This window comes from Aeromonas molluscorum (assembly GCF_051376105.1).
Lineage (GTDB): Bacteria > Pseudomonadota > Gammaproteobacteria > Enterobacterales > Aeromonadaceae > Aeromonas > Aeromonas molluscorum.
The window spans coordinates 114,296-171,966 of sequence record NZ_JBPQCY010000001.1 but is presented as its reverse complement, the minus strand read 5'-3'; the positions used below and the strand labels follow the sequence as shown (position 1 = coordinate 171,966).

The following is a 57,671-nucleotide window of genomic DNA, read 5'->3' as shown; positions in this document are numbered from 1 at the left end:
ATTTTCTCGCAAACGATTGGAAAAAGAAAAGGCGCCTCAAGGGCGCCTTTCACAGTTGTTTTGCATTTGAAACGGTAGTTGGTGCCGGCGACGACCTGAGTGGAGACTTCAAAGGGTACGTACTGCACCCCGACAAATCCTTTCAGCGCCTGATCAAATACCGCCTGATCCTTGGCGGTCAGCTTGTGATATGCGGTCCATCCACCCACCAACACTGCTTGTTCTGACATATCAAACTCTCCGTGCTCTATGATCCCTACTCGTTTGGCTGTTCGGGTTCCGCCCCGTTTATTCAAGTGGTGTCCGGACTCCACCGGGAGCCATACCAGATATCGGTATGCCCGATGACGACAGCGCACATAAAGGTGTTGCTATCGCCACCCTCCCCTTCTGCCACGACCGCCGCCTCACAGCGTCGGTCTCAATTGGCATGGCAGAGCCTAGTGCGAGATCCATAAAACACCCCCTGTCATATATGACAGAGGCAGGGAGGCGAGAAAGTGGCTAGCGAGGGGAAAAGTGAGGCGCAAACGATTGGAAAAAGAAAAGGCGCCTCAAGGGCGCCTTTTTGACAGTTTTGCATTATCGGCAGGAAAGCGTCAGCCGCTTATTCCCACATCTTGGCACTCTGGTAAGTAGGTCATCACTTGTGCTAGAAGTATTTGGAAATTGGGATTCTCGGGATTTGAACGAGCAAGGCTATCGGCCAGGCTAAGAGCCTCCTTGTAGCGCTCGAGATGCAAGAAGCAACCACACAGATGCCTACGTGATTGATCATGATAAGCAACCCGAACGATCCCATCGCAGGTCATCATGACCAAGTCTCTAGCTAGGCTATTCAAGTCGCCGTTCTTCAGTTCATCGTACAGATAGAGGCAAATACCAACATAATCATGAGTATCGACTAGACGGCGCACCATCTCGGAGATGCGTGCGGCTTCTTCTTCTGGAGTCAAGCTGCGGACTAGCGCAACAATGTCAGTTTGCAGATCGACATAGTCCGTTTCAAAGGGCTTCATGACACTTGCTATCTGCTGATCGCAAAACTGACTTGCCAAGAAAATTTTCGTTATTAGCTTGTCCCTTGGTTCAAGCCCAAAAATTAGGCTCCCAAGTACGTCGGAAAAGGCTTCCGTTGGCAGTTTTCGATTAATCCTAGCTATCCCCTCCGTGCGAACGAAAATCCGCAGCAAGGCCATCCTCGTATACACGGCAAGCGATGACGCCACACTCATTCCTGCCATCAGATGAGCACGCACCGGAAGATTGCTCCAATTGGCAAGATCACCAAGACAGAGCGCGATAGCCGACATATGAGGACTCGCTCTCGGATTGCGAGCGAAACGCATCAGAATCTCGGTCAGCGCGTCCGGAGTTCCATTGGAGCACTGATGAGTCAGTTCCAGAATGCCGCGTATTCGACTCGACTCTGTCTCAGATTCGAGTTTCCCCATAATGAAGCAATGAGCTTGGCGCAATTGCCGCATCTCGTACCGTATCCCGCCTCCAGGAAGCGACTCGACTAACTGATATTCTTCAACGACAGGAGAATAAAGAAAGGCTTGCCAGAAAGCCGAGCGAGCGCGCTCACGTGCACCTGATTCGCCGGTCAACCATTCTTCCAACTTAGCAGAATACGACTCGTCGGAATAATCCATTCGCTCTGGTTGAGGAACAACCCTTCCAAGTTGCTCACTGTCACTAAATGGAACGGTGTTGGTGTCTTTTCCAGACCCGAGTACACCATTGAGAATTTGTCCATCGGCTAAATAAGAACGCAAGAACAATACGTCACGACAGACCTTTTCAAAGACTTGTCTCAGCTTGTCGTATATTCCCAGTCCAGCTTCGAAATCAATATCGTCAAGACGCTTTAGGAGATTTTCGAGCGTGACGGTAACGTTTCCGTCAAGGTGACTGCTAACTTTGTTTCTGATCTCTCGATACGGTGCAATTTCTTCTTCTACCCGGAAGATCGTTTTGAAGTGCTCGATGGCGTTTTTCGAAACTTCTTTTGCAAGGAGAGCGTCGAGACCATCCATTCGTTGCGGAGCCGCAAGGCCAACGTCGCGTGTAATAAGACAATCGCAAGCGCTGACCAGATCGGTAATCATCCGGCCCTTCAAGAGGCGCACAACATTCGGAAACGCTCCGAATCTCTGAAGTAACTTGGCCTGGGCTACCATCCAACGTTGGATGAGAGCAAGATGTCCCGCACGAGCATGGATCGGCGTAGTATTGATAAGGGCTGTAGAATTAGGTCGTGTCATCGCCAGAGGATCGGCTCCCATCTCTACGGTTTGCACCTTGCAGCCTGAGGCGCGATAGGCTTGTAAGGCAACCTCGAATGCCGGATCACCAAGCTCAGGGAAGTCTGTCAGCGTAGGAAAATCGGTAATGCTCAAAGATTGTAGCGAGCAGTAAATCTCGGTTGCGCCCTCTACAAAAAACTCCGAGTTCGAGGCATCGACGCCATTCCAAAGTTCTATCACCTCTCCTAGTTTAATATCTTGAACATGGGCGCTCAGCCGGTCTCGGACCTTCTGGAAGGACTCTTTGAATTCAGCAGCGTAGCATTCCTTGCGATCGTGGAAAGCAACTGTATTGAACCCTGCTTGCTTTAACGGCTTACGTAGCTGGCGGGAATGTGAGATGAAATCGACCGCGCGGATTAGAATGTGTCGGGCAATCATGCGTGCGTCGGCGTCTGTTGGCGCAAACTGTGCCAAACGTAACGCTAGTCGCATTTCGGTTACCAAGAAACGAAGTTTTTCGAGACGGATATAGAGTGTCATACAAATAGAGTGCCCTGCTTACGCTCCTAGATAAAACGCTACAGTGTAACATGGGCGGCTGAACTGCTGATTAATTGGCATAATGAATACATGGAGAACCTGACCTTGCAACTCAAAACAAGCGCCACAAGCAAAGGAGCCCGAAGACTGACAGCCCATGAACTCGCAGAGCTTCGTCGGGATATGATCGAGTCATCAGCCAAGATGCGGACAGAATTAGCGCATAGACGGAACGATTGCCCGACTAAACAGGACTTGTGATCACCCGCATAACTGACAAGCCCCGCAGGGCAGGATGTACGTTGAGCGCCGCAGGTGCGAATAAGGGCCGGTGAAGAGGCTCCACCATGCTTGCATGGTGGGCCTACTTCACACATCCTGCCCTCAGATCAGCCATGTTTCTCTCGGGGATACTCAATAGGAAAGGGCTGTTATCACCATACATAGGATTAAGAAATGTATTTACGCCAGAAAAAGATCTAAAAACAGATAAAAAACCATATAAAACAGTGCGATACACATCAATCTCACATACTTTACTTTGCTAAAATCAATATCTTTACACATAGTTCCCATGCACTTTCCTAGATGCCCCCTCAGTCAGCTTATGGGGCTAGATCCTTTCCTGGCGTTCAATTATCGGCCTCTGGCCGATTACGCAGTCCGACAAGGAGTAACCGTCCGCATAAAGCGGATGGTTACTCCGACTGGGGATCCTGAGATATCCTGAATATCCTGCCAAAAGAGTAAAAAATCGGGCGGGTGTGAGGCGCCATCGGGCGGGTGCGAGACGCCATCGGGCGGGTGTGAGACGCTATCGGGCGGGTGTGAGACGCTTTATCCTATTTTCAGCATCTATTGCTATCCCAACCTCATGCAATTTTTCCGCATCTTCCCTGAGCCTGTAACGCTCATTTCGTATCTTTTTGCTATTGAGATTTTCACCGCACACTGCGCGAATCAGGGTGTCAACATGCCATCCTCCGGCGGGCTCATGCTTGTGAGTCAATATATGGCGAGCAATAGCTTGGCTAATACCGTGCCGCAAACGGGCAATGGGGGCCGGATCGTAGTACAGGCTTAGGTCATGCTCCAATAGCATGACCAGTGCGATACCAAGCCGAACTCTCCATAAGTTCCGCTCCCCTCCCGTCAGAGGATCAAGGCGTGTCATCGGTGAAGGGATAACATGATCTATCAAGCCACCGATTATTGGAAAATCGAACTGTGACGTTTCAATAGTTACGGTTGCTGCTCGCAGCTCAGTCAGTAATTTTTCAAGCTGGAAGAGGCTATACCGGCTGTCTGACAGCGTTTTCCGCACTTTGGCAGGGTCTACCAGAAGCTCGACACCACCATCGGACACATCGCGGCGACGTTCTGCACAATACAGAATCGCCTCAACAACATCTGCGTGCCGCTGTCCTAACCTCCCCTGAATAGAGCAACGGCCAAAGGATGTCTTCATCCAGTTTGCCTCCCTCATGCTCGGGCGTTGAGTCGCCTGGTAGATCATCACTCGTGCTTGTGCGCTGGTACTGGTTGGAACGACCTTGTTACCAATTGTCATCAGCGCCCTCCAGAGCAATTTCCGATTTCTTGAACGGCAATACTTCTCTCGTTTTACGCCGTCTCTCCAACACAGCCGGCTTGAGTACGCCCCCCTCATGACGGCGCAACCAACGCTCGGGAAAAGGTGCTCCATAGTTGGCTTTGCTTACACCAAAGCGGACGAAGTAACCGCGTTGGCCGTCGTTGACCCCCAACTCTTCGGCTTCCTTTGGCGTCATCCCCGAAAGGTAGGATTGCCAACGGATGTTATCCACCAATACAGATGAACCACGGCTGGCCTGCTGTTGGTCACCAGCACCCATCATGGTCGCCCCCTTGCTGGAATGATGGAGAAATACGATAGCGCAGCCCGTTTCGACAGCGATGGCCTCCATCCGGCCAATCACCTGCGACATTGGCCCGCTGGCGTTCTCCTCCTCGATATGGAAGCGCCGCAGAGTATCCAGGATCAGCAGGCGCCGGCCCTCTGCAACTTGTCTGAGTACGTCAAACCACGCCGAAGACATAATGTCAGGACACCGACCGATCAGCGGCTCAATCAGTAATCCATCAGCTACCGCCTGCTGTTCTGTCAGCGTGAGATGTGCACCCAATACATGTAACCGATGATGGATCGTGGCGGTCGGATCTTCAGCTGGCAGGTAAGCCACAGCCCCTATGAGGAACTCACCAATGTTCAGTAGATCTGGGCCTCCAGCAATCTGTGTCGCAAGCTGTAAGGCCAACATAGACTTACCCGCCCCACCAGGTGAAACAATTGCGCCTACAGTTCCCGCAACCATATTTGGTAGAACGTAATCAATAGGCGGCGGCAGCTCAGTAAAAGCGGCCATGAGATCGAGGGCCATGCTATTAACCTCTAATAGTCTGGCCGGGGCGTGAAGCATGGAATCCAGAAGACTTGCGCTCTTCAATCCATTTTTCGACTTCCGACAGATCCCAAGCAACATTTCTGCTTGTCAGCGCAATACGGCGTGGGAATTCACCCCGCAGCTCCATGTTGTAAATTGTTCGCGCAGAAAGTGGGATCATGTCCAAGAGTGCTTTTCTATTAATGAGGGTCTTGAATGCCATTGTTTGCATGTGTTTGCCTCCAGCAGCCAGTGAAGGAGCCATAGTGCCAAGCAATACAACTTGAGTAAGCGCATTAATTGGCTAGAATGGTTGACATGAAAAAAGCACCAAAGATAGTCATCTGGGAGAACTGCGATCATCACATTTCGGCTGCTATCCGGCAGTTTGAAGAACTCTGGCTGCCATACTCGGTATCATCACGTCGATACCCTATCCTTCGCTTGATCAAGGAAGTCCTCGACCCCGCTGTAAATAGCTACATAAAGACTCTTCCAGCAAACTACACAGGATATCTTCCTGGTACGGCGGTTGGTGTACCTTTCAGTGAAATTGTCAGACTGGTGGGGCTAGAGGCCATGGTCCGTATGCAACGTCAGTTGTTGCGACAGTTCATCAAAACTGAAGACCAGCAAACGGCGAGAGACCTGTGCTTTGTCGCTACGCTTGAATCTTTGATTGGATTAGTCTGGTGCTGCGCATGCAAATCCCCCAAAAGGTCTACCTCCCAAAAAGGTGTCAACCTGAATAAGCAACGAAAACATGGATTTTGCGAATTCTGCGGGAATATGACTGAGTTTGCCACCTTTATGGCAACGGTTGAGGAGGACCGGATCAATAATTCCGAACTCGAAGATCACAAGAAATTAGAGCTGAGTCACCAGTATTGCAGAGAGCACCGACCCAAGCTGGTAACTGGCGAGTGGAACCCTTTATATAGAAGAGCAAAACGCTCCCTAACACAATTTAATATCGAACTTACCAGGCTGACTCATCAGTGCGCCAACCGCTCCAGACCAAACGCACTATCGGGTGATGAATTGATAGATCAATATTTTCTCCAGTTAATTCTGAGATTAACATTGCAGCCAGCAGACGAAGAAAAATTGCGCCACCTAGCTCGTAGGATGGTGGATTCAAAGCTATCAGACACCAAGAAAAAGATGTTAGTACTCAGACAATTGAGGTTCAATCAAACAGAGATTGGCCAACGGATACTAAATGCCAAGAAACAGCCAATAACACGACAAGCCGTATCTAAAGCGTTGGCGTCAGTTCGCAAGGAGTTCCAATTATGAGTGCATCTAAGACTGATAAAAGTTTTTAGCTGCTAAAATATACCCGCTCAGCCTTGAGCAGATGCTCTCTATCCAAATTGATAGAAAGCATCGATTCTAAAGATACATTAAATTTTTATTAAATGGGCAGGGATAAATTACCTAGGCCATATTCAGTTTTCACCCAGTATAGTCGCACCATCTATAGTATCGACCCCCGCCGGAGCCAATAATTGCTGTATCCAGCCAATAGCATGCCCTCGGTCAACGCACTGGGAGAAAAACGCACGTTGCTTTGCTCTGGTAAAGGCAACAAAGAAAGTGTTTAGCTCTTCACCGCGTTGTGGCGTAAGGCTCCACCAGGTCTGATTGTCGAGCCCATAAAATATCATCGTGTGGAACTCAAGACCTTTACTTTTATGGACGGTCATCAGAGCCACCTGGCCAATACCTTCAAACTCATCCAGCGCCTCCATCCAGCTGCTGCTATGTTCTGCGCACTCTTTCAGGAGTGTGACAAATCCACTCCATACCCTCTCAAAGTCCCTTTCCCGCTGATAAGCGGGAAAAGATTGCCGAAGTGCAGGGGTTCCGACAAATTCAAGAAGCATCTCTGCAATCTCTTCCGCTGCATCCGGATCAGGCTGGCGACGCACCAACTCTTCCCTTAATTGGCGGACGAATGCTTCAAGCTTAACCAGTAACCGTTCCTGCGTGAGATCGTTATCCGGATCAGCAGCCTCCAGAAACAGATAGTTCTGCTGGGCCAGCTCCCAGTTTTCCGGGCTTCGGTTCGTCGCACCCAGGCGGAGCAAAGGGACGAATATGCTGGTCAGTTCTTCACCAAGTAGATCCTGTATTTGAATTTCACCGACTGACCGGGCCGCATTTCTGATCCTGAGACCTCGTGCCGCAAAAGCAGGGGCTATCTCACCCTCCACCTGATCTGCCCGCATTCTGATCAGAATTGCTACATCATGTGGCGCAACACGCCCTGACTGAACCTCACGCCTCACCCATTCAGCCAGATAATTGTTCTCGTCATCTGCGTTCCGAAATTGCCAGATAGCAGAAACCTCACCTTCAATTTCACGGGTCCCTTGTGCCTGCACAGCTTCCACATTGCCGTCTATCCGGCGAGCAATCTCGTGCTGAATAAGAACCAGATCCGCATGTGACCGCCAGTTTGAAAGCAATGTGATACGCCTCGCACCAAAGTCGTTCTCAAACTGGTCGAAGGCGTCATTCATGGCTCCCGCCCATCCCATGATACGCTGCTTATCATCGCCGACTGCCGTAAAGACAGCATCGCTACCATCAAATGCCGTTTGCAACAAGTCGTACTGGGCATAGGTGGTATCCTGGTATTCATCAAGAAAGACAATGGGATACGTTGCCTGTAAGGCCCGACGGATATATGCATTTTCCTGCAGCAGCAGTTTTACAAGCCTATTTATCATCGGGAAGGACAGAGAGATCTCGTCGCCTCCAAAGAATTGTTCATGCCAGTAATCTGCTAACGCACGATGTACTTCAGATCCATTTGACAAGTCAATTGGCAGGTCTGTCAGAAGAAGTCTTCCCTCAAGCTGTTGAACCCTCACACCGTGATAGCCGTGACGTTCAAGAAAATCCTCATAATCCCGACGAAATGGCGTAACGATCTGATACGTGCCAGGCGAATTGAACGGCTCAGGTAAAGCAGGACGGAACCGGTCCAGAAGTCCCTTGGTGAAGGCATCAAAAGTCATTGAATCAAAGCGCCTCGCCTGATCTCTCGGGCAACGCTTTGCAACCCTTTCAGCGAGGTTTCGGGCGGCATCTTTTTTAAAGCTGATGGCCAGAATACGTTTGGGGGCCGGACAAATGCTTGTCTGCAGAAGATAGGTCGCCTTCTGTGCCAGAAACTCAGTTTTTCCCGCACCGGCACCAGCGGTCACGAGGATGCTACTATCGGTTTCACGTAAAGCCTCCCATGCTCTGCCTTCCAGACCACCGACCCCCTGAGGTACCCAGTCGTCTCTTCTTACGCGGATCATTCCCCGACTCCTGGCAGATTTAGTTTATGCATTACGTACTCAATAAGGGCCCTAAGCTCAGCGGGAGCTGACGCAGAAACATCGCCATCAGGGATACGGGAAAACGCAGCCAGATGGGTCTCTGGCTTACTGCGGCTCAAGAACAAATACGGATACCATTTAAAAGCATCATCATAGAGCTCGGTATACAAGGCAGGGGTACCACCTGTTTTAAGTGTGCTGACCTTTTTGGCTTGAATAGCGTTAGCATCACTCTGAGGCCCACGGCCACCTGGATTGGCAACCTGATAAGCGTCTGGAAACGCAAGCAACATGGCAAAATCGAGATCAATAGGATAGGAAAAGAAAACACCTTCCTCCCTGAAAGCTTGAAGCCATGGACCTTGCTGGCCTTCACCATAAAGCTGTTGGTCGGTAAGCTGAGCAGCATTATCACGATTGCACTCCCCAAAATTATTCCCAATATGGGCCAGATTCTGAAGGCAGCTCCTCATGGTGTTCGCCCCACCATGTCTACGCCCCAAATCTAGATCGAGCAGTGTGGCATATGGAATCTCAAGATCACTAAGTAGCCGCCAGAAATGTGCTACGAACCGTCCTCCTAGTGGGACGACAGGAACAAATGACGGGTCAAGTGGCACCCCCATATCTTCCGCTATTTTCGGAATGACGACGCGCTCTGAATCCCCTTCACCCAGGATTACAAATCGCGCGAAATAAAGTTCGGGGTATGCCTTTACGGCCAGCCTGACATACACGCTGGCCTCAACATCATCTTCAGGCAAGGTCAGTTCTCGGATCGATGAGCACCGGGCGCTCCGGTCCATACGAAAATATCTCACTTCCTCCGGCTCTATCCGGCTCAGGATAGCCGGGGAATGGCTGGATAGCAGAACCTGCGCAGAAGGCAGTGCACCGATCTCTCTCGCCTGTTTGATGATGCGAGACAAAAAGAACGGTGACAGGTTGTTTTCTGGCTCTTCGATGGCAAGAATCGTCAGGTGAATACGGCGTAACTTATCCTGTTCAAATGAGCTGTCATCAGCAGGCAAAGAAAAAGCTTCACGCTCGCTTTCTAGCGTTGCCGCTGTAAGGGCTATATGAAACAGAGAACGCTGACCGTCACTCAGCTCGGACAAACGGCGCTCCTGACCTTCTTCGTCAGGCGTAAAGGTAAATTCGGCTTTACGAACAAGCTCCTCAAAACGGTTTTCGATGAGCCTTAAGCGTGGCTTACTGTCTGTATCAGCTTCATAGACCTGTTGCCAACGCTTCGAAAGACGCTGCAGCAGAAACTTCGACGGCTCCTCTTCCTCGAAACTGCTCTGGATCTGACCGGCACTATCAGAGCTTGCATCCCTAAATGCCGTCGACCATTTGGCAGCCTGCCATAACCGCCCTTTTAGAAGAGCGGTCACCTGAGTCGTCGCATCACGATTTGCCGGTAAGTAAATAAACTGGATCGAAGAGCGCTCTACAGCCTGAACCCTGGAGCAATCATCCCATTCAAAATTATCATCCAGGGCTCTTATCCAGCGTATATCCTCTTCAATTGCCCCTTCCGGCGTACCGTCATCCGTCCATGTTGCTTGTAGTCGTACCCGGGCCTTAAGGGGCTCTCCCTCACCGGAAGCAGCCATCTGATTGAAGAACTCCGGAACAGCATCAAGAGGAGCAGTGTCTTGCTCTTCCAGTTCAGGGAAGGCAAGTACCGCTTCGACAAACAGACTGTCGCCAGACTGCAGTTCCTGCCGGTCAATAGGTATGTGAAAATCCCGACGCTGTACCGACCGCTGCGTTGGTGATGTACCAAACAACCGGGACACAGCTTGCAGCACTGCCGTCTTTCCGGAACCGTTTCCGCCGACAAGTATCGTCAGTTCTTCCTCGAAATTGAGCTCGACCACCTCATGCCCGAAACAACGGAAATTCTGTAGTTTTATCTTCTCTATTTTCATCCCTGATTACCTTTTTGTAAGAGATGCCTTTTTAGCGAGCCCCTAAATAACCCACTCATCGATCATATCAGCCCAGTCCTGCAACATAGATGTACGCTGATCACGATACTCCGCTTTGTTATATACCGCTCTCACGCCCTTCTGCTCATGAGCAAGGCATTTCTCAATCCAGTCAGTGTTGTAGCCAGCTTCATGTAGCAGAGTGCTGGCCGTGCGTCTCAAGTCGTGGGGCCCAAACTTGGCGAGCTGCTTGCCTTCCTTCTGGGCCAATATGTAGGTCATAGTCATCACCCGATTCAGGGTGGCGCTGCTCATGGGCAAATCTGAGTCGTAACGGGATGGCAGAATATAGCTAGAGCCACCAGAGAAGGTCTTCAACGCAATCAGGATGTCCAGAGCTTGTCTGGATAGAAACACCAGATGGGGTGTCCGTCGCTTCATCCGCTCTTTTGGGATGGTCCAAAGGGCTTCGCTGAAATTGATCTCGCTCCAAGTCGCATTGGTCAGCTCACTTTTGCGCACCATGGTCAAAAGCAGCAACTTTACCGCCGCACGGATGGAGGGCGATGTACCAATCCGCCCCATATATTCATACATAAGCCGGATTTCTGCAGGCGACAAAGTTCGATCTCGCGGCTCAAATCTGGCAATGCTCGTTGGCCTTACAAGGTCCGCTGGGTTTTCAATCTTCTGCCCTCGCTCGATGGCCCAACGATAAATCTGCAGCACTATGTCACGGGTATGAACAGCCGTTGCTGGAGCCCCTCGCTCCACAATGGCATCCGTCAGCATGCGCAAATCTTCATGGGTGATCTCGGTCAACTTCTGGTTGCCAAATTTCGTTTCAAGCTCCCGAGCATAGACTGAGCGACGCATATCACGGGTTGAGTCCGCCATCTGGTAACCTCGCAGCCACTTTTCAGCCCAAGCACCAAATGTTTCAGCATCTCTTACCCGAGCCTTTTTACGGGCCTTCTCCTTAGCCGGAGACTTACCATCGGCCACCATCCGCTTGGCTTCATTCAGCCGCTCACGGGCTTCAGCCAAGCTGATGCCACCGACACCGTAGCGGCCAAAGGTGATCGTCTCTTGCCTGCCATTGATCGAGTAGTTGTAACGAAATGAGATCGAACCGGCTGGGGTAACGGCTACATAAAGGCCATCCCGGTCATTCACCTTGTAAAGTTTGTCCCTCGGTTTGAGGTTGCGCAGCTTGGTATCGGTCAGCAAAAGTCTTATCCTTCCTCGAATTCGATACCATGCCAAAAGATCACCCAAAAACTAGGCAATAATAACAATAAAAACAGTTAGTTAAATAAAATCAATACCATGAACATAAAGGATCAAGCAGCATGGTATCGGCTATCACTCATGGTATCATTCCTCGATAATACCACCTCAAATGCCATACTCAAGTGGTGCTTGCCACTGCTATCCGTTGCCAGAACATGCCAAACATAAAAACAAAAAAGCCCATGTAAACATGGGCTTAAGTCTATTTTAATGCTAGTTAGTACCAGCTGATGCCTAACGAGCGATCATTCCCATTCGATGGTTGCGGGCGGCTTGCCGGAGACGTCGTACACCACGCGGGAGATGCCGTTGATCTCGTTGATGATGCGATTCGACACGTGCCCCAGGAAGTCGTACGGCAGGTGGGCCCAGTGGGCGGTCATAAAATCGATGGTCTCGACGGCGCGAAGCGCAATGACCCAGTCATATTTGCGACCATCGCCCATGACGCCAACGGAGCGCACCGGCAGGAAGACGGCGAACGCCTGGCTGACCTGGTTGTAGAGGTCGGCCTTGCGCAGCTCTTCGATAAAGACGGCGTCGGCACGGCGCAAGATTTCGCAGTACTCTTTCTTCACTTCGCCAAGCACGCGCACGCCCAGACCCGGACCCGGGAAGGGGTGACGGTAGAGCATGTCGTAGGGCAGACCCAGCTCCAGGCCGACACGGCGAACCTCGTCCTTGAACAGCTCGCGCAGCGGCTCGACCAGACCCATCTTCATTTCGTCCGGCAGGCCGCCAACGTTGTGGTGAGACTTGATGACGTGGGCCTTGCCGGTGGCGCTGGCGGCGGATTCGATCACATCCGGATAGATGGTGCCCTGGGCCAACCATTTGGCGTTTTTCAGCTTCTTGGCTTCATCGTCGAACACTTCCACGAAGACGCGGCCTATGGCCTTGCGCTTGGCTTCCGGCTCGTCGATGCCCTTGAGGGCGCCGAGGAAGCGCTCTTCGGCATCGACCTTGATGATCTTGAGACCAAAGTGATCGCCAAACATCTCCATCACCTGAACGCCTTCGTTCAAACGCAGCAGGCCGTTGTCGACAAAGACGCAAGTCAGGCGATCGCCGATGGCGCGGTGCACCAGCATGGCAACCACGGAAGAGTCCACGCCGCCGGAAAGGCCGAGGATCACTTCGTCGTCGCCCACCTGTGCACGAATGCGGGCCACGGCGTCGTCGATGATGGTGGCCGGGGTCCACAGGCATTGGCAGCCGCAGATCTCTTTGACGAAATGCTCGAGCAGACGCGCGCCCTGACGGGTATGAGTCACTTCCGGGTGGAACTGCACGCCGTAGAAGCGCTTGGCCTCATCGGCCATGGCGGCATGGGGGCAAGTCGCGGTCTGGGCGATGGTGGTGAAACCGGCCGGGATCTCGGTGACCTTGTCGCCGTGACTCATCCAGACATCCAGCAGGGCATTGCCATTGGGGGCAATGGTATCTTCGATGTTGCGCAGCAGCGCACTGGTCTGGCCGGACTGACCCAGCACTTCGACCTGGGCATAACCGAATTCACGTTCGGTGGAGGATTGCACCTTGCCACCGAGCTGCTCGGCCATGGTCTGCATGCCGTAGCAGATGCCAAACACCGGCACACCGGCGTTGAACACGTATTCGGGGGCACGGGGGCTGCCCGCCTCGGTCACGGATTCCGGGCCGCCGGAGAGGATGATGCCGTTCGGGTTGAATTCGCGGATCTGCGCTTCGGTCACATCCCAGGCCCACAGCTCGCAGTAGACGCCGATTTCACGGACACGGCGGGCGATAAGCTGGGTGTACTGAGAACCGAAATCCAGGATCAGGATACGGTGAGCGTGAATATTTTTAGTCATTTTATTCCTGCATCAGGCTGATGTTGTAACAAAAGGCTCGGGGATAAAAAACGGTGTAGAAACGGGGCCGCAGCCCCGTTTTATCAGCCCATCCGGTAGTTGGGGGCTTCTTTGGTAATGGTCACATCGTGAACGTGGGACTCTTTCATCCCGGCGCCGGAGATGCGCACAAACTCGGCCTTGGTGCGCATTTCGTCGATGGTGGCGCAGCCAGTCAAGCCCATGGAGGAGCGCAGGCCACCCATCTGCTGATGGATGATCTCTTTGAGGCGGCCCTTGTAAGGTACGCGCCCTTCGATCCCTTCCGGCACCAGCTTGTCAGCGGCGTTATCGGTCTGGAAATAACGGTCGCTGGAGCCCTTGGACATGGCGCCCAGAGAACCCATGCCACGGTAGGATTTGAAGGAGCGGCCCTGATAGAGCTCGATGTCGCCCGGCGCCTCTTCAGTACCTGCGAACATGGAACCAACCATGACACAGCTGGCACCTGCGGCGATGGCCTTGGCCACGTCGCCGGAGAAGCGGATGCCGCCATCGGCGATCACGGGAACGCCAGTGCCTTCCAGGGCGTCAACGGCGTCGGAGATGGCAGTAATTTGGGGAACGCCGACACCGGTCACGATGCGAGTAGTACAGATGGAACCCGGGCCGATACCCACCTTGACGGCATTGACGCCGGCGGCGACCAGCGCCAGGGCGCCAGCGGCGGTGGCCACGTTGCCACCGATGATTTGCAGCTCGGGATAGGCATCGCGGGTCGCCTTGATGCGATCCAGCACGCCCTGGGAGTGGCCGTGGGAGGAGTCAATCAGCAGCACGTCCACACCGGCTTCCACCAGGGCGGCAACGCGCTCTTCGTTACCGGCACCGGCACCGACGGCAGCGCCAACCCGCAGACGACCCTTGTCGTCTTTACAGGCGTTCGGCTTGCGCTCGGCTTTCTGGAAGTCTTTAACGGTGATCATGCCCTTGAGTTTGAAATCGGCATTGACCACCAGCACCTTCTCGATGCGGTGTTTCTGCATCAGGGCCACCACCTCTTCACGAGGAGCCCCTTCGCGCACTGTCACCAACCGGTCTTTCTGGGTCATGACTTGTTCGACGGTCTGGGAGAGGTCTATCACGAAACGCACGTCACGGCCGGTGATGATACCGACCAGCAGGTTGCCCTCGGTCACCACAGGGTAACCGGCGAAACCGTTCTTGTGGCTCAGCTCCTTGACCTGGGCAATGGTCATGTCGGGACGCACGGTCACGGGGTCGGAAACGACACCACTTTCGTACTTCTTGACCTTGCGGACTTCGGCAGCCTGCTGCTCGATGGACATGTTCTTGTGAATGAAGCCGATACCGCCTTCCTGGGCCAGTGCGATAGCCAGACGGGCTTCGGTCACTGTGTCCATGGCAGCGGAAATCATCGGGATATTCAGGGAGATAGCAGACGTCAGCTGAGTACGCAGATCGGCTGTATTAGGAAGAACAGTGGAGTGGGCTGGAACCAACAGTACATCGTCGAAGGTCAGCGCTTCTTTGGCAATCCTGAGCATGGCAATATCTCACCGTTGAGGAGTGGGGGTGGAAAATATTGCCGACAAATTTTACTCATGGTTTACCGGTTGGTAAAGAAGTATTTTTTAATTTTTTGTGGCATTGCCCGCTTTTAGAAAGCCAAACAGGCAAAAACCTCACAAATTCAGTCGTAAAATGGCCCTTTTTACGCCGAATAATGTTCCGGCGCAGCCCGAGTGATTTCAGATGGACACCAAGGCACGCTCAGCGCCCTCCCCCGAGCTCTTCGGCTGAGACCGTTGCAATGAGGCTCGACTTATCAAGAACCTCATGAGTCTTGTGTCGCGAGAATTACCCCTGGTAGCGACCGGGCTTGTGCCAGTTCATCAGCATGGCATTCATGGCCAGGGCACTCAAGGCCGACCAGAGCAGCAAGGAGGCTGGCAGCAGGCTCGAGGAGAGCGTAAATAGCAGCAGATCCAGCAGCATCTGGGTCTTGCCTGCATTGATGCCAAACCTGGCCTGCAGCCAGAGCGTCACCACGCCAGTACCACCGACCGAGGCATTGTGACGGGCGAGTGACAAGACCCCCATGCCGATGAAGGTACCTCCGACCAGGGCGGCAAACAGCGGATGTATGTAGGTGACCGTCTGCAGATGGGGCACTATCTGGCTGGTCGCCGCGAGGGCGATATTGACGATCAGCGTCTTCAAGGTGAAGGCGCGCCCCATGCGGACATAGCAAAACAGCATGAAGGGGATATTGGTCAAAATGAACAGCAAGCCGATGGGCAGCTCGACCAGATAGGAGAACAGCAGCGCCATGCCCGCCACGCCGCCGGTGATCATGTCGGCCAGCTTGAGCATGTAAAGACCGATGGCAATGAACATGACCCCCAGTGTCAGGCCATAGACATCATCCTTGACGTTATGGACAAGCCCGGCATTGATGCCTGCTGGCGGTAATGTCGCCTCGTTTGCCATGCCGTTTACCATAAGACTCCTTGTGATGGACCGATAGAAACCCTGCCGTCAGGGAAAGGCGTCAGCGCCAGATCTGAGCTAACGCGGTACTTGCGTCTTGATAACGCAGCAAAAATGACGCCAACCGTGATAAGTCGCTGCGCTTTGCGAATAAATTCGGTTCATTGAACCACCATTACCACTTTAATTAGCATTTTAATCCACCTCAGCGACCCCCAACGTGGGCCAACCAGCATGAACAGGATTTATTGGGTAATAAGCCCCATCTGATGGCCTCCCCGCATCGTCCCCTCTCAACCACAACCCTTGCCAGACAAGGACTGGCTACTCAAAAGATGATCCAGGTGGTGGGGCTGGCATGGGTGCCTTGGCAAAGAGTGCATTGAGAGCGAACTTGATGACTCGGCAATCCTAATGACTAGCGCCAAACATGCACCACTTTGGTACAACACAGCACCTTGGTGGTGCAAACGCACTGTTGCGCGATGACTGCGGAGCATCTTCACCAGAGCCCAAGAATCAGACGGCAGTCGTAAGGATGGGGATTGAATAGGCGCCAAACGGAGGCTCATCTGCCATCAAAAAAGTGGCGGCTCATGTGATGAGGCTCTTAGCCAGCGCCCCGTGATCCACGCTCAATGCCCAGCGCCGCAAGATTGACACAACAGACGGGAGCGTATCGCGCCGACAGTATCGTCATCCATGGCCCAATCCGGTAGTTGTCATCGGCTAGTCCGCCCTTCATGATGCGGGCTATGCCTGCGCCTGGGCGTACATGATTGCAACCATTTCAAGGAAGTAAGATGAGAACATCGGATTATGCAAGGCTGTTATTGCTGGCCGCCATCTGGGGAGCCAGCTTTCTGTTCATGCGTATTGCCGCCCCTGCGTTTGGCTCAATCAACACCGCTTTTTTACGGGTCTTGTTCGCTCTGATCGGGTTAGCCATCATCTTGCTGCTGATGCGATCTCCTCTGCGCTTTGAAGGCAAGCTCAAGCCCATCATGCTGCTTGGGATCATCAACTCAGGCATCCCTTTTCTGATGTACGCCATTGCCGCACTCTGGTTACCCGCCGGCTACTCGGCGATCTTGAATGCGACCACCCCCTTGATGGGCGCCCTGATCGGTTTTTCCTGCTTCAGCGAACAGTTAAGTGGCCGCAAGTGGCTGGGGGTCGTGTTGGGGCTCCTTGGTATCACCCTGATCACCACGACTGGCGAGGTTGCGCTGAGCGAAACCGTCATCACGGGGGTACTGGCCTGCCTGATTGCCACCGCCTGCTACGGCTGTGCGGGTTTCCTGACCCGGCGCTGGATCACGGCGCGCGGCGGCCTGGATGTCAAGCTGGTCGCCTTTGGCAGCCAGCTGGGCGCCACCCTCTTCCTGCTGCCCTTCTTTGGCTATGGGGTGACGGCCGGCCCCGTGGTTGATTGGGCCATTCCCGAGGTGTGGGCCAGCATATTGGCCGTCGGCTTTATCTGTACCGCACTCGCCTATCTTATCTATTTCAGGCTGATCGCCGACATTGGGCCGCTGCGTTCCCTGACGGTAACCTTCCTCATCCCTCCCTTTGGCATATTCTGGGGTTATCTGGTGTTGGGCGAGACCCTCACCGAAGGCTTCATGCTCGGCGGTGTCATCGTTTGCCTCTCGGTCTGGCTGGTGGTCAGTCCGGCCAAGCCCATACCGAGCCAGGTGCTGGGCAGCAAGTGATCATCCTGTGGCCAAACCGGGGGAGGTGCTCGGCTCCTGGCCTGAACTGCGCTAAGATGGCGCCATCGTCTCACCTCCCCGCGTCCACCATGGACACTGGGACAGCAGAAGGGCCCAGCGTGAGCCAGTCCAATCAACAGCAAGTGTTTACCGTCACCCGCCTCAATAGCGCAGTACGCATGATACTGGAGCAGGATCTGGGGCTGGTATGGCTGACCGGAGAGCTCTCCAACCTGGCGATGCCAAGTTCGGGGCACTGGTACTTCTCCTTGAAAGACATCTCGGCCCAGGTACGTTGCGCCATGTTCAAGGGCAACAACCGCCGGGTACCGTTTCGCCCGCAAGATGGCATGCAGGTGCTGGTGCAGGCCCGGGTCTCCCTCTATGAGCCCCGCGGCGAATATCAGTTGATCATCGAGTCCATGCAACCGGCCGGGGATGGTGCCCTGGCCCTGCGCTTCGAGGAGCTCAAACGCCGCCTCGCCGCAGAGGGTCTCTTTGATGCAGCCCGCAAACGCCCGCTCCCCACTAATCCCAAGGCGGTGGGCATAATCACCTCGGCCACCGGGGCGGCCCTGCACGATATCCTCACCGTGCTGGGACGCCGCGCCCCCTCACTGCCCATCTTCATCTATCCGGCGCAGGTACAGGGCAACATGGCCAGTGGCCAAATAGTGGCCGCCATCGAGCTCGCCAATCGCCGCGCCGAGGTGGACGTGCTGATCGTCGGCCGTGGTGGTGGCGCCCTCGAAGATCTCTGGTGCTTCAACGAGGAGCGGGTCGCCCGGGCCATTCACGGCTCGGCCATCCCTGTGGTGAGCGCCGTGGGCCATGAGGTGGATATCACCATCAGCGATCTGGTGGCTGACTTGCGCGCGCCCACCCCCTCCGCCGCTGCCGAACTGGTGGCGCCGGATCAGAGCGAGCGCATCAATCAGCTCAATCGCCTCACCCAGCGCCTGAGTCAAGCCATGGCCCGCCAGCAGACCCAGCAGGTCCACCACTTCACCCTGCTCGCGAAAAGGCTTGAGCATCAAGACCCCAAACGCCGTCTCGAGCAGCAGTCCCAGCGCCTCGATGAACTGGGTAACCGCTTGCAGCAATTGCTGAGTCAGCGCCTGCATCAGGGGGAGCGACGGCTCAACCAGCTCACCCAGCGGCTGCAATCCCAGAGCCCTGAACGGCGTCTGGCACAGGGTCGGCGACGCCATCAACTGGCAGAGGCGCGCTTGCATAGCCTGATGGGCAAGCGGCGCGAGCAGGCCGAACATAAACTGGCCATGCTCAGTGCCCGCCTCGATGGAGTCAGCCCCCTCGCCACCCTGGGGCGCGGCTACTCCATCACCCGCAGCCAGCAGGGTGAGGTTGTGAGTCATGCCCGCCAGGTGAGTGCCGGACAGTCGCTGGTCACTACCCTGGCAGAGGGCCACTTGCTGGTGCGGGTAGAAGAGGTGCACAACCGATAACTAACAACGGGGGGCTTTGCAGCGCCCCCGTTTTATCCCCTCCTTTTTGTTGGCGCAGCACTGTCACACCAGCGAGTGACCCGCGGCCCCGGTCGGGTGGGCAGATGCCGCGTCGGCTCCCGCCGGTGGATTGAGTTGCACATATTCGAACAGACCAGCCTGTAGATTGATGGTCCAAAAACGCCCCGCCAGGGTCAGCTCAAGCCGCTCCCCGGTCAGCACAGCCAAGCCATGTTGCTGCCAGGCCTGAAACAGCGGCAGCAGCTGCGCCTTCACATCGTCAGGTAAAAGTGCCAGCACCAACCCGCCAGTGTCGAGGGCACCGCGCAGCAGCGCATCCAGCTCGGCATGGGGATTGCGTCCCATGACCATGCCGGGAGCCCGCCTCCCCGCGGCCAGCGCCTGATGCCAAGGCGTCAAGTCCCGGCCGTACATCAGGCCATGCCCGTGCACATTTCCCCCCGCCCCGGCCCCAAACGGCAGGATCTCGGCGCCACCTTTGGCCATCTGGTTATAACGACTCTGCTCGCTGTCAGTGCGTCGCCAATGGCTGCAAGAGAGGCGCTGCCAACCGCCCTGCTCCAGGGTTTGAGCGCCATACCCGTACATGGTTGCCCGCTGCGGGCCATCGGCCGCCCAGCCGAGCCGGCCTTTATCCTGCGCCCTGTCTAGGTGGGTGCCCGGCATGGGGATCAGCTGATAGAGATCCACGCCGTGCACACCGCTGGCCATCACATCCGCGATGTCCTGGCGCCAGATGGCATCATCCTGCCCGGGTAGACCAAAGATAAGATCCGCCACTATCACGGCCTCATCGACCCGGGTCAGTTCGGCAAGTCGCGCCAGCACCCGCTCCCTCTCATCGATACGGGCCGCCTGTTGGCGAACTTGCGTGTCAAAGCTCTGCACCCCGAACGAGAAACGGTTGAACCCGCCCGCCAGGGCCGTCTGCCACTTCTGCTCATCGAACCCGTTAAGCCGCCCCTCAAGGGTCAGCTCTGCATCCTGGGTCAGGGGGAAACGTTGTATGACCTCAGCCAAGCGGGCCAGATCCCCGGCCGCCATGTCGGTCGGCGTGCCGCCGCCCACATAGACCGCCGCAAAGGGGGCACTTTGCGCCAGGGGAGTCTCTGCCCCCTGTCGCAGGTTTTCGCAAAGAGCCGCCATATAACGGCTCATCCGCGCCGGATTTGCCCCATTTTCGAAGAAATTGCAGAAGCTACAGCGCTTTTTGCAAAAGGGGATATGAATATAAAGGGCGCGATCCCTGGCCCCGGTCGCCTCTTGCCACCAGCGCTGCCACCCCTTGTCATCCAGAGCCAGGGGTCTGGCACCTCCCCGACTGGCATGGGCCGCTATTTTGGCGGTAAAGGCAAATTTAAGGGGATCCGGGCTGGACAGTCCGGTCATGGTTGGCGTCAGTATCATCGGAGGTGGGATCTGCTAGGGGATATTTATACGAATGATAACCACTATCAATAACCACGAAGCTTGCGCCAGATCAACGCCCTGACCAATAACAACACCTGGCTACCCCTGGTTAACGCCATTCATGGATCCAGTTAACAGAATCCTTACTAAAGCCGGGGTAATGTGAGCCGATAGAGTACCAAGCTTGCTGCATTGCCATGCCTGCCAAGTGACAGACCCCTTCCCCGTATCTGGACTCAGTTACCCATGCAAAACCTCTCGCTCAACTGGAAGATCTTTCTCCCCCTGGCCCTGGTAATAGGCGCCAGTTTCGCGCTCAGCTTCGAGCTCTCAGCCTGGTTGCAACGCGATCTGGCCCTGCGCCTGGCGGGCGAGAAGGTGGAGAGCACGGCCAACAGCTACATGGATCAGCTCAACGTCATGATGATGACGGGGGTCATCGCCAACCGCGCCATAGTACAGACCAAGATAATGAGCGAGGCCGGGATCACGGAAGCTCGGCTGATCCGCGCCCCTGCCGTCAGCTCGCTGTTTGGCCCAGGTCATCCGGATCAACAGATCGTCGATGGGTGGGACAAGCGTGCCATTGAGCAGGGAGAGACCTTGCTCGAACAAAAAGGCAACCAGCTCACCCTGATAAAACCCTTCAAGGCGTACAAAGAGTACCGTGGCACCCAGTGCCTCACCTGCCATCAGGTCGCCGAGGGAACCGTCATGGGAGCCGTGCGCATCAGTTACGACTTGAGTCACATCTTTGCCGAGATCCGCCACAACAACTGGCTGCTGAGCGGGTGCCTGGGGTTGGTATTTGGCTTAGGCTTTGGCCTGCTGTGGTGGGTGCTGCAGCGTTACGTCAAACGTCCCGTCTATCGGCTGCAGCGCACCATGGTGCAGATGGCCAAGGAGCGGGATCTCTCCCTGCCCCTGGTCAACCAGAGTCAGGATGAGCTGGGTCAGATGACCCGCGCGGTCAACGACATGGTGCAAGGCTTTCGCCACAGCCTGGCCGAGGTTGAGGGTGCCACCGCCGAGCTATACCGGGAGTCGAACCAGATCCGCCAGGTCGCGACCCAGACGGAAGGGTCGGCTCGCCAGCAGGAACAGATGACGACCCAGGTCGCCACCGCGGTGGGCGAGCTAGCCGCCAGCTCCCACGAAGTCCGCGAACATGCTCGCCACAGCGCCGAGCTCTCAACCCTCACCAATGACGATGCCGCCAACACCAGCCGCCTCGCCCGGCACTCCATCACCGACATGGGTGAGATGTCAGCCGAAATTGCCCGGGTCGACACCGTGATCCAGCAACTCGATAGCCGCTGCCTCGCCGTGGATGGGGTATTGGAGGTGATCAAGGGGATTGCCGATCAGACCAACTTGCTGGCCCTCAACGCGGCCATCGAGGCCGCCCGTGCAGGTGAACAGGGACGCGGCTTTGCCGTGGTGGCCGATGAAGTCAGGGCGCTCTCCAGCCGCAGCCGCACCGCCAGTGAGGAGATAGCCCGGATGATTGCCGCCCTGCAGCAGGAAGCCCAGAGTGCCGTGCAGGTCATTGGCGATGCCAAGCTCAAGGCGAATGACAGCATTCAGAAGACGGAAGCCACGTTGGCGGCAATGCAGACCATCATCGATCGCATCGCCAATATCAATGATCTCAATGCCCAGATGGCGCAGTCAGCCCAGGAGCAGGACAGAGTCTGTCAGGAGGTCGATGGCGCCGTGAACGAGATCCGCAGCACATCGAACGATACCCTGAGCCAGGCCCACAGCGCCAATCTCGCCAGCGAGCAGCTGGTCACCCAGTGCCTGAAGCTCGAAGCCCTGCTCAAGACCTACCGCTGGTGATGAACCACACAGTGCCTGCGGTTTCAGCCATTGCCGGGCAGCCATAAAAAAAGCGCGACCTCGGTCGCGCTTGTTCGTTGCAAGCCATCAATAGGGTGATCAGCGTGCGTTGCGCTCGGCCACTGCCTCTGCCAGGGTACGCAACAGGCTTTCGGTATCGTCCCAACCGATGCAGGCATCGGTGATGCTCTGACCGAAGGTGAGCTGGCATCCTTCCACCAGATCCTGGCGACCTTCCACCAGATGGCTCTCGACCATGACCCCGAATACGGCCTTGCTGCCGGCACGGATCTGGCCCGCCACATCCTCGGCCACCAGCATCTGGTTCTTGTACTGCTTGCTGCTGTTGGCATGGCTGAAGTCGATCATCACCTTCTGGGGCAGACCCGCCTTGTCCAATCCCTTCACGACCTCATCCACATGGGCGGCGCTGTAGTTCGGTTCGCGGCCACCGCGCAAGATGATATGACAGTCCGGGTTGCCGGCGGTGGAGACGATGGCGGAGTGGCCATACTTGGTCACCGACAGGAAGTGGTGTGGCGCACTGGCGGCGCCGATGGCGTCGATGGCGACCTTGATGGTGCCGTCTGTGCCATTCTTGAAGCCCACCGGGCAGGAGAGACCGGAGGCCAGCTCACGGTGTACCTGGGATTCGGTGGTACGGGCACCGATGGCACCCCAGCTCATCAGATCCGCCACGTATTGCGGCGTGATCATGTCGAGGAACTCGGAGGCGGTCGGCATACCCAGATCGTTGAGCTCAAGCAGCAGCTTGCGACCGATGCGCAGGCCGTCATTGATCTTGAAACTGTTGTCCAGATGGGGGTCGTTGATCAATCCCTTCCAACCAACAGTGGTGCGCGGCTTCTCGAAATAGACCCGCATCACTATCTCCAGCTGATCCTTGTACTGATCTCGCAGGGTCTTGAGACGCTTGCCGTATTCGATGGCGGCGACCGGATCATGGATGGAACAAGGACCAATCACCACCAGCAGGCGCTGATCTTCACCGGTCAGGATGTTGTGGATCCCCAGGCGGGACTCAAATACGGTGGAGACGGCCGCCTCGGTCGCCGGAAACTTCTCAAGCACCGCAACCGGGGGCAATAACTCTTTGATTTCACTGATACGAACGTCGTCGGTTTGATGCTGCATACTTCGGCTTCCTGCTTGGCTAGACACATTGCTTGCACCAATCTAGCCCGAGCAACCCCAGAGTGTAAATAGAAAATTACATCACACAATAAAATATCTTTAAGCGGATCATTGCATGTTACTGAAATGATGCTAGCCAGTCATGGGCGGTGTGCCAAGTCCATGAAAAAGGCCCGCAAGATGCGGGCCTTTGCTCAAGATGTCAGGGGCAGCAGACCGCCCGTCAAACCACCTGGCTGATGCTGGCGAGCTTCTCGAAGTAATCGGGGAAGGTCTTGGAGGTGCAACCCGGATCATTGATGGTCACCGCGGTGTCCGACAGCGCCACCAGAGAGAAACACATGGCGATGCGGTGATCGTTGTAGGTATCGATTGCCGCATGCTGCAACTGGGCAGCCGGGGTCACTGTGATGAAGTCGTGACCCTCCTCCACCTCGACGCCCAGCTTGCGCAGCTCAGTCGCCATGGCAAACAGACGATCCGTCTCCTTCACCCGCCAGTTGTAGATATTGCGGATGGAGGTGGGCCCTTTCGCAAACAGCGCCGTGGTGGCTATGGTCATGGCTGCATCCGGGATCTGGTTCATGTCCATGTCGATGCCATGAAGCGGCGCCTGCTCGGCCTCGATGAAGTCGTCGCCCCAGGTGATGCGGGCGCCCATCTTCTCCAGCACGTCGGCAAAGTGAATGTCGCCCTGAATGCTGTGTTTGCCGATACCGGTGACGCGCACCTTGCCCTTGATGGCGCCCGCGGCCAGGAAGTAGGAGGCGCTGGAGGCATCCCCTTCCACCAGGAAGTCACCCGGGCTGACATAGCTCTGGTTGCCCTTGATGTAGAAGGTCTGATAGTTGTCGTGCTCAATCACCACACCGAACTGCTTCATGATGTGCAGGGTGATGTCGATGTAGGGTTTGGAGACCAGTTCACCCTTGATGTGGATACGCGTGTCACCGGCGGCCATGGGCGCGGCCATCAGGAAGGCGGTCAGGAACTGGCTGGAGACGGAGCCATCTATGTGAACGTCGCCGCCCCAGAGGCCTTTGGCATCGATGGCCAGCGGCGGGAAACCATCGCGCTTGAGGTACTGCACATGGGCACCGGCCTCGCGCAGGGCATCGACCAGGTGACCAATGGGGCGCTCCTCCATGCGCGGCTCGCCGGTCAGCATGTATTCGCCTGAACCCAGGCAGAGGGCGGCACAGAGCGGGCGCATGGCGGTACCGGCATTGCCGAGAAAGAGCGTGACAGACTCGCTCACCGCGAAGCTACGGCCCAGGCCTTGCACTTCACACACCGTTTTGTCGGCGGAGAGTTTGTATTTGACCCCGAGCTGGCCGAGGGCCGCCAGCATGTGGCGAATGTCATCGCTGTCGAGCAGGTTGGTGAGGCGGGTGGTGCCCCGAGCCAGGGCTGCCAGCAGCAGGGCTCGGTTAGAGACACTCTTGGAGCCGGGTAGATTCACGACCCCTTCGACACGGGCGATAGGTTCCAAACGCAACGAATTCATAGCCTTCCTGTACTGATATCAAAAAACACCTGCCCGGACGTTATCAGCCAAGGAGAGTGAGGGCAAGGCTCTTGCTTGCCCCCCTCTCCCCTGACTTGCAGGGTGGGTGCCAAAGTGAAACGAGACGGCGCCCCGAGGAGCGCCGTTGCATAAACGTGGCCGCGGCCACGCTCAGAGGCGCGCCAGCGCTGAGTCATTCAGCTGGCCTGGCTCAACCGTGCTGCTTGGCAAAGCGCTCCATGAACCCCACCAGGGCTTCGACCCCGGCCAGCGGCATGGCGTTGTAGAGGCTGGCCCGCATGCCACCGACGATGCGATGACCCTTGAGTGCCAGCAGGCCCGCGGCCTCGGATTCGGCCAGGAACAACTTGTCCAGGGTGTCATCCTTGAGCTGGAAGGGCACGTTCATGCGCGAGCGGCAGGCCGGGTCCACCTGATTGGCATAGAAGCTGGAGTCATCTATGTAGCCATAGAGCAACTCGGCCTTGGCACGGTTGCGCGCCTCTATCTCGGTCAGGCCCCCTTGTTCTTTCAACCACTCGAACACCAGTGCAGCCAGATACCAGGCATAGGTAGGCGGGGTGTTGAACATGGAGTCATGCTTGGCGGTCAGGGCGTAATCAAACACCGCGGGCACATCCGCCCGGGCCTGGGCCAGCAGATCGTCCCGGACGATGGCGATGGCGAGGCCAGAGGGACCGATATTCTTCTGGGCACCGGCATAGATGACACCAAAACGGCTCACATCCATCGGGCGCGAGAGGATGGTGGAGGAGAGATCCGCCACCAGCGGCACGTCTCCGGTGGCCGGGATGTCGAACATCTCTATGCCGTCGATGGTCTCATTCGGGCAGTAATGGACATAAGCGGCCTCGCTGCGAAACGCCGGGGTCGGCAGCAGGTGGCTTATCCCTTGCGCCGTCTTGGCCACTCCGGCGTGGGTCAGGATGTCGCCATACTTGTGCGCCTCATCCACGGCGCTCTGGGCCCACACACCAGTCAGCAGGTAGTCGGCCTTCTTGTTGGCACCGCCGAGCAGGTTCATGGGTACGGCAGAGAACTGGCCGCGACCACCGCCATGCATGAACAGCACCTTGTAGTTGGCCGGAATGGCGAGCAACTCGCGCAAATCCGCCTCGGCCTTCTCGGCGACCGCCATGAAGGGCTTGCCGCGATGGGAAAGCTCCATGACAGAGGCACCCAATCCCTGGAAATTACAAAATTCGCGCTGGGCGCGTTCCATGACTTCGACCGGCAACATGGCGGGGCCGGCGCAGAAGTTGTAAACCTGTTTGCTCATGACACTTTCCGTGAGGTGGTAAAGAGTGAAGGACTTCCCCGTTTTTACACGAAACAGCGCCCCTTCGGCAAAGGATTTTTGGGAGCTGACTCAAGGTTTTGCCGCCCTGGCCTTGCAGCTCGTCAATATCGATCAGGTGAAAGCGGCTGGCCCAAAGGCCAGGCAGATGAGGCGAGTGTCCATAACGGCACAAACCCCGCCGAGGCAGGGTCTGTGGTCAGAACAACGACGTTTTCAAGGGCCACTCCCGGCTGCTCGCCCCGGGCTCAGAGCTTGGCGGTCAACTCGGGAAGCAGGGTAAACAGATCCCCTACCAGGCCATAATCGGCAATCTGGAAGATGGGCGCTTCCCCATCCTTGTTGATGGCCACGATCACCTTTGACTCCTTCATACCCGCCAGATGCTGGATGGCGCCCGAGATCCCGACGGCGATGTAGAGTTCGGGGGCCACCACCTTGCCGGTCTGCCCCACCTGCAGATCGTTGCCGACAAAACCCGCATCCACGGCGGCGCGCGAGGCCCCCACCGCCCCGCCCAGCTTGTCGGCCAAGGCTTCAATCAGCGCGAATTGCGCCTTTGAGCCCAGGGCCCGCCCCCCGGAGACCACCACCCGGGCACTGCCAAGCTCCGGGCGGCTCGACACCACGGCCTGGCGGGAAACCAGGCGGGTACGCGTCGCTATAGTCAGGGACGGCAGGGCCTCAACGGGCGCACTCGCCTCTCCCATGACCGCCGTGGGGAAGCTGCTGGCGCGCAGCGTCATCAGCTTGATGGGCGCACTGCTCTGCACCCGGGCGATGGCATTGCCCGCATAGATGGGGCGCAGGAAGGTATCGGCTCCCTCGATGGCGGTCACCTCGGAGAGCATCTCCATGCCAAGACGCGCCGCCATGCGGGGCAACAGATCCTTTGCCGTCGAACTCGCCGCCATCAACACATAGTGGTAGTCCTGGGCCAGGGCTGCGAGGGGCTTGTCCAGGCCATCGCACCAGTTGCAGCCAAGCTCCGCCAGCCGCACCCGTGTTACCCCTTGCAGGCGGGCAGCCTCCGTGGCCGCCTGGGTGATCTGGTCACCCAGCAGCAGCAGATGAATGTCGCCCTGCAGGGCCTTGGCAGCCCCGACCAGCTGGGCCGTGCTGACCGCCAGCGGGCCCTTCGCTTGCTGCGCAATGATCAATATGCTCATGGCAGTACCTTCGCCTCATGCTTGAGTTTGTCGATAAGTTCATCCACCGAGCCAACCCTTGCCCCGCCGCTGCGCACCGGGGGTGCCATGACCCCCAACTGCCGGTTCTGAGCAAGTGGGCTGATGCCCAGCGCGACAAAGGGCTCCGTCTCCAGCGGCTTGCGTTTGGCCTTCATGATGTTGGGCAAGGAGGCAAACCGCGGCTCGTTGAGACGCAAGTCCACCGTCACCACCGCCGGCAGCGCCATCCCCAGCGTCTCCAGCCCGCCATCCACCTCACGGGTCACCAACAGCTCATCCCCCGCCCATTCGATGGCCGAGGCAAAAGTGGCCAGGGGCCAGTCGCACAGCGCCGCCAGCATCTGGCCGACCTGATTGTTGTCCGAATCGATGGACTGCTTGCCAAGCAGCACCAGATCCGGTTGTTCACGCTCGCAAACGACCTGCAGGGCCCGGGCCACGGTCAGGGGATCGAGTCGCTCGTCGCTGGTTCCCGGCGTGGAACCGCTATCCGATGTGACATAGTGCAGGGCGCGATCCGCCCCCAGTGCCAGGGCATGGCGTAGCTGTTCGCTTGCCGCGGCCGGCCCCAGGGTCACCACCACCAATTCGCTGGCAAGGCCCGCTTCACGCAGCCTGACTCCCTGCTCCACCGCGATCTCGCAGAATGGATTGATGCCCATCTTGACGTTGGCCAGCTCCACGTCGGAGCCATCGCTCTTGACCCGGATCTTGACGTTGTAGTCTACGACCCGTTTGACTGCGACCAGCAGCTTCATTCGGACACTCCTCATCCTGTTGTTCGGTAGGCTTGCGCCACTACCATCCATGAATAATTCCGTATTGAGAGTTTACAGCTAGGTTGACGTTTACGTAAACTAACACCACCCTAGGCCAAGTCGAGCACGGAGGCAAGATGGAACGAGAAGCAATGGAATACGATGTGGTCATCGTGGGAGGTGGCCCCGCGGGGCTCAGTGCCGCCATCGCCCTCAAGCAACGCGCGCCGGATTGCAGCGTCTGTCTGCTGGAAAAAGGGGCAGAAATAGGGGCTCATCTGCTCTCTGGCGCCCTGCTCGATCCTCGCGCCCTGCAGGAGCTGTTGCCCGCGCGCTGGCAGCAGGCGCCCCTTGGCACCGAAGTCAGCGAAGATCAGCTCTGGCTGCTGCAAAGTGACAGTCGCGCCACTCGGTTGCCTCACTGGGCCTTGCCCCCCAGCATGAACAATCAGGGTTGCCGCATCATCAGCCTGGGCACTCTCTGCCGCTGGCTCGCCAAGGAGGCCGAGTCCCTTGGGGTCGAGATCTACCCGGGGTTTGCTGCTAGCGAGCTCATCATCGAAGCCGGGGTGGTCAAGGGCGTGCTCACCGGCGATCTGGGTCTGGACAAGGCTGGCAAGCCCAAAGCGGATCATGTGCCCGGCATGGCGCTGCTCGGGCGCTATACCCTGCTGGCGGAGGGCGCGCGCGGGCACCTCGGCAAGCAAGCCATCCAGCAATTTGAACTGGCAAGCCCCACCCAGCCCCAGCACTATGCCCTCGGTTTCAAGGAGCTATGGCAGGTGCCTGCGGCTCAATCCCGGCCCGGCCAGGTGCTGCATGGCAGCGGCTGGCCCCTCGGCGTTCAAGCGGGCAAGACTCGCAGCCATGGCGGCTTCTATCTCTATCATCTGGCGGACAATCAGGTCTCGGTCGGGCTCATTGTCGATCTCAACTACCAGAATCCCTGGCTCAGCCCCTTCGACGAGTTTCAGCGTTTGAAACAGCACCCTTTGCTCAAACAAGTCCTGCAAGGGGGTGAGCGCATCAGCTATGGTGCCCGCGCCATCACCAAGGGCGGCTGGCATTCACTGCCGCGCATGCACTTTCCCGGCGGCCTGTTGCTCGGCTGTGACGCAGGCACCCTGGATTTTTCCCGCATCAAGGGCATTCATTCCGCGATGAAGAGTGGCCTGCTGGCGGCCGAAACCCTGCTGCCCCACTTGGGTAAAAAGGAGCAAGGGGGACGGAAACTCGCCGACTATGACCAGGCCCTGGCGAGCAGCTGGCTCGGTGCGGATCTCAAGCAGGCCCGCAACTTCGGCGCCGCCTTGCACAGCGCCGGCCCCTGGCTCGGCGGCGCCTTCAATTGGCTGGAGCAGCGGTTGTTCAAGGGACGCTCCCCGTTCCAACTGCTGGACAAGGGTGAAGATTACCGCGCCCTCAAGGCGGCCAATCGCTGCCAGCCTATCATCTATCCCAAGCCCGACGGGGTGCTGAGCTTTGACAAGCTCTCGTCCGTCTATCTGGCCAACACCAACCATGACGAAGACCAGCCCTGCCATCTGCGGTTGCAGGATGCGCGCATCCCCGTCGAGGTCAATCTGCCCACCTGGGCCGAGCCCGCAGTGCGATACTGCCCGGCCGGGGTATTCGAGCTGGTGACCCTGGCTGAACAGCCCCACCTGCAGATAAACAGCGCCAACTGTATCCACTGCAAGACCTGCGATATCAAGGATCCGAGCCAGAACATTATCTGGACCCCCCCACAAGGCGGCAGTGGACCTAACTACCCCAATATGTGATCCGACCAGGGGCGTTTTTTGGACAAACGGGATGAATATCAGCTGAATAAGCCCTGACAATGGCGGCGAGCGCCTGTATAGTTCGCCGCAGTCAGGTTGCCCATCGGCCCCGCTATGCTTCATACGATCCCCTTCTTGGGATCAAAGCCGCATGAACCTGTTCAACCATCCCTGATAACCCAAGACTTTAAGGGGGACAGATGATCACCGCCTACATCCTCAACAACAAGGTGCTCGACATCGTCACGCTCGGTCCTGACGATATCCTGCCCGACAACACCGTCTGGCTCGATGCCTACAAGCCTGACGCGGCGGAGCGAGAATGGTTGACGGGACTCTTTCTGGAAGAAGTCCCAGACAAAGAGGAGCTCGATGATATCGAGGCTTCTGCCCGTTTCTATTGGGACACGGACGGCCTGCATATCCACTCGCTGTTCCCCCAGCGGATCGGCCGTGACACCAAGGGTGTCCATGTCTCCTTTACCCTGCGCAACAATCTGCTGATCAGCATTCGCGAAGACGACATCGGCCTGGTACGACTGATGCGCCACTATATGCGTCAGGACAGACTGGAGGTGGAAGATGCCCTGGATGTCCTGCTCGAGGTGCAAAATCTCAAGGTCGAATACCTGTCCGATCTCATCGAAGATGGCTATAAGACCCTGGAAAATACCGCCGATCAGATCTTCGAACCCGATCAGATCAACGCCATGCTCAAAGAGCTGATGGCTCAGGAAGAGGCCAATGGCCAGATCCGCCTCTCGCTGCACGATACCCGGCGCGCGTTGCGTTTTCTCAAGCGCAGTCTGCGCCAGAAGATGACCAACGAGCAGAACAAGTGGATCGACGAGATGCTGCACGACGTGGAGTCTCTGCTGCCCCACACCCAGTTCCTGTTCGACAAGATCAACTTCCAGCTGGAGGCCTCCATGGGGGTAACCAATCTGGAGCAGAACAAGGTAATCAAGATCTTCTCGGTTGCCGCCGTCATCTTCCTGCCGCCGACCCTGATCGCCAGTATCTACGGCATGAACTTCGGTCGCATGCCAGAGCTGCAGTGGGAATATGGCTACTCCATGTCCCTGGTGCTCATGGTGCTCTCCTCCCTCGGCACTGGACTCTTCTTCAAACGCAAAGGCTGGCTGTAGCGGCTTTGGCACGGCATTATGGTACGAAGGGGCCCAAGGCCCCTTTCGTTTTGTGTCTCTGAAGCCGTTGCGCCATCCCGTCTTTTTCGCTTCAACCTCTTGCAAGCCGGGCCCCAGTCCCCATATCTGTTGCACAACTCATCCATGATCCCTTCGCCACCCATGACCCTCTATCCCGAACACCGTTACGATGACCATGGTCAGCTGCGCCCGCCGCTGTGGTTCTGGCCCATCAGCCTGCTGCTGACCCGCTCCGTCTGGTTGTTCATAATGGCTGGCGCCAGCCGCCAGGGGGGCAGCGACATCCTGGCCCTGCTCTACCCGGAGCGCTGGAGTCTCTATGTGAGCCTGCTCACCGACCTGCCAGCGCTCTTGGCTCTGTTGGCCTGTGGCGGCACCTTCTCCAATCCCAATGGCTGGCGTGCTCGCCTGCGCCGCTTTAGCCCTGGCCTGCTGCTCAGCTCGGCCCTCACCGGCCTCATCATCCAGTGCCATGCCCTGATAAGCCTTGGCTGGCAATTTAGCTGGGCCAACGCGCTGGTACTGATCGCCAGCCTCTGGTGCCTCTGGTATCTGCTCAGGAGTCGTCAACTGCGGGAATACGCGGCGGACAAACCCCACATCCCGAATGCTTGAGACTGTGCCATCTAGCCGAGACAGCGCCGTGATCCGTTCCCGACAACCCGAGCTGATCAACATAGGGTTGCCCCGAACAGGGCAATAAAGATTACTGGACAGGCGTCACCCGAATGGCGAGGGTCTGCTGCTGGCTATCCTGGCGTATCTCGGCTCCTGAGATGGCCCCGACCCCACCTCCTTGACTCTGCTGACTGTTGGCCAGTGCCCCCACCTCGACCCATTGCCCAGGGGCGACATTGAGCTCGGTATCGCTCTGCCCCCGCTCCGGCAACCCTTGCCGCAGGCTGGTCTGCTCGCTGGAGAGCCGGATCAACACCTGTTCTCCTACCAGGATCGCGCTGGCATAGAGGCCATTGACGATGGGCAGTAGTGCGGTGACTCTGCCTTCGCGCCAGCAATAGAGACTGACGGGCTGATAGCTGCCCATCTGCAACAATACGGGTCGCCCCGACAGGCCACGAACCTGCCAGGCTTGCCGGCCCTGTTCACTGCCTTGCTCCAAGGCGCCTCCCGCGTGCCAGTCACCACTGCGACGCTGCCTGACCCCCAAGGCCGTACTTTGGGTAGCGCGCTGCTGCGAGACCCGCCACTCGATAAGCAACATCTGTGGTGGCTGGTTGAGGCGCGCCACCAGCTGCTCTGCCTCCTCGAGTTGTTGTGGGCTGCCGCTGAGCACCAACTGGTTGCCCATGGCACTCACCCCGAGGCTGGGATTGAGCTCGCGCAAAGTGTGCATCAATCCCTCCGGCTCAAAGACGGTAATGACCTTCACCTCTGCGCGCACCGGGACAACCATCAACAGCGTAAGCAACAGGCTCAGCCAGAGGGATCTGACGCTCAATGTGTTGTGCCAACGTCTCTGCATAGGGCTCTCCTGTCGTGATGCGCTCTATCACAGGCTCACCCTTGCGGGGCTATTTTGCCAATGACTGGTCAAAAAAAACCGCCGATAACGGCGGTGTTAGCGTGGCTCAACTCAGCCTCTGGCGACCAGCCAGAGGCCTTCGTTGTCAGAGCCAGGGCGCGGCCGTGGGGCCATGCCCCAGACCCAGCTTCCAGACCCGGCCAAAATGCTTGTAGTGACCGGCGGCCACGCCCGCTTTCTCCCCCATCCCATGGTAGAGGTCCAGATGACCGCGCTTGACGGCTCCACCGGTATCCAGGGCGATGAGCAGGCGCAGCTGGTGTTTGCCGGTCCAGTTGCCCTCCCCATCGAGCAGGGGTACCTCGGCCAGTATGGGAGTACCCATGGGCAGCAAGCTGCGATCGGCGGCGACCGACGCCATGGCAAGCAGCGGGATACCGGCAGAACCAATCACGTCATTGGTTGGGCGCCGCTCGAAGAAGACATAGGAGGGGTTCTGCTCCACCAACTCTTTCACGTTGGCTTCCGGCTGGCTGTTGGCCCAATCCTTGATGGCCTTGAGGGACATCTGCGCCTTGGGTACTTCCCCCCTGTCGATCAACACCCGGCCAATGCTGACGTAGCCATGACCGTTCTTGCCGCTGTAACCCAAATACTGCAGGCGGTTATCATCGCCATAGTGCACGAAGCCCGATCCCTGGACATCCATCAGGAAGTTATCGATGAGTGACTTGCTGTAACCCAGCTCCAGGCCACGATGGGCCAGGGCGCCTTGATGGATCTGGGCGCGGGAGGGGCAACGGCCACCGCAGTTGGGCATGGCGTAGATGGGGTACTTGAACTCGCCATCCGGACGATGGCGCACTTCCAGCACCGGCGAATAGTAGCCGGTGAACAGCACGTTACCCTGTCGATCTGCGCCGCCCATCTGCGCCAGGCTGATACCGTACTGACCGATGCGGGCAGGATCCCCTCCCTGAGCGGCCCAGCGTGACAGCTGACGGTAAAGCTCACCATAACGGTTCGCCATCCGGGTAGAACGATTTATGACCAGCTGGCTCTGGGCCTGAAAGCGGCTGAAATCATGAGGGGCCTGGCTGTTGACCCCTGTGACATGCACCAGGTCGCTGGGCAAGGTGCCATCGAGGTACTGCTTGCCCAGGTTCTCGGCCGGAGTGCAGTTGAGAAAACAGGCTTGTTCGTCGGCCTTGGGTTGAGAGAGTGGCGCCGGCTGCGGGTCGCCGGCACAACCGGCCAACCCCAGCACTGTTGCCGCTAACCAGTATGCGTGTCTATTCATAAGTCCTCATTTAACACCGAGTGCCAGATCCGGCGTGGAAGATGCCAAATTTACCTCTGGAAAGCAAACGGCCAGCTCCCTGCGGCAGACTATTTTTCCAAACCATATCATCTGGGTTATAACAGGGTAACAAAGCATGAGGAGCCAGGCATGGAACAGCTGGAAATCTTCCCGCTACAGAGCCCCTGTATCGGGGTCTGTCAGGCAAACAACAAGGGCTACTGCAAGGGATGCTTTCGCAGCAGGGAAGAGCGTTTCAACTGGCTCAACATGAGCCCGGATCAGCAGCAGGATGTGATGCGGTTATGCCGGGGACGCAAGGCCCGGATACTGGCCGCCATGCGCAAAGCCCAGGAACAAGAGCCACCTTCGCAGCAGCAGGGTTGGGACTTCTAACCCCGGCTTTCGGGCGCCGCGCCATCTACAGGGTCAGGGCGATCCTCTTCGACCTTTTCTCTTCCTTCACAAAAAAAGGCGGCCCCAGGGCCGCCTTTCTCATCATACTTCTCTGCCGCGGATACAGCCGAGGTCATGGCATTATGCCGTGGCCAAGGTGGCTGGTGTCTCGGCGCGTTTGAGCATGGCGTAGCTCACCCCGGTCAGCAGGGAGCCCGCCGCGATGGCCACGATGTAGAGCCACACATGACTGATGGCATTGGGGATAAAGAGCACAAAGAGACCACCGTGGGGCGCCACCAACTCACAGGCAAACAGCATGGAGAGTGCACCTGTCAGGGCGCCGCCCACCATGCAGGCCGGGATGACCCGCATCGGATCCTTGGCCGCGAAAGGAATGGCCCCCTCGGAGATGAAGCACAGGCCCAGCACGAAGGAGGCCTTGCCCGCTTCCTGCTCCGTCTTGATGAACTTCTTGCTCGCCAGGAAGGTAGCAATCCCCATGCCCAGCGCCGGTACCATGCCCGCCGCCATCACCGCCGCCATAGGCGCATAGGTCTTGGAAGCGAGCAGGCCGACCCCGAAGGCGTAGGCCGCCTTGTTGACCGGGCCACCCATGTCGAAACACATCATGGCACCGATGATGACCCCCAGCAGTACGGCATTGGCCGAGCCCATGTTGTTGAGGAAGGTGGTCATGGCATTCATGATGTCGGCAACCGGGCCGCCAACCACGTAGATCATCACCAGACCGGTAAACAGGCTCGCCACCAGAGGAATGATAAGAATGGGTTTGAGCGCCTCCAGGGTCACCGGCAGACGTACCTTGTCACTCAAGAACTTGGCGCAGTAACCGGCCAGGAAACCGGCGACGATGCCGCCGAGGAAGCCGGCGCCCAGGGAGCTGGCCAGCATACCGCCTATCATGCCAGGTGCCAGACCGGGACGATCGGCGATGGAGTAAGCGATATAACCTGCCAGCACCGGGATCATCAGGGCAAAGGCCGAGGCACCGCCGATCTTCATCAATGCGGCCGCCAGTGTGCCCTCTTCCTTGAACGCCTCAATCCCGAAGATGAAGGAGATGGCGATGATAAGCCCCCCTGCCACCACCATGGGCAACATGAAGGAGACCCCGGTCAGCAGATGCTTGTAGGGACCGGCCTTCTCCTCTTTCTTGGTCACAGCACCACCGCTGTGACGATAAACGCTGGCCTGCTGCCACGCCTTGTCCAGTTCGCTGCGAGTCTTCTTGAGCGCAGCCCCGGTACTGGTGTGGTAGAGCGGCTTGCCATCGAAGCGAGCCATGTCCACCTCGATATCGGTGGCGAGGAACACCAGATCGGCGGCGGCAATCTCCTCCGCCGTCAGGGCATTTTGCGCACCGACCGAGCCTTGCGTCTCGACGCGGATCTCATAACCGAGTTGCTTGGCGGTATTTTCCAGCGCTTCGGCAGACATGAAGGTGTGGGCCACCCCGGTCGGGCAGGCGGTGACGGCGACGATACGCTTGCCCGCACTGACGGCAGCGGGTGCCGTTGCGCTCGCCACATGATGGTAAGGCTTGGCGCCTTCCCGGGCGGCCTCCAGCACGGCGGCGGGATCTTGCAATGCGGCGTCCATCTCGGCGCGGTAGAGCCGCTTGCCCTCATAAGCGGACAAGTCTACCGGCGTGCTGGCCGTCACTATGACAAGGTCGGCCTCGGCAATCTGGGCCGCCGTCGGCGCACGGTGCGCCGCTATGGTGGAGTGGATGTCACCGACCAGGCTCCAACCAGCCTGTTCGGCCTGTTGGGTGAGTCGTTTGGCGACGAGGAAGCTGGTGGCGATGCCCGCCGGGCAGGCCGTTACCAAGATAGCTTTCATTGGGCATCTCCTGTGGGTGTGTATGGTGTCGCATCCTGGGCACCTGCCCGCCGAGTATCCATGGCGGTTTCGTCATCCAGTTGCGTGATGGTTATTTGTTCAAGAATGGGGGTCAATTCGTCTTGACTGGCAAAGCCGACGGCAACCTGGCTCACCGCCAGGGCCGAGACGGCAGTGGCCAGACGCAGGGTCTGCGCCATGGGCCAGCCCAGGCTCAGGCCATGGGCAAGGCCTGCCACGAGCGAGTCACCGGCACCAACCGTGCTCACCACCTGCATGCGTGGCGGTCTGGCCTGCCACGTCTCGCCATCGCCAAACCAGATCACCCCTTCGGCGCCATTGGAGATCACCACCTGGCTCACCCCTTGCGCCTGCAAGGCGCGGGCGCACTCGGCCTGCTCATTGAGGGTGCGGATGGGACGCCCTGCCCACTGACTGAGCTCCTCCAGATTGGGTTTGATCAGGGTGGGCCCGGCGCTGATCCCGGCGCTCAGAGCCGCGCCGCTGCAGTCAAAGATGACCTGCTTGCCACGCAGCTTGAGGGTGGTGATGAGGTGGGCGACGTGTGCTGTCTCGACGCCTTTGGGCAAGCTGCCCGCCAGCACAAACCAGTCAGCCTTTTCGGCCAGCTCATCAAGCAGGAGATCAAGGGCCGCAATGGCTTCGGGTGCAATGTCGAGCCCCGGCAAGTTGAGATCCGTGACGCGGCCGGAGTGCTCGGACACTTTGACGTTGATACGGGTGCTACCCGGGACGCGAACGAAATGATCCTCCAGTCCCTTCTGGGCAAACAAATCGACGAAGGCGTGTTGATTGTCGGCACCGAGCCAGCCGGTGAGGGCCACATCGCGGCCCAGATCCTTGAGCACCATGGCGACATTGATGCCCTTGCCTGCCGCGCGCAGGGAGGCTTCACGCACCAGATTCACTTCGCCAGCCTGCAATTGGTCGAGGGAAGCGGTGAGATCCAGGGCCGGATTGAGGGTGATGGTGACGATGTTCATCAGTGCGCCCCCTCCCCCAGCCCGGCAGCAATGGCCTCGCCAATGCCACGCAGTGCGGCCTCTGCGTCAGCCCCTTCGGCACGAAACTCGAGTCGGTGGCCGCACTTCACCCCCAGGCCGATGACCTTCATCAGGCTCTTGGCGGAGACGGCTTCACCGCTGCCATCCAGGTTGGCGACCCGAATATCCGAACCATACTCCTTGGCAACCTTGACCAGCATGGCACCGGGACGAGCATGCAGACCATGGGGATTGATGATGGTGAAGGTGTCTGCCAATCCCTTGGCTGGCCCGTTTTGCAGCAGTGCTATCCCGTCACTTCCCGCCAGGGCGTCAAGTTGACCGGCAGCGGCCAGGGCCGCCAGGTTGTCGAGCTGACTCAGGTGAGATTCATCTTTGCCACACAACAGCAGCAAGGCCTTCACCTCAGCCGCTTGCTGGCAGATGGCATGGCTCGGTGTGGCCAGGACCCAACCACATTGCTGCGCCTTGGCGCTGGCCAGCCAGATGCCTTGCCCCAGCGCCGTTGGCTTGCTCGCCATCAGGGCGGTCACCATCTCGGCCCCCCCCCAACCCGCTGACTTGGCACGGGCCGCTGCGCCCAGCAGCAGCTGGTCGGCATCATCGGCCGGAAAATCGGCGAGACTCAGGTACTGCACCTCGGTCGGTGCGCTCGCCCCCGTGAGAATGTCGATGATGGTGGCGGCATCTTTGGCATCCTTGAGGGCCTGGGCTGCCAGCTCGTCCCCCAACACATGAGTGAGCTGGCGCAAGATGCCGAGGTGTTCATCTGACTTGGCGGCGATGCCGATGGCCACATAGGCGATCTGCCCGTCATCCCACTCGATCCCTTGCGGGAACTGGGCCACCATGACCCCCGTCTGTCTGACCAGGTGGCGGGTATCCGTGGTGCCGTGGGGAATGGCAATACCGCTGCCAAGGTAGGTTGCGTGCTGGGCTTCACGAGCCAGCATGCCATCCACATAGCCCGCCTCGACCAGACCTGCCTGGGTCAGTCGCTCGGCCAGCAACGCAATGGCCTCCTCCTTGCTCGCGGCGGTCTGGTTCAACAGGATCTGCTCTTGCGCCAACTTCAACATGCTCTCTCTCCATCCGCTTGAGGCGGCCGAGGCGGCCACCTGGATTGCGCTCAATGATAATGCTCTGTGACTAAGGGTCGGATGACCCACGCTTGCCCTGCTCACAATAGACCGGATCGCATCCCACTGGTGGATCTGTCCTCTGTTTGTCTTTGCCTACTGACAAGCTGAATCGTTTCACTTACACTCAGACTGAATCGTTTCAGCTATTTGATCAAGTCCCCGCACTTCACCTTGTTCAATGATATGATCCGGCGCACACTTTTCGAGTCAGAACAGGGTCAGGAGGGCGGGATATTGTTACCGGAGAGAGCCAAACAAGACAGGGCCAACAAGATGAAACTGGATGAAGTGGCAGCCCTCGCTGGTGTCTCGCGCACCACGGCCAGCTATGTGATCAACGGCAAGGCCGATCAGCACCGCATCAGTCAGGCGACCCGTGACAAGGTGATGGCCGTGGTCGATGCCCACAACTATAGACCCGACAGTCGCGCCGCCTCCTTGCGTGGCGGCCAGACCCGAACCCTGGGTTTCATACTGCCGGATCTGGAAAACGCCAGTTATGCCAAACTGGCCAAGCGGCTCGAGCAAGGTGCCCGTGCCCGGGGCTACCAATTGCTTATCGTCTGCTCGGAAGATGAGCCGGATACCGAGAAGGCGCTGTGCGACATGCTGGTAAGTCGCCATGTGGATGCCTTGCTGGTGGCAAGTTGCCTGTCGCCGGAAGATCCCTGGTATCAGACCAAACAGGCCAGTGGCACCCAGATCATTGCCATCGATCGGACCATGGCGCCGGAACACTTCATCAGTGTGGCCAGTGAGAACCGCAAGGCATGCGAGGAGCTGACCGCCTCCCTGCTCCAGCCAGATCTTGCCCATATCGCCTTGATCACCGCACTGCCGAGCCTGACGATCAGTCAGGAGCGCCGGCTCGGTTTCTTGCAAGCCCTTGCGGGGTGCAATGCCCAGTATCATCTGTGCGAGGGACTGCACTTCTCCCGCGCCGAAGGCTATCGGCTGATCAGTACCCTGCATCATGAGCTGGGCGCCCTGCCCCCGGCCCTGGTGACCACCTCCTACATCCTGATGGAAGGGGTGCTCGATTATCTGATCGAGCAAGAGGCAGACATGAGCCAACTTGCCATGGCTACCTTCGGTGACGATCGCCTGCTCGATTTCTTGCCCTTTGGCATCAACTCCCTGCCCCAGCGCCATGACGAGCTGGCGGCCCTGGCACTGGATCTGGCCTTCCAGGCCATCACCGGCGACTATCGCAGCGGCCTGCACCATATAGCCCGCAGCCTCAAACGCCGCCGCTGACCCCCTCTGCCCCGAGCAAACCCAAACCGCCCTCGGGTTTGCTCTCCCTTAGATCAGATCCCCTCTTTACCGGATGGCAAGCGCCCAACGTTTGCTGCCGGTCAGGCCACCCCATCCTCCCCAGTAATCACTGACTTCATCACTGCCGAATTTCTCACCACCCCAGTCATCACTGTCAGCATTTATTTCCAGTTAATGGCGAAAAGAATTACACATCCACCTATTGCGGGCTTGTTTACCCCATTTTGATCCGTTAGCTTGGCAATCTCTTTTTACAAACGACAGGTTTTGAGTACAGATGCGTCTACTTCGATATTGCTAGCCTTCGGACCGGACCCGAAGGCGCACCACCCTGTTTTGCTCCAAGCCGCCCGCGCGGCCTTGTTATCCTCAATATCGGATTGGACTCATGAATACCAAGACTCTCGGATGTACCCTGCTTATCGCCGGTACCACCATAGGCGCCGGCATGCTGGCGCTGCCCCTTGCCTCTTCCTCTCTGGGTGGCCCCGCCACCCTGGCATTGATGTTGGGGCTCTGGGCCCTGATGGCCTTCACCGCCATGCTGCAAGTCGAAGCCAGCCTCAGTACTGGCAAGTGGTATCTTCACCAGCTGGCGGATCAGTTACTCGGCCCCTGGGGCAAGCGCGTCGCCTCCTTCTGCATTCTGATGCTGTTCTACTCCTTGGCCAGCGCCTATATCAGCGGCGGCAGCAGCCTGCTGGTGCAAGCACTGGCTGATGTGGGTATCTCCTTCAGCCAAGGTCAGGCCGCCTGGGCCTTTACTCTGTTGTTTGGCGGCATGGTCTGCATCGGCACCAAACAGGTGGATTACCTCAACCGGCTGATGTTCGCCGTGAAACTGGTGATCATGGTGGCAGTGCTGGCGCTGCTCTTGCCCCGCGCCGAAGGGCAGCACCTGCTCTCCCTGCCCCTCGGCCAGGGCTTGCTGCTGGCGGGCCTGCCGGTCATCTTCACCTCATTCGGCTTTCACGGCTCCATCCCGAGCGTGATGCTCTATCTCGGCGATTGCCCCAAGCGACTGCGCCGGGTGTTCGTGTGGGGCTCAGCCCTGCCGCTGATCCTCTATGTCTTGTGGCAAGTGGCCATCCTGGGCCTGCTCGGCCAGCAGAGCCTGCTGGACAATGGCGGCGCGCTGGATGGTCTGCTGGCCCAGATAGGCCACCTGGTCAACTGGCCCCTGTTCAACCAGGCCATGCACCTCTTTGCCGATCTGGCGCTGGCCACCTCTTTCCTCGGCGTGACCCTGGGACTGTTTGATTTCATGGCCAAGGTGAGCAAGCGCGATGACAACGCCAGCGGTCGCCTGCAGACCGGGCTTATCACCTTCGTGCCACCGCTGCTGTTTGCGCTCTACTTCCCGCAGGGCTTCATCATGGCTCTGGGTTACGCTGCCATTGCCCTGGCCATACTGGCGGTACTGCTGCCGGTGGCGCTGGTGTGGCAGAGCCGCAAGCAAGCCGAGCCGCACCACTACCGCGCGCCAGGTGGCGTGCTGGCGCTGGGTGTCGCCGGTGCCATGGGGGTATTGATCGTCGGGGTGCAGCTGAGCGTCAGCCTGGGGCTGTTACCCGCCCTCTAAGCCCTCCCCATGATGAACTGCAAAAAGCCCCGCCAACGCTGTTGGCGGGGCTTTTTCACTCCTGATAACCTCTGGTGTCCGGCATGATGCGGGGACAGACAAGGCGGGCTCAGGCCAGGATGGCGTATCAAGCGAATTGCCTATTGGGGCGCCGCTCTTCAGTCCCGCTTCACACTCCCTTCACTCGGCCATGACAGGCTGGCGCCTCTTCCAGGACCACGAGAGAATATGATGATGAAACTGGCGGCGCTGTTCACGGCACTCGGTGTAAGCTCCCTCATCACCTTTCACCTGCTTGGCTCATTCGTGGACAGCCAGGGTTACCTGCATGAGCCGTTCGGCCTGCTGCCCATCGGCTACCTGTTCATTTTCATGGGGATACTGCTCGCCCTCTTCGGCGCACTCAGGACATTTTGCAGGCAGCGGCGCATGAAGCGGATAAGCCCCCATCTGAAGCAACATGCAAACCATGCCGAGCCTAGGCTGAAACTCTAGGCCCCGATGAACCGCAAATACAAAAAAGCCCCGCCAGATTGGCAGGGCTTTTTATATCAACCTGTGAGCTAGGGAGGGATCTCCTCACCCATTTACTGGTTGTGGCTGGCGCGACGGGGGCGACGAGCCTGGGCCGGTTTGCCTGCACCATCGGCCGGACGTTGTCCGCCCTGCGGCTTGGGCTTGCCACTGCTGCCGGTGCTGGCACCGCCGGAGCGACCACCGCCATTGCCGGAACGACCGGCGCCTTGACGCTGCTGAGGACGCGGCGCACGGCGCTCTTCGCTCGGATCGCGCGGCTCTTTGCGCAGCGGCGCGCCAATGCCACGGGCGATGTTGTCGAGGGTCTCGCGGGAGGCTTCAAAACCGGCAACCTGCTCGCAGGGAATGTTCTGCTTGGTCAGACGCTCGATGGCCTTGATGAGCTTGCCTTCATCAGCAGCAACCAGGGAGATGGCGTGACCGGTGGCGCCAGCACGGCCAGTACGGCCGATACGGTGCACATAGTCTTCCGCCACGTTGGGCAGCTCGAAGTTGACCACTTGCGGCAACTTGTCGATGTCCAGACCACGGGCGGCGATGTCGGTCGCAACCAGCACCTTGACGTTGCCATCCTTGAAACCGGCCAGGGCACGGGTACGGGCGCCCTGGCTCTTGTTGCCATGGATGGCGGCGGCGCTGACGCCGTTCTTGTCCAGGGTCTCGGCGACACGGTTGGCCATGTGCTTGGTACGGGTGAATACCAATACCTGCTGCCAATCGTTGCTGGTGACCAGGTGGCTCAGCAGACCAATTTTGTTGGCCTTGTCGCAGGGGTGAACCAGCTGCTCGATACGCTCGGCGGTGCTGTTGCGCGGTGCCACTTCGATGACAGCCGGGTTGTTGAGCAGGCCGGTGGCCAGCTCGCGGATCTCTTCGGCGAAGGTCGCGGAGAACAACAGGTTCTGACGCTGCTTGGGCATCAGGGCCAGGATCTTGCGGATGTCACGGATGAAGCCCATGTCGAGCATGCGGTCCGCTTCGTCCAGCACCAGTATCTCGACTTCATCAAAACGCACGGCGCCCTGATTGTAGAGATCCATCAGGCGACCCGGGCAGGCAACCAGCACGTCCAGACCACGGCGAGTCGCCATCATCTGCGGGTTGATGCTGACGCCACCAAAGACGACGTGGCTACGGATCGGCAAGTGCTTGCCGTAGTTGCGCACGCTCTCGCCCACCTGGGCGGCAAGTTCGCGAGTCGGGGTCAGCACCAGGGCGCGGATCCGGTTCGGCGACACTTTGCGCTTGCTCTCGGTCAGACGTTGCAGCATCGGCAGGGTAAAGCCTGCGGTCTTGCCGGTCCCGGTTTGGGCCGCCGCCATCAGGTCACGGCCAGCCAGTACGGCCGGGATCGCTTGCAGCTGAATGGGGGACGGGGTGTCGTAGCCTTGTTCGGCAACGGCACGGAGCAAAGGCTCGGCCAGACCGAGGGAAGTAAAACTCATAGTTACCTGCTAGGGATTTGGGGCGCCGGGGATTTGTGGTGGGGCTCCTCTGCCGAGCCGATGCCATCTCACAAGAACTGGGCCTATTGAGAAAACAACGATTTTCCCCGGGGAGCAGAGCAAAGGGGAAAGAATAGAGGCCGCAGTCTAGCGGAGTTGACGTCCCGAGACGAGAGAAATGTGACAACTATCGCAACATGATTAAAAAATGGAGCCAATCACATCGGCCGCTAAGTCTGCGGCTCTGTCACCCTGTTGAGGGTGCGCGTCGATGTTTGTCCTGCAACGCATGGGCATCTGATGGCCGATGTACGCCTCGCCGCGGCCCCCAACCGGCCATGGACTCCGGTCCTCGTCAACAGCCCAAAAAAACAGGCAGCCAAGGCTGCCTGTTTCGCATCGACTGCCACTTGCATCAGCGCAGTTGCGGGGTCGCGGTATGGACACCGGCGTTCTGGGCGCGGTGGCGCAGCAGGTGATCCATCAGCACCAGGGCCAGCATGGCCTCGGCGATGGGCACAGCGCGGATGCCAACACAAGGATCGTGGCGACCCTTGGTGATCATCTCTGTGGCCTCGCCGCGAGTATTGATGGTTTTGCCCGGCACAGTGATGCTGGAGGTAGGTTTGAGCGCCATGCTCACCACTATCTCCTGACCTGACGAGATGCCACCAAGGATGCCACCCGCATGGTTGCTGGCAAAACCGGTCGGGGTCATCTCGTCGCGATGCTCGGAGCCTTTTTGCTCCACCACCGCAAAACCGTCGCCGATCTCGACCCCTTTCACCGCATTGATGCCCATCATGGCATGGGCGATGTCGGCATCGAGCCGGTCGAACACCGGCTCGCCGAGGCCCACCGGGACATTGGTCGCCAACACCTGCACCTTGGCGCCTATGCTGTTGCCCTCTTTTTTCAGGGCACGCATGTACTCATCAAGGGCCTCGAGCTTGCCCGCATCCGGGAAGAAGAAGGGGTTTTGCTCTATCTGCTCCCGATCGAAGGCCTCGGCCTTGATGGGGCCGAGCTGGGAGAGAAAGCCGATGATCTCGATGCCATGCATCTGCTTGAGGTACTTTTTGGCAATGGCGCCAGCCGCGACCCGCATGGCGGTCTCGCGGGCCGAGGAGCGGCCGCCGCCGCGGTAGTCGCGCTGGCCGAACTTCTGGTGATAGGTGTAGTCGGCATGACCCGGGCGGAACAGGTCCTGGATATCCGAGTAATCCTTGGAGCGCTGATCGGTGTTCTCGATCAGCAGACCGATGGAAGTCCCCGTGGTCTTGCCCTCGAACACCCCGGCGAGGATCTTCACCTCGTCCGCTTCGCGGCGCTGGGTGGTGTAGCGGGAGGTGCCAGGCTTACGCCTGTCCAGATCGATTTGCAGATCCGCTTCGCTTATCTCAAGCCCGGGCGGGCAGCCATCGACCACGGCGCCCAGCGCCGGGCCATGGCTCTCACCGAAGGTGGAGACCCGAAAGAGTTGGCCAAAACTGTTCCCTGCCATCTGTGCTCCTTAGTTCTTGTAAATCGCGAAATGAGGCTGGTATTGCTCAAGCTCAGCCTTGGTCATCACGAAGACGCCATGGCCGCCATTTTCGAACTCGACCCAGGTAAAAGGCACCTCGGGGAACTGGTTCTCCAGATGGATCATGCTGTTGCCCACCTCGACCACCAGCACGCCATTGTCTTTGAGGAAATCGGCGGCATGGGCCAGCAGACGCTTGGTCAGCTTGAGGCCATCGGAGCCAGAGGCCAGCGCCAGCTCGGGCTCATGACGGAACTCGTCCGGCAGATCCGACATGTCTTCGGAGTCGACATAAGGCGGGTTGGAGACGATGAGATCGTACTTGTCACCGGCCGGCAAGTCCCGGAACAGGTCGGAGCGGATCGGGATGACCTGCTGCTCGAGGCCATGATCGGAGATATTGCGCTCGGCCACATTGAGGGCCTCGACGCTGATGTCGATGGCATCCACTTCCGCATGGGGGAACTCGTGGGCCATGATGATGGCGATGCAGCCGGAACCTGTGCAAAGATCCATGATCCGGGTCGGCTCTTCTTTCAAGAAGGGCTCGAAACGATTGGCCACCAGCTCGGAGATGGGAGAGCGCGGGATCAATACCCGCTCATCCACGTAGAACTCCCAACCGGCATACCAGGCCTTGTTGGTCAGGTAGGCCGCTGGCACCCGCTCCTGCACCCGGCGGATAATGAGCTCGGCGATGCGATGGCGCTCGGTCGGGGTCAGACGGGAGTGGCGCATGCCCGGATCCACGTCCGGCGGCAGATGCAACGCAGGCAGTACCAGCTGCACGGCTTCATCCCAGGCGTTGTCCGTGCCATGACCGTAGAAGATACCGGCGTCGTTGAAACGACTCATAGCCCAGCGCAACATGTCCTGGATGGTGTGCATTTCGGCAACCACCTCGTCGATAAATATCTTGTCCAAATCCACCTCCAAGTCGAGTAATATCCGGCCCGAGCATTCTTATATAGCGAGCAAGACGAGTACCTGATGAAAAAAACGCCTTCACTGACAGACGATGAAAGCCAGCTGTTCCGCGATGCGATAAAAGGTACCCGGAAAATCAAGCAAGATACCTTAAGGGCCGAGTTGCGCCCGGTCAAGCAGAAACGCGAAATGCGTGAGAGCCGCGAAATGCTTGGGGTTGGCCACTTTTTCAGCGATGAATATCAGCCCCATCTGGACGAAGAGGGGCCGACTCGATATGTGCGCGAAGATGTGTCGAAATTTGAGCTGAAAAAGCTCAAGCGCGGCCTCTATCCGCCGGAGATCTACCTGGACTTGCATGGCATGAATCAGAATCAGGCCAAGCAAGAGCTCGCCGCCCTGCTCAGCCTGTGCCAAAAAGAGAACATACATGTCGCCTCCGTCATGCACGGTATCGGCAAACACATTCTCAAGCAGCGCATCCCAAGCTGGCTGGCCCAGCACCCCAATGTGCGCGCCTTCCATCAGGCCCCCCGGGAGTGGGGTGGTGACAGCGCCATTCTGGTGTTGCTGGAGATTGAAGAGTAAAGCCGCGCCCCTGCCCTTTGCAAATGGCCCTGATGTTCGGGGCTCCTGTCCCATTTCAAGCCATCATATATCCCCAGCTCAGCCCTCGTTGATAGACAAACCCTCACCAGCGGCCTTCGGATAAATGACGCCCCGATGCCTGATGACGTCGGGGGATGCAGGATAGCGATGAGACAGGGGGCGCCCGCCAAGCCCTGATTGACACCGCCCAGCAGGGATAGGGAGCGCGCTATCCTTGCGCCAGGTAGTGCGCCACCAATGCATTGGCATGACCATGACCCAGGCCGTGCTCGGTTTTGAGCCAGGCCACCAGGGCCATGTGCTGCTTCTCATCCCGTCCGGCCAGCAAGGCCAACCAATGGCTGACCGGTTGGCCATATCTCTGCTCGATGGCCGGGAAATAAGAAGCTGGCCCCTTCGTCTTGTGCTGTTCATCCATCTTGTCCTCCTTGGATCATGGCGCCGCCCCTGCGGCTTGTTCATATCAACGAGTCGGTGCCTCAGGCCTTGGGAGCAAACTGCTCGAATACCTCTTGCCCGGTGAGGGTCGGCGTGTCGTTTTTCAGTGCGTAGAAGCCCGGTTTTTCGTCGATGAAGATCTGGCAGGTCAGCTCAAAGCTCTGCTCCTGGAATAGACCGGCGGGCAGTATGTATTCCCCGGTGGGCAACAGATGATAGAAAAGGTGGGTGCCACAGGTCGGGCAGAAGCCGCGCTCCGCCCACTCGGATGAGCGATAAGCGACGGGAGTCAGCCCCTTGAATGTGACGCCAGTGCCGCCATGTACCGCGAACATCGGCCCCCCTGACCAGCGCCGGCACATGGCGCAGTGGCACAAGCTGACTTCCTGCTGTTCGTCGCTCGAAACGGCTATTCCGCCACACAGACAACGTCCTTGCATAAAACCTCCATGAACTGCCTTCGGGGCCGGCCCATTGCCGACATCCTATGTCCTTTACCACGCAACGCTCTGCATCACCACTGACCAGACGGTGCCACATTGCCCCTTTGCTACCTTGAATATGCGAACGCAAGCCGGGCCACGCCTTGGCAAGCCATGGCCCTTTTGACAAGCGGGAACCCCATAGCCAACCCGCACGCCATTGTGATGGCCATGCCGACCAATCGATAGAGGGAGACTAGTGCCTCCCTCATGCTATTTCATCTGGAAACCTAATCCCTTAGCTGGCAGGCACAGACGCCCATGGGCCGCCTTTGCTCGGCTCATCCCCTTGCGTCCACCACTTCGCCTGATAAGTGACCCCCTGATGACTCACCTTGTCACCGGCGTTATAGACCTTGGCGGCACCCCAGGCGGGCACACCGCCAACCGGTGGCGTGGTGGGGTCTGTCGGAAGGGGGGCCAGCTCGCTCACTATGCGCACCTTGGGCCAACCGGCATGGGAGCCATAAAAGTTGGTCACGCATTTCTGGTAATCCCCCGGTACAAGGGCAGAGTAGGCTGTCTGAAAACCGACCAGCTCACACTCGAATGAGTAGCCGCCCGGTCTGTCCGCGTAATATTTCCAGTTGCCATCCCAGTTGGTATAGAGCACATCGGTGGCGCCATTGAGGTTCAGGCTGCCATAGGGGGTCTGCTGCCAGCAGGTATTCTTCTCATCACTCGGCACCGGGATCTGGTAATGGGCAGCCAACCCTTCCCAATAGCGGATGCGGTTGACCGGCTGGCCTTTCGTCTTGTTCTGCTCGCCGCACTCTATGCCGCCATTGATGACATTGATGGTGGTTCCAAAGCCGTAGCCAATTCCCGCATCCTGCTCGCGTTGCGAGGGTACCCAAGTGCGATCGATCACATGCAGCATGGCCGGTTTGGGGGCTTGCGGGGTGAGGAAAAACCAGATGGCGGAGGCCAGATTCAGCCAGGAGTCGGCAACCAGCCCCGGGTTGTTGAGCAGCACCGAGGCATCGCCATCAAACATCACCTCGGAGAAGGCGCCATAGTTGAAGTGATATGAGAGCTGTTTGGCGCCCCTGCCGAAGTAGCCCTGACCGGTGGCGCAAGGCCATTTCCTGTTTTGCCAGTCATCCTGGCCACAGCCCGTGGTATAGCCGAGTTGCCCCTCGGACCAGCCCATTTCGCGCACATGGACCAGGGCCTGCTGCCACTCCTCCAAAGCCTGAGGGTTGTCGGAGACGTTCTCCTTGGCGATATGGCCTCCCGTCTCCTGGGAGAAGTGGGCGAAGGCGGTGATGATGGATTTCTTGCAGATCGCATCCGCATTGCGGCCATCCGTGTATTCACCGCAAAAAGCCGGGAACTTGCCAACCGCCCGCAAGAAGCGAAGATAGCTGTATTCCGGTGCCGCCATCTGGGTCAGAAAATCCCATTCGGACTCGGGGAACACACGCTCGACCCGTTTGACGTTATCGGGATTGCTCGCATCTCGTGGGAAAATCGCCTCCACCACAGTGTTGGAGCGGGTGGCCAGCGCTTGGGACCAGAGTGCGTACATGGGATTGGCCGTCTTGGCCTGTGCCGCCGCCGCCACGTCGGCGGCGGCAATCACGTAGCCCCCCGCATTGTCAGGATCGGGCTGGATATTCATGACGGCATGACTTGGGAAGGCACAGGCCGCAGCCACTAACCCTGCACAATGCTTGAGCTTCAACATGGGTAACAATCCTTGTCTCTGGGTGAAATTTCACCCAGAGCATAGGCTGCCCAACAACTAAATTTACAGGGAAAATTAAGAAAGGTTGCCAATGTGTGAGCCATTTCACTCTACGATACGCCCCCATGCTCCCGACCACGCCTTCCAGTCCATTGCGCTGGCGCCCCCCTCCCGGATCCTGCCTGACAGCAGATGGTTTGTGTGATCACAAAAGGGATAAAACGGTGGATCATGGTGATGAGGGCAATCCAGAAGCAGCCCTCATTTAGGATGAAATCCCAGGGAGATTGGGGGTTGGCAGTCAGTTCAGGAACCGCCATCAACGATCAAGAACGCACCGCGCGGATCAGGATGTTGCGCGGCGTCATGGGTTTGGCGCAGAATTCCCCCACTTCAACCCTGTAGCCACGCTCTTGCAAGAAGAGGGCGCGATCCAGGGCGAGCCAGATCTCGAGCGGGCGCCGAAACAGGTGGCGAACCAGCTCCATGCGGGCAACATCCCCATAACGTGCCTCCCCCTGGCCGAGGAAATCAGGGTAGTTGATGGCCTCCGGCAGCACTATGCCCTTGCGTTCGGCGGCCCAGCGGCAGAAGGCCTCGAAGCTGTCGGCCAGCAGGCTCTTCTGGATGTTTGGCACCGGCAGATACTTATCCACACCACGCACCTGGCGTTGCAGGCAGTCAAAGCCCAGCCGCCACACCACTTCCAGTTCACGCAACCGGGCGATGCGGGCACCGCTGGTGACCGTCTCTTGCAGCGGCAGGCGCAAATCGGCCTTGGCCAGTCTTAGGGCGCTATGCTGGGCGGCTTGCGAGAGGGGGCGATAATCGCTGCCCCGGATCAGGTGATAGCAGCAAGGTGAGATGGAGACACCGCTGGCACCGCGCTCGACCACGCCCTCCAGCAGGTGGGTGTGCAGCTCGCCACAGGCATGCAGCGCCATGGCGTGATGTTCTGGGGCAATGAGCGCAGCCGACTCGACAGCGAAAGCATCGGCCTCGATGAAGTGCATCCGGGCGCCATCGCGCATCGCCAGCACCCGGCCCGCCTCACACAGCTGGCCCTGCAGCTCCAGGCTGGTTATCTCGGCACTGCGATGCACCGAGACCAGCCTACCCAAGTGGCCCTTGCCGGCACACCACTCCAGATAGGGGCCCTGATGGGCGGGCAGACAGCCGGTGAAGGCTTCTATCTGCGCCTGCTTCCGTCCCGGCATGTGCAGTGCCATCCCCTTGCCACAATCGATGGGCTCGGGTTCGAATTTCACCAGCTCGCTCAAGTCATGCAACTCGGCTCCACCCGGGATCCAGGGTGCCAACAGCGTGGCCAGTGCCGCCATGTCTCCATCGAGCCGATTGATCTCCCCTAGACTCAGGCCATTGAGCAAGGCGGCCAGATCGGGGGCCTGCCCGGCAAAGGCCAGGGTCAGATGGTGATAGGGCTGATATTGCCACCAGGAACGGGAAGCAGTCAGCAGGTGATCGAGGCGTTTAAAACGTTGGGCCAGCACAGGAGTCTCGGGGTCGGGAGGCGAAAAGAGGGCGTCATTGTAACGACCTTGCCAAAAATAGCACCCGCCATCATGGCAGGATCTGCGCAACGAAAGAGGGGCTCAAGGCCCCTCTTCTTACTCAATTGGCGACTACCTTAGAACGGCAGCTTCATACCAGGAGGCAGTTGCATGCCGCCGGTGATCTCGCCCATCTTGCTCTTGTTCTGCTCTTCGACCCGGCGTACGGCGTCGTTACAGGCGGCCGCAACCAGATCTTCCAGCAGCTCCTTGTCATCTTCCATCAAGGAAGGGTCAATCTCGATGCGGCGTACGCTATGGCTGCCGGTCATGGTGACCTTGACCATGCCAGCGCCCGCTTCCCCTGTCACTTCCAGCAGGGCCAGCTGCTCTTGCATCTTCTGCATGCGCTCTTGCATCTGCTGGGCCTGTTTCATCAGGTTACCCATTCCACCTTTACCAAACATATGTCGTCTCTCGCGTTGAAATCCGGCGACCTGGCCGGGCGTTAGGCTCGTCTGTCCTAGATGGGGACGGCCGAGCGGCATTTCAAGCGGGGAGTCAGGCCCCCCGCACCATATTCAGCGATTGAGGGGCTCGATACTGTCCATATGAAGCTCCGCACCAAACCGCTGACGTAAAAACTGTATATTGGGATCCTGCTCCAGATCCCGTTTCACCTGCTCGCGCACCCCAAGATAGAGGCGCTGCTCTATCTCAAGGGGCGTCTCCTGGTCAGGAACCGTGCCCAGGGTCACCTCGACTTGCACTTCGCCACCGAGCTCCGGACCTATGATGGCGGCAAGCTCCATCAGGGCCCGATCGCTGACCAGGTGGCGCTGCTCGGGCTTGAGGGTCAACAGAACCCGCGACCCCGCTTGCACCATCACCCCATTGATGGCGAGCTGACGCAAACGCCCCCCCACTCGAGTGCGCGCAATCAGCTCGCTCCAGGGATCGCCGCAGTTGTCGAGCAAGGTCGCGGGGATGAGCCGACCAGGTTCGTCTCCCGGTGCTTCCTGGGCCTGATCACTCTCAATGGAGTCCCAATCTATGGTTTCAAGCACAGGGGGCGCAGCCACCTCATCCTGGACCTGCAGCCCATCGACCGAAGCCAGGGCTCCCTGAGCGACAGGCAAGCTGGCTGGCTGGGCCCCGTTGGGCGGCGATGCACCGACAGCAGCATGAGCGATGGGTTGCTGGATACCGGTCGAGGGGCCTTGCGGATCCCAGGGCGGCAGAGCGTCGCCCAAGCTCACACTGGCAGCGCGAGCCGTGTTGGTGCTGTCGGCGCGGCTCGGAGGCGTGGCCACAGCTTGCGCCCCCTGGGCCAGATACTCTTGATAATCCCGCTGATTGTCTTCCTCTTCATCATGATCAGGCTGCGTATCGTAGGACCAGTCGCCCGGGAAAGAAGAAGCAGGCGACACCATGGCAGCCTGGACAGACGCAGGCCCGGCCTGGGAAGCGGCCGCCGGTTGACTGGCGGCGGATGGGGCAGCGGACACAGCCGCCTGCCCGGCCCCGGGCCGGGGACCACTTTGCGCTCTCGCAGTGGAGCGCGGCGCGGCATCCGCATCAGAGGCACGCAGGCGACTGCGCAGCATGTTGCGCGTACCAAGCAGGCTCATGATGCCGCCGCCACTGCCACTTGTCTCCTCTGGAGCCGTCGCTGATCCTTGAGCGGCGACGGGATGAGCCTCCACAGGCTCGGCCATCTCCTCGGCAATGTGCTGGCTGGTTAGCAGCTCTGCGGGGCTGGCAGCATCGGAACCAGAGGGCTGGCGCTCGCCCACAGGGGCCGGATGTGGCTGATAGCCCATCTGATCCGCGGCCTGCAGCAACGCCTCCTGTTCGGCAAAGAGCGGGGAGAGTCCAGGTTCAAGCAACTCATCGTCATTTGGCTCGGAGAGTGACGCCGAAACCGGGGCCGGCGCAAGATCCGGGGCCTTCTCAGTCTCACCGGCGACGCCGTTCTGGCTGTTCACCACCCCGGCCCCGGATTGAAGGGCTACCCGTTCAGCCTGGGGAGCCGGCGTGGGAACAACCCGCGGAGCAGATGCAGGTTCAGTGCCCTGGGGTGTTAGCGCTGACGACGTGGCCGACCCCTGGGGCTTTCCCAACCCCAGGGGGGCGGCCCCCTGCCCCGCCGGGTTCGGCAAGGCACCCAGGCTCGCCGGGTGGAGCTGGGCTCTGCGCGGCGAGAAGGCCAGCATGCGCAGGCAAGTCATCTCAAGGGCTGTGCGACCATCAGGTGCCCAGGGCAAGTCCTTGCGCCCTCCCAGCACTATCTGGTAGCAGAGTTGCACCTCTTCCGGACTCATGGCCCCGGCCAGTTGCAGCAAGGCATCCGCATCCGCCCCCTGCTCCTGGACGCTGGCAGGCAGCAACTGCGCCATGGCGATGCGATGCAGCAAGGCTTCCAGCTCGGCGTGCAGCTGATCGAAATCCGGCCCCAGGGTGGCGACTTCACTGATTTTGGCCATGGTGGCAGGCGCATCCTGACGCAGGACCGCCTCGAGCAGCTGGTGCAGATGGTGATGATCAAGGGTGCCCAGCATGGTCAGTACGCTGTCGAGCAGCACACTGCCGTTGCCGTGGGCCAGCGCCTGATCGGTCAGACTGAGGGCATCGCGCATGCTGCCATCGGCCGCCTTGGCCAGGGCCAGCAAGGCATGAGGTTCAAACGGCTGCCCCTCCTGATCCAGCACCCACTCCAGCTGCTTGGCGATCTGGCTCTGATCCAGACTCTTGAGATGGAACTGCAAACAACGGGAGAGGATGGTGATCGGCAGCTTCTGCGGATCCGTGGTGGCCAGCAGGAACTTCACATAGGGGGGCGGCTCTTCCAGGGTTTTCAGCAAGGCATTGAAGCTGTGGCGCGACAACATGTGCACCTCATCGATGAGGTAGACCTTGAAGCGGCCGCGGGCCGGGCGGTACTGCACGTTGTCGAGCAGTTCGCGGGTGTCTTCCACCTTGGTGCGCGACGCCGCATCTATCTCCAGCAGATCGACGAAGTTGCCCTGATCAATCTCTTTGCAGGTGCTGCAGACGCCGCAAGGGGTGCTGCTGATCCCTTGTTCACAATTGAGGCTCTTGGCCAGAATGCGGGCGATCGTGGTCTTGCCGACGCCACGAGTACCGCTCAGCAGATAGGCATGGTGCAGGCGGCCCTGATCCAGGGCATTGGTCAGGGCGGTCAGCACATGTTGCTGGCCCACCACTTGCTCGAATGTATGGGGGCGCCATTTACGCGCCAGAACCTGATAGCTCATAGAACCTTTGGATGCAGGGAAGACAAGGCATTGAGGCAGAATGCTAACACAAATGGCGAGGGGGCTGTAACGGCGATGGCGCCAAGTTGCGGCAAAGCCTGGGATAACTGACTGAAATTCAACCCGATAGCCGAACGAGCAGCCTATCTGGCAGGGTTCAGGCGGTCTGTTTCCATCGTTCCTGTCGACATGGGCATCGGGACTCATGCCCATGGCACTCATAAAAACAGGGAGCCCGACTCGGCGCGGCTCCCTGTTTCACTCACATGGCCAGTGCCGCTTACTCGCCGGCCAGTTCGACCAGTGAGATCACCTTGATACCGGCCGCAGTCAGGCGGGCATCGCCACCCAGCGACGGCAGGGAGATGATGAAGGCCGCGTCGGCTACCTCACCGCCAGCACGGCGGATAAGTTTGACGGTCGCATCGACGGTGCCGCCGGTGGCTAGCAGATCGTCCACGACCAGCACCTTGTCACCGGGTACGATGGCATCGGTGTGCAGTTGCAGGGTATCGGTACCGTATTCCAGCGCATAGGACTCTTCAATCACGGCACGGGGCAACTTGCCCGGTTTGCGAACGGGTACAAAGCCCAGCCCCATGGCAAACGCGACTGGCGCACCGAAGATGAAACCGCGGGCCTCGGTACCGACAATCTTGGTGATCCCCTGATCGCGATAATGTTCCGCCAGCAGATCGATGGTGGCCTTGAAGGCCTCGGCGTTCTCAATCAGGCTGGTAATGTCGCGAAACAGGATGCCCGGCTTCGGATAGTCGGGGATGGTCTTGATGCTAGCTTCGATAAATTTCAGAATGTCCGGATTCATTATATGACCGCTTATTTTTTGACCCGGGTCCGGTACTTGAGACCTGTTCCTCGGGAAAACAAAAAGGCCCATCGTGCAACGGGTGCAAAAACGACAGGCCAACTCCATAGCATTATTGCCGCAGTAGCTTAGGCACTTCACTTCTTCATTGCAACTGGCTCCAGCACGGGCAGACGCATTAACCAGCCAAGCAGTATCACCAGGATGGCAAGCAACAATCCGCGGACCAAGATCATCGGGGTGATGGCCAACGAGACCGAGAAGCTTATCAGGATGAAGATAATGGCGCGCCGCCGCGCATCCCGGCGAATGCCCCTGTGATCCTGCCAGTCCCTGATGGGCGGGCCAAACCAGGGATGATGCAACAGCCAGTGATGAAAGCGCGGTGACGAGCGGGCAAACAGGGCGGCTGCCAACAACATGAAGGGAGTACAAGGCAGCAGGGGCAATACCAGACCGAGCAGGCCAGTCACAAAACTGAGCCAACCCAGGCAAAACAACAACCAGGATTTCATGCGCGCTCGCCTCGCTACCATGGGATCTTGACTCAAGGGGCTATCCTAGCAGACCCGACCCCGACACAGATAGACCAACGACGCGGCAAGGCCGCCTTGTCCTGGCTGCTGTTTTTGTGCGCCACCGATGCCTCGATGACCATGCCGAAGCTGACAGCCGGAGGCGTTGCCACTACAATCTGGCGTCCTTTTCAGCCCTTGCCTTTGGAAAACCGGTTATGCGCGTAATTTTGGCCCCCATGCAGGGCGTGCTCGATCACCTGATGCGGGAGGTGCTCACCTCGGTCAACGACTATGACCTCTGCGTCAGCGAATTTGTGCGCGTGGTGGATCAGTTGCTGCCGGCCAAGGTGTTCCATCGGCTCGCCCCCGAGCTCAAGCAGGGAGGCAAGACCCGCGCCGGCACGCCGGTACGGGTACAGCTCCTGGGCCAGCATCCAGATTGGTTGGCCGAGAATGCGCTGCGCGCCGTGCACCTTGGCTCCCCCGGTGTCGATCTCAACTTCGGCTGCCCCGCTCCCACGGTCAACAAGAGCAAGGGGGGGGCCGTGCTGCTCAAGGAGCCGGAAGCCGTCTATCGCATCGTCAAGGCGGTGCGCGACGCGGTGCCCGCCCATCTGCCGGTCAGCGCCAAGATAAGGTTGGGTTACGATGACAAGGCGCTCTATCTGGAGAATGCCCAGGCGGTCTATCAGGCCGGGGCCAATGAGCTGGCGGTGCATGCCCGCACCAAGCGGGAAGGCTATCGCCCCCCCGCCCACTGGGAGTATGTGGATGCGATTCGCCGCGCCCTGCCCATTCCGGTGACCGCCAACGGCGAGATCTGGGATAGGCAGGATGCCCTCACCTGCGCCCAGGTATCCGGTTGTGACAGCCTGATGGTGGGTCGCGGCGCCATCTCCCTGCCCAATCTGGCCAACGTCATGAAGACTGGCTGCGCTCACATGAGCTGGGCCGAGGCCCTGCGGCTCATGGTGAGCTACACGGAGCAGGATCTCGCCGGCGAGAAGGCAGACTACTACCCGAGCCGCATCAAGCAGTGGTTCTCCTACCTCAAGCGCGAATATCCCCAGGCCGATCTCTTGTTCACCGACATCCGGATACTCAAGAGTGCAGAGGAGATCCGCTCCCGTCTGCTGCAAGAGAGCGACTGCCACCCATAACCCCCTTCCCTTGGAGGTAATTCCCCTCTCCTGCCTGCGCCTTGCGGGCGGGAAAGGGGCAGAACCCGTCATTTACTTGACGCATGTCATCTTGACTCTCCTATCGACTCCCTATACTGCCCTCACTCTATAACCGTCTGTTGGGGGCATCTGTGTGTGAAATGACGCAAGCTCAGCTGGCGGGCTGGCGAGATCGCCTGCTCGCCGACTGGGCACGAATTAGAGAGGAGCTGATAGGTCAGCTCAAGGCAAGCCGCCAGGGAGACTGGGCCGAACAGGCCAGTCATTGTGAACGGGATCAACTGGTGGATCTGACCAGCCGGCTGGATCTGCCGCAAGTAGAACAAAATGTGACGGCGCTCAAGCGGATCGACGCGACCCTCTGCCAGATAGAGTTGGGGCTGTTCGGACTCTGCTCCGATTGCGAGGAGCCGCTTACCCTGGCCCAGTTGGAGCTAGATCCAACGCTGCAACGCTGCCCGCGCTGCGAGCTGCGTTATCGCAAGGGTTTCCACGGCCACGAGCTGTAACCCGCTGCGGGTCCCAACCCCGCCTGTCGCATCGACCAAAGAGTTCGAACGACACACCCCATCAGCGTCAAATAAAACGGGCCCCTGCCAAAACAGGGGCCCGTTTTCTATCCGTCAAGGCGGGAGAAGCTCCGCCAGCACGGCGCCTGCTACCCCATCACTGGGCCAGCAGGTGACCGACCAGCTCATGACGCCAGCCTTGCAGCAGCATCGGCTTGGGCCCACGCGCCCGCTCTTCTGCGCTCATGCGCCAGCTCCAGGTAAAGTACTGGTGGATGGTCTTCTTGCTGGCCACCAGCTCCGGGGGAATATTGCTGGCCTTGGCCTTCTCTTCCACCAGGGCCTTGATTCGCTTGAGCTCCGCCTTGTACTGGGGATAATCCACCAGACGGCGGATGGGCTCCGGCCACCCTTCGGGATCGCTCTGCTGGGCCGACGCCACTATGTCGAGCAGCCGCTTGCCATGGATCTTGATCTCGATCGGCGAGAGTTCCAGCTCGTTGAGCTCGCGCAGTGAGGTCGGACGGCGCTCGGCCACCTTGAACAGGTGCAGCTCCTTGACCACGAAGTTCAGGGCCAGATCGCGGCGGGCCGCCTCTTTCTGGCGCCAGGCTGCAAGCTCACGCAAGATGGCCAGCTCGCGCCGGCCCAGTTGCCAGCCATTGATGATCTCG

Annotated in this window: 48 protein-coding genes (2 of these 48 running past the window's edge); 14 read left to right on the top strand and 34 right to left on the bottom strand. The window is 58.6% G+C overall.

The features are described 5' to 3' along the window. From ACSMDR_RS00745 to ACSMDR_RS00725, 5 genes are all read right to left on the bottom strand, one after another. On the bottom strand, positions 1-230 hold the 5' portion of the coding sequence (locus ACSMDR_RS00745) for a hypothetical protein (protein WP_436466683.1). Its footprint begins 52 nt before the window's first position; 230 of the gene's 282 nt are visible here — the first part of the coding sequence; its start codon is at positions 228-230; its stop codon lies beyond the left edge, outside the window. A 369-nt stretch (positions 231-599) separates the two neighbouring features. Beyond that, on the bottom strand, positions 600-2,795 hold the full coding sequence (locus ACSMDR_RS00740) for a hypothetical protein (protein ID WP_436466682.1): 2,196 nt from the start codon (positions 2,793-2,795) through the stop codon (positions 600-602). Between the two features lie 814 nt (positions 2,796-3,609). Further along, on the bottom strand, positions 3,610-4,365 hold the full coding sequence (locus ACSMDR_RS00735) for an ABC transporter ATPase (protein ID WP_264110326.1): 756 nt from the start codon (positions 4,363-4,365) through the stop codon (positions 3,610-3,612). Continuing rightward, positions 4,352-5,215, bottom strand: coding sequence for a helicase RepA family protein (locus ACSMDR_RS00730; protein WP_264110328.1), 864 nt, complete (start codon positions 5,213-5,215; stop codon positions 4,352-4,354). The genes ACSMDR_RS00735 and ACSMDR_RS00730 overlap by 14 nt, the downstream gene beginning before the upstream one ends. A 4-nt stretch (positions 5,216-5,219) precedes the next feature. Next, positions 5,220-5,450, bottom strand: a complete 231-nt coding sequence (locus ACSMDR_RS00725; RefSeq protein WP_040046762.1) for a helix-turn-helix transcriptional regulator — start codon at positions 5,448-5,450, stop codon at positions 5,220-5,222. Between the two features lie 86 nt (positions 5,451-5,536). On the opposite strand from ACSMDR_RS00725, the gene ACSMDR_RS00720 reads away from it, so the two are divergent. Continuing rightward, positions 5,537-6,517, top strand: a complete 981-nt coding sequence (locus tag ACSMDR_RS00720) for a LuxR family transcriptional regulator (RefSeq protein WP_264110329.1) — start codon at positions 5,537-5,539, stop codon at positions 6,515-6,517. Between the two features lie 152 nt (positions 6,518-6,669). Here ACSMDR_RS00720 and ACSMDR_RS00715 read toward each other — a convergent pair whose 3' ends face one another. The 6 genes from ACSMDR_RS00715 to ACSMDR_RS00690 all read right to left on the bottom strand — a co-directional run bounded on the left by ACSMDR_RS00715 (position 6,670) and on the right by ACSMDR_RS00690 (position 16,126). Beyond that, positions 6,670-8,535, bottom strand: a complete 1,866-nt coding sequence (locus ACSMDR_RS00715; protein ID WP_264110330.1) for an ATP-dependent helicase — start codon at positions 8,533-8,535, stop codon at positions 6,670-6,672. Continuing rightward, positions 8,532-10,493, bottom strand: coding sequence for an ATP-dependent nuclease (locus tag ACSMDR_RS00710; RefSeq protein ID WP_264110331.1), 1,962 nt, complete (start codon positions 10,491-10,493; stop codon positions 8,532-8,534). Before ACSMDR_RS00710 ends, ACSMDR_RS00715 begins: the two co-directional genes overlap by 4 nt. A gap of 42 nt (positions 10,494-10,535) precedes the next feature. Further along, positions 10,536-11,723, bottom strand: coding sequence for a tyrosine-type recombinase/integrase (locus ACSMDR_RS00705; protein ID WP_201956381.1), 1,188 nt, complete (start codon positions 11,721-11,723; stop codon positions 10,536-10,538). 308 nt (positions 11,724-12,031) lie between these two features. Continuing rightward, positions 12,032-13,621, bottom strand: a complete 1,590-nt coding sequence (gene guaA / locus ACSMDR_RS00700; protein ID WP_436466681.1) for a glutamine-hydrolyzing GMP synthase — start codon at positions 13,619-13,621, stop codon at positions 12,032-12,034. Positions 13,622-13,704: 83 nt separating this feature from the next. Next, positions 13,705-15,168 (bottom strand): IMP dehydrogenase, encoded by a 1,464-nt coding sequence (gene guaB, locus ACSMDR_RS00695; protein ID WP_005898466.1) that lies wholly within the window; start codon positions 15,166-15,168, stop codon positions 13,705-13,707. A 313-nt stretch (positions 15,169-15,481) separates the two neighbouring features. Continuing rightward, the gene (locus ACSMDR_RS00690) at positions 15,482-16,126 is read right to left on the bottom strand and encodes a YitT family protein (protein WP_436466680.1); all 645 of its coding nucleotides are present in this window, start codon (positions 16,124-16,126) and stop codon (positions 15,482-15,484) included. A 791-nt stretch (positions 16,127-16,917) separates the two neighbouring features. Here ACSMDR_RS00690 and ACSMDR_RS00685 point away from each other — a divergent pair. Both ACSMDR_RS00685 and xseA read left to right on the top strand, forming a co-directional pair. Then, positions 16,918-17,829 carry a DMT family transporter gene (locus ACSMDR_RS00685; protein WP_436466679.1) on the top strand — a complete coding sequence of 304 codons (912 nt, stop codon included), beginning with the start codon at positions 16,918-16,920 and terminating at the stop codon, positions 17,827-17,829. A 119-nt stretch (positions 17,830-17,948) separates the two neighbouring features. Continuing rightward, positions 17,949-19,295 carry an exodeoxyribonuclease VII large subunit gene (xseA, locus tag ACSMDR_RS00680; protein ID WP_436466678.1) on the top strand — a complete coding sequence of 449 codons (1,347 nt, stop codon included), beginning with the start codon at positions 17,949-17,951 and terminating at the stop codon, positions 19,293-19,295. A gap of 63 nt (positions 19,296-19,358) precedes the next feature. On the opposite strand, the gene hutW is transcribed toward xseA, so the two are convergent. Then, a complete protein-coding gene (gene hutW / locus ACSMDR_RS00675) occupies positions 19,359-20,705 on the bottom strand; it encodes a heme anaerobic degradation radical SAM methyltransferase ChuW/HutW (RefSeq protein ID WP_436466677.1) in 1,347 nt (448 codons plus the stop codon). Positions 20,706-20,972: 267 nt separating this feature from the next. Between hutW and ACSMDR_RS00670 the strand changes: the two genes are divergently transcribed. After that, on the top strand, positions 20,973-22,568 hold the full coding sequence (locus ACSMDR_RS00670; RefSeq protein ID WP_436466676.1) for a methyl-accepting chemotaxis protein: 1,596 nt from the start codon (positions 20,973-20,975) through the stop codon (positions 22,566-22,568). A gap of 99 nt (positions 22,569-22,667) precedes the next feature. On the opposite strand, the gene aroG is transcribed toward ACSMDR_RS00670, so the two are convergent. The 5 genes from aroG to ACSMDR_RS00645 all read right to left on the bottom strand — a co-directional run bounded on the left by aroG (position 22,668) and on the right by ACSMDR_RS00645 (position 28,496). Beyond that, positions 22,668-23,723: a 3-deoxy-7-phosphoheptulonate synthase AroG gene (aroG, locus tag ACSMDR_RS00665; RefSeq protein WP_436466675.1), complete on the bottom strand. Its 1,056-nt coding sequence runs from the start codon at positions 23,721-23,723 to the stop codon at positions 22,668-22,670. A 223-nt stretch (positions 23,724-23,946) separates the two neighbouring features. After that, positions 23,947-25,230: a 3-phosphoshikimate 1-carboxyvinyltransferase gene (aroA, locus tag ACSMDR_RS00660; protein WP_436466674.1), complete on the bottom strand. Its 1,284-nt coding sequence runs from the start codon at positions 25,228-25,230 to the stop codon at positions 23,947-23,949. Between the two features lie 211 nt (positions 25,231-25,441). Further along, on the bottom strand, positions 25,442-26,530 hold the full coding sequence (gene serC, locus ACSMDR_RS00655) for a 3-phosphoserine/phosphohydroxythreonine transaminase (protein WP_436466673.1): 1,089 nt from the start codon (positions 26,528-26,530) through the stop codon (positions 25,442-25,444). Positions 26,531-26,796: 266 nt separating this feature from the next. Continuing rightward, positions 26,797-27,717 (bottom strand): electron transfer flavoprotein subunit alpha/FixB family protein, encoded by a 921-nt coding sequence (locus ACSMDR_RS00650; RefSeq protein ID WP_436466671.1) that lies wholly within the window; start codon positions 27,715-27,717, stop codon positions 26,797-26,799. After that, a complete protein-coding gene (locus ACSMDR_RS00645; RefSeq protein WP_436466670.1) occupies positions 27,714-28,496 on the bottom strand; it encodes an electron transfer flavoprotein subunit beta/FixA family protein in 783 nt (260 codons plus the stop codon). The genes ACSMDR_RS00650 and ACSMDR_RS00645 overlap by 4 nt, the downstream gene beginning before the upstream one ends. A 137-nt stretch (positions 28,497-28,633) precedes the next feature. Here ACSMDR_RS00645 and ACSMDR_RS00640 point away from each other — a divergent pair, with 137 nt between their 5' ends. From ACSMDR_RS00640 to ACSMDR_RS00630, 3 genes are all read left to right on the top strand, one after another. Beyond that, a complete protein-coding gene (locus tag ACSMDR_RS00640; protein WP_436466669.1) occupies positions 28,634-30,280 on the top strand; it encodes an electron transfer flavoprotein-ubiquinone oxidoreductase in 1,647 nt (548 codons plus the stop codon). Between the two features lie 200 nt (positions 30,281-30,480). After that, on the top strand, positions 30,481-31,428 hold the full coding sequence (gene corA / locus ACSMDR_RS00635; RefSeq protein WP_005898440.1) for a magnesium/cobalt transporter CorA: 948 nt from the start codon (positions 30,481-30,483) through the stop codon (positions 31,426-31,428). 162 nt (positions 31,429-31,590) lie between these two features. Beyond that, positions 31,591-32,064 (top strand): DUF2919 domain-containing protein, encoded by a 474-nt coding sequence (locus ACSMDR_RS00630; protein WP_436466668.1) that lies wholly within the window; start codon positions 31,591-31,593, stop codon positions 32,062-32,064. 91 nt (positions 32,065-32,155) lie between these two features. On the opposite strand, the gene ACSMDR_RS00625 is transcribed toward ACSMDR_RS00630, so the two are convergent. Both ACSMDR_RS00625 and mltA read right to left on the bottom strand, forming a co-directional pair. Then, complete coding sequence (locus ACSMDR_RS00625; protein ID WP_436466667.1) at positions 32,156-32,932, bottom strand: hypothetical protein; 777 nt, start codon at positions 32,930-32,932, stop codon at positions 32,156-32,158. Between the two features lie 145 nt (positions 32,933-33,077). Next, a complete protein-coding gene (gene mltA, locus ACSMDR_RS00620; RefSeq protein ID WP_436466666.1) occupies positions 33,078-34,232 on the bottom strand; it encodes a murein transglycosylase A in 1,155 nt (384 codons plus the stop codon). A 150-nt stretch (positions 34,233-34,382) separates the two neighbouring features. On the opposite strand from mltA, the gene ACSMDR_RS00615 reads away from it, so the two are divergent. Beyond that, a complete protein-coding gene (locus ACSMDR_RS00615; RefSeq protein WP_005898434.1) occupies positions 34,383-34,628 on the top strand; it encodes a DUF1289 domain-containing protein in 246 nt (81 codons plus the stop codon). A gap of 141 nt (positions 34,629-34,769) precedes the next feature. On the opposite strand, the gene fruA is transcribed toward ACSMDR_RS00615, so the two are convergent. Genes fruA through fruB form a run of 3 tightly spaced genes read right to left on the bottom strand, consistent with a single transcriptional unit; the run spans position 34,770 to position 38,598 of the window. Continuing rightward, entirely contained in the window at positions 34,770-36,494 is a 1,725-nt protein-coding gene (gene fruA, locus ACSMDR_RS00610) for a PTS fructose transporter subunit IIBC (protein WP_436466665.1), read from the bottom strand. Next, positions 36,491-37,498, bottom strand: coding sequence for a 1-phosphofructokinase (gene pfkB / locus ACSMDR_RS00605; RefSeq protein ID WP_436466664.1), 1,008 nt, complete (start codon positions 37,496-37,498; stop codon positions 36,491-36,493). Before pfkB ends, fruA begins: the two co-directional genes overlap by 4 nt. Beyond that, entirely contained in the window at positions 37,498-38,598 is a 1,101-nt protein-coding gene (fruB, locus tag ACSMDR_RS00600) for a fused PTS fructose transporter subunit IIA/HPr protein (protein ID WP_436466663.1), read from the bottom strand. The genes pfkB and fruB overlap by 1 nt, the downstream gene beginning before the upstream one ends. Positions 38,599-38,934: 336 nt before the next feature. Between fruB and cra the strand changes: the two genes are divergently transcribed. The 3 genes from cra to ACSMDR_RS00585 all read left to right on the top strand — a co-directional run bounded on the left by cra (position 38,935) and on the right by ACSMDR_RS00585 (position 42,016). Continuing rightward, positions 38,935-39,918: a catabolite repressor/activator gene (cra, locus tag ACSMDR_RS00595; protein ID WP_436468161.1), complete on the top strand. Its 984-nt coding sequence runs from the start codon at positions 38,935-38,937 to the stop codon at positions 39,916-39,918. Positions 39,919-40,327: 409 nt separating this feature from the next. Beyond that, positions 40,328-41,521: an aromatic amino acid transport family protein gene (locus ACSMDR_RS00590; protein WP_436466662.1), complete on the top strand. Its 1,194-nt coding sequence runs from the start codon at positions 40,328-40,330 to the stop codon at positions 41,519-41,521. Between the two features lie 228 nt (positions 41,522-41,749). Next, entirely contained in the window at positions 41,750-42,016 is a 267-nt protein-coding gene (locus ACSMDR_RS00585) for a DUF3955 domain-containing protein (protein ID WP_436466661.1), read from the top strand. Positions 42,017-42,108: 92 nt separating this feature from the next. On the opposite strand, the gene ACSMDR_RS00580 is transcribed toward ACSMDR_RS00585, so the two are convergent. The 3 genes from ACSMDR_RS00580 to prmB form a co-directional block, all read right to left on the bottom strand. Then, entirely contained in the window at positions 42,109-43,503 is a 1,395-nt protein-coding gene (locus ACSMDR_RS00580) for a DEAD/DEAH box helicase (protein WP_436466660.1), read from the bottom strand. A 415-nt stretch (positions 43,504-43,918) separates the two neighbouring features. Further along, positions 43,919-45,007 carry a chorismate synthase gene (gene aroC / locus ACSMDR_RS00575; RefSeq protein ID WP_436466659.1) on the bottom strand — a complete coding sequence of 363 codons (1,089 nt, stop codon included), beginning with the start codon at positions 45,005-45,007 and terminating at the stop codon, positions 43,919-43,921. 9 nt (positions 45,008-45,016) lie between these two features. Beyond that, a complete protein-coding gene (gene prmB, locus ACSMDR_RS00570; RefSeq protein WP_005898818.1) occupies positions 45,017-45,952 on the bottom strand; it encodes a 50S ribosomal protein L3 N(5)-glutamine methyltransferase in 936 nt (311 codons plus the stop codon). Positions 45,953-46,018: 66 nt separating this feature from the next. Between prmB and smrB the strand changes: the two genes are divergently transcribed. Beyond that, the gene (smrB, locus tag ACSMDR_RS00565) at positions 46,019-46,543 is read left to right on the top strand and encodes an endonuclease SmrB (protein ID WP_005898819.1); all 525 of its coding nucleotides are present in this window, start codon (positions 46,019-46,021) and stop codon (positions 46,541-46,543) included. Between the two features lie 229 nt (positions 46,544-46,772). Here smrB and ACSMDR_RS00560 read toward each other — a convergent pair whose 3' ends face one another. From ACSMDR_RS00560 to ACSMDR_RS00525, 8 genes are all read right to left on the bottom strand, one after another. Continuing rightward, on the bottom strand, positions 46,773-46,982 hold the full coding sequence (locus tag ACSMDR_RS00560; protein WP_436466658.1) for a DUF4287 domain-containing protein: 210 nt from the start codon (positions 46,980-46,982) through the stop codon (positions 46,773-46,775). 61 nt (positions 46,983-47,043) lie between these two features. Continuing rightward, complete coding sequence (locus tag ACSMDR_RS00555) at positions 47,044-47,442, bottom strand: GFA family protein (protein ID WP_040319047.1); 399 nt, start codon at positions 47,440-47,442, stop codon at positions 47,044-47,046. 280 nt (positions 47,443-47,722) lie between these two features. Continuing rightward, positions 47,723-49,174 carry a chitinase gene (locus ACSMDR_RS00550; protein ID WP_436466657.1) on the bottom strand — a complete coding sequence of 484 codons (1,452 nt, stop codon included), beginning with the start codon at positions 49,172-49,174 and terminating at the stop codon, positions 47,723-47,725. Between the two features lie 326 nt (positions 49,175-49,500). Then, entirely contained in the window at positions 49,501-50,685 is a 1,185-nt protein-coding gene (locus tag ACSMDR_RS00545; RefSeq protein WP_436466656.1) for a methyltransferase, read from the bottom strand. Between the two features lie 137 nt (positions 50,686-50,822). After that, positions 50,823-51,152, bottom strand: a complete 330-nt coding sequence (locus ACSMDR_RS00540) for a YbaB/EbfC family nucleoid-associated protein (RefSeq protein WP_005898824.1) — start codon at positions 51,150-51,152, stop codon at positions 50,823-50,825. Between the two features lie 114 nt (positions 51,153-51,266). Then, entirely contained in the window at positions 51,267-53,963 is a 2,697-nt protein-coding gene (gene dnaX / locus ACSMDR_RS00535) for a DNA polymerase III subunit gamma/tau (protein ID WP_436466655.1), read from the bottom strand. Between the two features lie 280 nt (positions 53,964-54,243). Next, positions 54,244-54,789, bottom strand: a complete 546-nt coding sequence (apt, locus tag ACSMDR_RS00530; RefSeq protein WP_005898825.1) for an adenine phosphoribosyltransferase — start codon at positions 54,787-54,789, stop codon at positions 54,244-54,246. Positions 54,790-54,926: 137 nt separating this feature from the next. Continuing rightward, positions 54,927-55,304: a YbaN family protein gene (locus tag ACSMDR_RS00525; RefSeq protein ID WP_436466654.1), complete on the bottom strand. Its 378-nt coding sequence runs from the start codon at positions 55,302-55,304 to the stop codon at positions 54,927-54,929. 218 nt (positions 55,305-55,522) lie between these two features. Between ACSMDR_RS00525 and dusC the strand changes: the two genes are divergently transcribed. Beyond that, a complete protein-coding gene (dusC, locus tag ACSMDR_RS00520; protein WP_436466653.1) occupies positions 55,523-56,467 on the top strand; it encodes a tRNA dihydrouridine(16) synthase DusC in 945 nt (314 codons plus the stop codon). 161 nt (positions 56,468-56,628) lie between these two features. After that, the gene (locus ACSMDR_RS00515; protein WP_005898827.1) at positions 56,629-56,997 is read left to right on the top strand and encodes a hypothetical protein; all 369 of its coding nucleotides are present in this window, start codon (positions 56,629-56,631) and stop codon (positions 56,995-56,997) included. 157 nt (positions 56,998-57,154) lie between these two features. Here the strand turns inward: ACSMDR_RS00515 and rnd are convergent, their stop codons facing one another. Then, positions 57,155-57,671: the 3' portion of a ribonuclease D gene (gene rnd, locus ACSMDR_RS00510; RefSeq protein ID WP_005898828.1), read on the bottom strand. 596 nt of this gene lie beyond the right edge of the window; only the last 517 of its 1,113 coding nucleotides appear in the window; its start codon lies beyond the right edge, outside the window — the gene reads right to left on this strand; it ends in the stop codon at positions 57,155-57,157.

Coding starts and splice junctions, on each gene's coding strand:
- ACSMDR_RS00740 (WP_436466682.1), bottom strand. CDS start 2,795: ATGACACTCTATATCCGTCTCGAAAAACTTCGTTTCTTGGTAACCGAA.
- ACSMDR_RS00735 (WP_264110326.1), bottom strand. CDS start 4,365: ATGACAATTGGTAACAAGGTCGTTCCAACCAGTACCAGCGCACAAGCA.
- ACSMDR_RS00730 (WP_264110328.1), bottom strand. CDS start 5,215: ATGGCCCTCGATCTCATGGCCGCTTTTACTGAGCTGCCGCCGCCTATT.
- ACSMDR_RS00725 (WP_040046762.1), bottom strand. CDS start 5,450: ATGCAAACAATGGCATTCAAGACCCTCATTAATAGAAAAGCACTCTTG.
- ACSMDR_RS00720 (WP_264110329.1), top strand. CDS start 5,537: ATGAAAAAAGCACCAAAGATAGTCATCTGGGAGAACTGCGATCATCAC.
- ACSMDR_RS00715 (WP_264110330.1), bottom strand. CDS start 8,535: ATGATCCGCGTAAGAAGAGACGACTGGGTACCTCAGGGGGTCGGTGGT.
- ACSMDR_RS00710 (WP_264110331.1), bottom strand. CDS start 10,493: ATGAAAATAGAGAAGATAAAACTACAGAATTTCCGTTGTTTCGGGCAT.
- guaA (WP_436466681.1), bottom strand. CDS start 13,621: ATGACTAAAAATATTCACGCTCACCGTATCCTGATCCTGGATTTCGGT.
- guaB (WP_005898466.1), bottom strand. CDS start 15,168: ATGCTCAGGATTGCCAAAGAAGCGCTGACCTTCGACGATGTACTGTTG.
- ACSMDR_RS00690 (WP_436466680.1), bottom strand. CDS start 16,126: ATGGTAAACGGCATGGCAAACGAGGCGACATTACCGCCAGCAGGCATC.
- ACSMDR_RS00685 (WP_436466679.1), top strand. CDS start 16,918: ATGAGAACATCGGATTATGCAAGGCTGTTATTGCTGGCCGCCATCTGG.
- hutW (WP_436466677.1), bottom strand. CDS start 20,705: ATGACCGGACTGTCCAGCCCGGATCCCCTTAAATTTGCCTTTACCGCC.
- ACSMDR_RS00670 (WP_436466676.1), top strand. CDS start 20,973: ATGCAAAACCTCTCGCTCAACTGGAAGATCTTTCTCCCCCTGGCCCTG.
- aroG (WP_436466675.1), bottom strand. CDS start 23,723: ATGCAGCATCAAACCGACGACGTTCGTATCAGTGAAATCAAAGAGTTA.
- aroA (WP_436466674.1), bottom strand. CDS start 25,230: ATGAATTCGTTGCGTTTGGAACCTATCGCCCGTGTCGAAGGGGTCGTG.
- serC (WP_436466673.1), bottom strand. CDS start 26,530: ATGAGCAAACAGGTTTACAACTTCTGCGCCGGCCCCGCCATGTTGCCG.
- ACSMDR_RS00650 (WP_436466671.1), bottom strand. CDS start 27,717: ATGAGCATATTGATCATTGCGCAGCAAGCGAAGGGCCCGCTGGCGGTC.
- ACSMDR_RS00645 (WP_436466670.1), bottom strand. CDS start 28,496: ATGAAGCTGCTGGTCGCAGTCAAACGGGTCGTAGACTACAACGTCAAG.
- ACSMDR_RS00640 (WP_436466669.1), top strand. CDS start 28,634: ATGGAACGAGAAGCAATGGAATACGATGTGGTCATCGTGGGAGGTGGC.
- corA (WP_005898440.1), top strand. CDS start 30,481: ATGATCACCGCCTACATCCTCAACAACAAGGTGCTCGACATCGTCACG.
- ACSMDR_RS00630 (WP_436466668.1), top strand. CDS start 31,591: ATGACCCTCTATCCCGAACACCGTTACGATGACCATGGTCAGCTGCGC.
- ACSMDR_RS00625 (WP_436466667.1), bottom strand. CDS start 32,932: ATGCAGAGACGTTGGCACAACACATTGAGCGTCAGATCCCTCTGGCTG.
- mltA (WP_436466666.1), bottom strand. CDS start 34,232: ATGAATAGACACGCATACTGGTTAGCGGCAACAGTGCTGGGGTTGGCC.
- ACSMDR_RS00615 (WP_005898434.1), top strand. CDS start 34,383: ATGGAACAGCTGGAAATCTTCCCGCTACAGAGCCCCTGTATCGGGGTC.
- fruA (WP_436466665.1), bottom strand. CDS start 36,494: ATGAAAGCTATCTTGGTAACGGCCTGCCCGGCGGGCATCGCCACCAGC.
- pfkB (WP_436466664.1), bottom strand. CDS start 37,498: ATGAACATCGTCACCATCACCCTCAATCCGGCCCTGGATCTCACCGCT.
- fruB (WP_436466663.1), bottom strand. CDS start 38,598: ATGTTGAAGTTGGCGCAAGAGCAGATCCTGTTGAACCAGACCGCCGCG.
- cra (WP_436468161.1), top strand. CDS start 38,935: ATGAAACTGGATGAAGTGGCAGCCCTCGCTGGTGTCTCGCGCACCACG.
- ACSMDR_RS00590 (WP_436466662.1), top strand. CDS start 40,328: ATGAATACCAAGACTCTCGGATGTACCCTGCTTATCGCCGGTACCACC.
- ACSMDR_RS00585 (WP_436466661.1), top strand. CDS start 41,750: ATGATGATGAAACTGGCGGCGCTGTTCACGGCACTCGGTGTAAGCTCC.
- ACSMDR_RS00580 (WP_436466660.1), bottom strand. CDS start 43,503: ATGAGTTTTACTTCCCTCGGTCTGGCCGAGCCTTTGCTCCGTGCCGTT.
- aroC (WP_436466659.1), bottom strand. CDS start 45,007: ATGGCAGGGAACAGTTTTGGCCAACTCTTTCGGGTCTCCACCTTCGGT.
- smrB (WP_005898819.1), top strand. CDS start 46,019: ATGAAAAAAACGCCTTCACTGACAGACGATGAAAGCCAGCTGTTCCGC.
- ACSMDR_RS00560 (WP_436466658.1), bottom strand. CDS start 46,982: ATGGATGAACAGCACAAGACGAAGGGGCCAGCTTCTTATTTCCCGGCC.
- ACSMDR_RS00555 (WP_040319047.1), bottom strand. CDS start 47,442: ATGCAAGGACGTTGTCTGTGTGGCGGAATAGCCGTTTCGAGCGACGAA.
- ACSMDR_RS00550 (WP_436466657.1), bottom strand. CDS start 49,174: ATGTTGAAGCTCAAGCATTGTGCAGGGTTAGTGGCTGCGGCCTGTGCC.
- ACSMDR_RS00540 (WP_005898824.1), bottom strand. CDS start 51,152: ATGTTTGGTAAAGGTGGAATGGGTAACCTGATGAAACAGGCCCAGCAG.
- dnaX (WP_436466655.1), bottom strand. CDS start 53,963: ATGAGCTATCAGGTTCTGGCGCGTAAATGGCGCCCCCATACATTCGAG.
- apt (WP_005898825.1), bottom strand. CDS start 54,789: ATGAATCCGGACATTCTGAAATTTATCGAAGCTAGCATCAAGACCATC.
- ACSMDR_RS00525 (WP_436466654.1), bottom strand. CDS start 55,304: ATGAAATCCTGGTTGTTGTTTTGCCTGGGTTGGCTCAGTTTTGTGACT.
- dusC (WP_436466653.1), top strand. CDS start 55,523: ATGCGCGTAATTTTGGCCCCCATGCAGGGCGTGCTCGATCACCTGATG.
- ACSMDR_RS00515 (WP_005898827.1), top strand. CDS start 56,629: ATGACGCAAGCTCAGCTGGCGGGCTGGCGAGATCGCCTGCTCGCCGAC.